Consider the following 57,671-nt stretch of genomic DNA (forward strand, 5'->3'; position numbering starts at 1 on the left):
GGCGGAAAACTTCCAGCCATTGGCACCGGGAGACTCGCTGATTGTGACGTTCTGTTGTACCAACGGACTGAAAAAACTGTCACATGCTCCCGAAGGTACTTACTGGGTGAGTCAGGCAGGCGGCAAGCAAGGTACTCCCTTGCCTGTCGGGCTGACTATCTATCCGCTGCAAGGAATGGAGGCGGAAAGCTGGTATCCTGCACCTGATAAAATATATGCTTCAAACTTGGCGTTAGAGACTACTGGCAAGTTGCAACAAACTGATATTTTCCCGTCAGTAAAGGAAGCGTTTCCGGCTGTCGGTAAAGAAAACGTTACCATAGAAAATAAGGTGAAACTTACTTTTCATCCCGATTTTGCCAACGAAGCAGGATTGCTGAAAGAAAAGTTGGAAACACTCTATGGGTTGGAAGTCATTTCCGAAGCACCGGTAACGGTTCATCTGGATTATTTGCCGCAACAGGAGACGGCTGCGAATGACGAATACTATCGGATGGACACAGGAAATAGTCTGATCAATATTTCAGCTCCTACGTCACACGGCATTTTCAATGGCACGCAAACCTTGCTCTCTCTCTTGAAAGGACAAGAGAAACCGTTCCGTTTGGAAGCTGTATCTATCCGTGACTACCCCGACTTGCCATATCGCGGACAAATGTTGGATATTGCCAGAAACTTCACGACGGCAGACCAATTAAAGAAACTGATAGACGCTATCTCTTCTTATAAACTGAACGTGCTGCATTTCCACTTTTCGGATGATGAAGGCTGGCGTCTTCAGATTCCCGGTCTGGAAGAACTGACTTCGGTCGGTGCACGTCGAGGACACACCACGGATGAACTGGAATGTTTGTATCCGGGCTACGATGGCAACTATGATCCGTCTGCGCCTACCTCCGGCAACGGGTATTATACTCGTGAAGAGTTTATAGATTTATTGCGTTATGCAGCTCAAAGACATGTGCGTGTGATCCCGGAAATAGAGTCTCCGGGGCATGCACGGGCGGCAATTGTGTCCATGAAAGCACGTTATCATAAATATATAAACACCGATCCTGAAAAGGCCGTCGAATATTTGTTGAGTGACGCGCAAGATACTTCCCGCTATGTTTCCGCACAGTCTTATACGGATAACGTGATGAATGTGGCATTGCCCTCCACGTATCGGTTTATGGAAAAAGTGATTCGTGAGCTGATTGCTATGTATGAAGAAGCGGAGGTACCTTTGACTACCATTCACTTGGGAGGCGATGAAGTGCCTGATGGAGCTTGGATGGGTTCGCCTGTCTGTCGGGCATTTATGGATGAACATGGAATGACGAGTGCGCATGAACTGTCTGAATACTACATCACGAAGATGGCAGACTATCTGCAACAATATCATGTGCGGTTCAGTGGCTGGCAGGAAGCAGCGTTGGGACATTCGGAAGCTACCGACCGTCATTTGAACAGGCTTGCGGCAGGAATATATTGCTGGAATACTGTTCCCGAATGGGAAGCGGACGAAATACCTTATCAGGTAGCCAACAAAGGTTATCCGGTGATCCTCTGCAACGTGAACAACTTCTATCTGGATTTGGCCTATGATGCTCACCCCGATGAAAGAGGGCTCTCGTGGGCCGGATATGTGGATGAATCTAAAGGCTTTTCCATGCTTCCATATCACATCTATCGCTCTTCGCGTACTGATATGGCTGGTAATCCGGTCGATTTAGGTATTTCGGAAAGAGGAAAAACAGTTTTGACCGCATCCGGCAAGGAGCGTATCCAAGGAGTACAAGCGCAACTGTTTGCAGAAACGATCCGTGATTTCAAGTGGGTGGAATATTATACCTTTCCTAAAATCCTCGGACTGGTAGAACGCGGGTGGAATGCTTTTCCCGCTTGGAGTATGCTGGCAGGAGAGAAAGAACAGCTGGCTTTCAACAAAGCGCTGGCTCTGTTCTATTCGAAAGCGAGTGAGAAGGAAATGCCCCATTGGGCGTCCCGAAACATTAACTTCCGTTTGCCTCATCCCGGACTTTGCATCAAAGAAGGCAAGCTTTATGCCAACACCCCCATCCGGGGAGGGGAGATACGCTATACGACCGATGGAGCGGAACCAACTCGTGATTCAGCACTTTGGGAAGCTCCCATAACCTGTGATGCTTCGGTTGTGAAAGCTAAACTGTTTTATTTAAACAAAGAAAGTGTGACAAGCACTCTCAAAGTAAATTAATCCACAAAAAGTAGACAAGTTATGAACTATGATAAGATAAAAAAAGGCGGTATATTATTCCTGTTGGGAATAGGTGCGATCACATCATTGTCGTGCAATGACAATGATAATGGAGGGTATCCGGAACGGGTACCGACCCGCCTGTCGGTAATGCCTTTGCCGGAAAGAGTTGATTATAAAGAATCGGTGGTCACTCTTCCGCAGAATGTGACTGTTAGCCAGAATATTCCGGCTTCTACGTCACAACTGTTGAAATCCACGCTGGAAGAGAAACTGTCTCTTTCCGCGAGTGACGCTTCCAACGATCATGCCTTTATCCGGGTGAAACAAGAATCTGATCTGGCTAAAGAAGCCTATCGTCTGACCGTAACCAAAGAGGGAGCCTGCATCTATTATTCAACGGAAACCGGACTTCTTTGGGGAATCCAAACGTTGAGGCAAGCACTCGAACAAGCTAATTTCTTCACTTTGGGAAACTCGAAATATCTTCCGATGGTAGATATAAAGGATGCTCCCAAATACGACTGGCGCGGATTCCATATCGATGTGGTACGGCACATGTTTACGGTTGACTATCTGAAAAAGGTGATAGATTGTTTGTCTTTCTACAAAATAAACAAGCTCCACCTGCATTTGACCGACGATCAGGGCTGGCGTATCGAAGTGAAAAAATATCCTTTACTGACGCAGGAAGGAAGCTGGCGTGACTTCGACGAGTATGACAAGAGATGCGTAGAACTTTCCCAACAAGATTATAACTACGAGATAGATCCTCGTTTTGTGAGAAATGGTTCGCAATATGGTGGTCATTATACACAAGAAGAGATGAAAGGCTTGGTGAGTTACGCATTGGAAAGAGGTATTGATATTATTCCCGAAATAGATATGCCAGGGCATTTCTCGGCGGCTATCAAAGTGTATCCCGAACTGTCGTGTACGGGAGAAGCTGGTTGGGGAGAAGAATTTTCTTATCCTATTTGCCCTTCCCGCCCGGAAAACTATCAGTTTGTGCAATCTATCATTGATGAAATGGTCGAAATCTTCCCTTCGGAATATTTTCATATAGGGGCTGACGAGGTAGAAAAGGATAACTGGGAGCAGTGTGAAGTCTGTCAGCAGTTGATGCAACAGGAAGGTTATCAGAAAGTGGATGAATTGCAAAACCGCTTTGTGAAGATAATGACGAATTATGTGAAGGGTAAAGGTAAGAAAGTGATGGGATGGGACGATGCTTTTCTTGAGAAAGATCCACAAGACCTGATCTATACCTATTGGCGTGACTGGCTGCCCGACCAGCCGGGAAAGATTACCCAGAAAGGTTATCCGATTGTATTTATGGAGTGGTCTCGTTTCTATTTGAGCGCAACGCCTTCGGACGAAGGATTAAGCTCTTTGTATAACTTCGAGTTCGAACCCCAGTTTCCTAATATTGTGAAGCAGAATGTATTAGGCTTCCAAGCCTGTGTCTGGACGGAAATGATTCCTAATGAGCGGAAGTTCGGTCAGCATGTTTTCCCTTCTCTTCAGGCTTTTTCAGAATTGGCGTGGGGAAGTGACCGCAACTGGATTGATTTCACCAATCGCCTGAAATGGCATGTTAAATGGTTGAATGAGAATGGATTTTACTTCACCAAACCGGGATTTATTTAATCCCGGTATCATCAGAATGATATGAAATCAGAACGTTTACTTTCATTAGACGTGCTTCGGGGAATCACCATTGTCGGAATGATTTTGGTGAACAACCCCGGTACGTGGGAGTCTGTTTATGCGCCCTTGCGCCATGCCGAATGGAACGGACTGACACCGACAGACCTGGTCTTCCCATTCTTTATGTTTATCATGGGTGTTTCTATGAGCTTTGCTTTATCCAGGTTCGACCATCACTTCAGCCGTAGTTTTATCACCAAACTGGTGCGGCGCACAGTGATTTTATTCTTGTTGGGACTTTTTCTTTCCTGGTTTTCGTTGGTGTGTGCGGGGGTGGAACAGCCTTTCTCACAGATACGTATTCTAGGTGTGTTGCAACGACTGGCGTTAGCTTACTTCTTTGGTTCCTTGTTGATTATGAGTGTCCGGCGTCCGGCAAATCTGGCATGGATCTCCGCGATTATTCTGATAGGCTATGCTGTTCTATTGGCTTTGGGGCACGGCTTTGAACTATCCGAGCAGAATATTATTGCCGTTACAGACCGAACATTGTTCGGAGAAACTCATCTGTACCGGGAGTGGTTGCCGGACGGCGGACGTATCTTTTTCGATCCGGAAGGGCTGTTAAGTACCTTGCCGTGTATTGCGCAAGTGATAATAGGTTATTTCTGCGGAAATATCTTGCGGGAGAAGACAGAAATTCATCATCGGTTGTTACAGATATCCATACTTGGTATTGTTCTTTTATTTGCCGGATGGTTGCTTAGTTACGGTTGCCCGTTGAATAAAAAGGTATGGAGTCCGACTTTTGTCTTGGTAACCTGTGGTTTTGCTTCTTTATTTCTTGTGCTTCTCACCTGGCTTATTGATATTCGTAAAAAACAGAAATGGGCGTATCCTTTCCATGTTTTTGGCACGAATCCGTTGTTCATCTATGTGGTGGCCGGCGTGTTGGCTACTCTACTCGAGGTTATCACAGTTAGTGGAATTAGTCTGCAAGGGAGGATTTATGCCTCCATCCGGCTCATTCTTCCCGACGCTTATTTGGCCTCTCTGATTTACGGACTTCTGTTTATTGGATTCAATTATTTGATTGTGTGGGTCTTGTACAAAAAGCGGATCTTTATAAAGATATAATAAAGAACAGGTCTGAAAAAAGGATAGTTTACACCGGTGCTTTTCGAAAGTTGGTTTTCGTAATGAATCGGTATGAACTATCCTTTTTATGATGTAGTGCTATATAGTCAATAGGTGGATAGGTTATCTTTTATTTTTCTTTTCCGGACGGTGTATGCGTTGTCCGCCAAAATGTGTTTTTTACCTCTCTTGCCACGTCTCTCCAACTTGGTATGCTTTTCAATGAACGGCGAACCGGAAAATCATAAAGCAATAATAATAGGAAAAGGAAGATACAGGCATAAGCCACCCAGCCATAAATTTGTTTGATGCTTATTTCCATCATCTGACTGATAAACTCTTCCATATAATGCCCGAGGTTAAACGGATTGCTACTGAAAGACACATGATCGATGGCCGAACCGTAACGAGCCAGGTTATCCGGAACATAATAGGCCAATCCCTGTGCATAGACTGCACAACCCAACACACCGCCAACTACCATGTGCAGCATATTGAATACACTTAACCCCTGAAAGAAATGCTGGAACGTCATGGTTTCTTCCAGACACACCATGAAAGTGGCACTTAAAACAGCATAGGCAAATCCCCTGCATACCGTTGGCAGGTAGAGTTGTGAAATATGTATATCAGTAGATAGAGTCAGGTAAAAACCGATCAGATAACCGATCAGCCCAACGAAGCCGACAATAATCAAGCGCACATAGTTGTATTGTTTGATGTGCATCCACCAATAAGAGAATACACAACCACAAACGATACCGATAATGGCAAACCAGTCGAGTTGTGAACTGACCAGTTCTTCATATTTCATCACTTCTTCGTAGAAGACTTCTTCTAATACATGCTCGGTTGCAAGAAACGCTTCCACTAATGTGACTAGTCCTAATAAGGACCAAAAGTGGCGATAAGTCCACATCTTCGGTTCGAGAAAAGGATGGCGGATTGTCATCATACGCCAAATGCAGATACCCAAAGTGATGAAAATCACGATAGTCAGTTGGCGGATTACCGGGCTGTTCCACCAGTCATACCAGTCTCCGTAGTTGAAGAGGAAGGCGATTTCCGCTAATAAGGCGGCCCAGAGCACTCCACCCAGCCAGTCGATACCGAACAGGGGAAATTTACGCATGAACCTGAAATGTTTCACACAGGTAAACTGAATCAGCAGGACGATCAGCATTAATCCGGCGATGAACAGATTCATATATGTCCAGTGGTAGTGATACATTAAATAAGTCGTAATCAGGTCGGACAGTTGAATACTTCCCAGAATTACAATATGAAGCCAGGGAAAGAAAACCGTGAAATCCCGTTTAGGGGTCATCCATAACTGAATGTTGGACATACATTCAAAAGTTCCCTGTATTTTGCACATTCCTTCGATGAAACAGATCAGCCACAACAGTGGGAGGAAGGTGATATGTGGAGCTATCAAGTTACAGAGTAAGACTCCCAATGCTGCCGACGTGAGTAGGGTTTTATTGGTAAAACGAAACTTCATGCGAAACAATAACGGGAAATAGATCGCCATACCTGCCAGATTAGCGTACATGCACATTAAAATATCCTCACGCATCAGTGCCATGCTGCCGATCATCTGATTCAATGCACCCAGATAGACACCGCCCGATAACTGGAAGGTGACGGCAATGAAAAGATAAATCCACGGCTGCATCCTCCGCGGTACGAAGCTGCGGAACATTGGCATAACGAAAGGACCGTTCAGAACAGGAGCGCTCATAAAAATTAAAGATTAGAAATTAAAAATTAAAGCAATTGATAATTAAAACGATAAAGGGTTGAAGCGGTTAGTACTTCACCTCACATTCTACGTTGAAGCCTGCACGCATACGTTTCAAATCTTCCGGTTTGTTTCCTTTCAGACTGATACGTACGGGAATACGTTGCTCCACTTTGACGAAATTACCGGTGGCGTTATCTTGTGGAATCATAGAGAAAGCTGCTCCTGTTGCGTCGGAAATAGATTCTACTACTCCTTTGAATGTTATGTTTGGCACAGCATCCGCTGTAATTTCCACTTCTGCGCCTTCCTTGATATTCGGAAGCTGGGTTTCGCGATAATTGGCGATTACCCACAGGTCGCTGCTGTCTACGATGTCGACCATTGTTTGTCCCGGCTGTACCAGCTGGCCTTCCAAAATTTCTTTCTTTCCTGTGGTACCGTCACATGGAGCAATGATGATTGTATAAGAAAGATTCAGACGGGCAAGCTCTAATGCAGCTTCTGCCAGGCGGACACCTGCCTCATTTTGTCCTAAACGATGGGTTTGCTCGCTTTTCACTAAAGATGTAGACAATTTAGCTCGTGACACCTGTTCATAACGGGCTTTGGCAGCTTCGTAAGCTGTATGCACGTTGTCATATTGTTGTTTTGTCACTGCATCTTCCTGCAATAATTTTTCGAAACGATTCAGTTCGCGTCTTGCATTTTCCATTTGTACACGCACTTCCTCAATGCTTGCGTCGCTCACGCTCAAGTTGTTTTGAGTAGTGGCGATGCCGACGGTAGTGGCTTGCCGTCCTGCGGTAGCATTAGCTAAATCAGCTTCTGCCTGTGCCACACGGAGGCGGAATTCAGTATCTTCGATGATAAGGAGCGTGTCGCCTTTGTGTACTTGCTGATACTCGTCGAAACAGATTTTTTTGATGAACCCCGGAACACGAGTGTTGATTGGCGTGATATGTTGTCTCACCTGCGCATTATCAGTATATTCAATGTTTCCAAGGTGAATGAACCGGGAACAAACATAGGTGATACCACCGATAAGAAGACAGATTATCACAATATTATATATAATCTTCTGGGTTTTTCTAGCTATCATAATCATTTATATTTTAAACAGTAAGTAATTTCATTCTCTTAATTTACAATCCAAATTGTCTAATCGTAAAATCTATAGGGTATGTGTGATATATTTCATTTTATAGTAACTATATATCAAGTTGATGCGTGCATTGACCAGACCGAGGTCGGCGCTTAGTTTCATGTTGCTGGCGTCGAGCATATCGGTGAGCAGAGCGAGATCATTTTTATAGCGGTTGCTGATAACATTATAATTTTGGTCGGCGAGTTCTACGCTTTTCTCCTGCGTACGTAAGTCAGTAAAAGAAGTGAGGAAGTTGACATAATTTGCCTGAACTCCGTTTTCTATTTGTTCCTGTGCCAATGAATATTCTTCCTGTGCTCTGCGTGCGTTCAATTTTGCCTGACGTACTTTTTTGTTATTTTTGAATAAAGAAGAAAGGTTGTATTTTATGCCGACACCCACATACCAGTAATTGAAGTTGTTATCTAGTACCGGGACTTCAATCGTGATAGGACCGTCCAAATGCTCTCCGGCTACAAGAGCAATTTTGGGAAGCAGTTCCGAACGTTCCAGTTTTACTTTCTGCTCGCTCATTTGTACAGACAGCTGGGCTTGTTGCAGGCCGACATTACTTTGGGCCGCCATCATTTGCCAGTCGTTTTCTGCCAGTGCTTTTACTTCCTCATCCAACAAGGTAGGATCAGGGACGATTTCTGTTCCGGCAGGCAGGTGTAGCGTAGTCACCAGTTGGTGATTCATAATTTTGCAGGCATCCTGCACCTTTGCCAGTTGCAGTTTAAGCGTCTCTTTCTGCAGTTCATAACGGGTGATATCATTCTTTAAAGCTGTTCCCTGCGTACGGCGTGATTCCATGTTGCGGATCACCTGTTCCGTCAGGTCCAGATTTTTTTGTAACACTTGCAACTGGTTATTCAATTTATATAAATCCAGATAATAGCCGGTCAGAAGAAAACGGATCTCCTGACGGTTCTTTTGCCAGTCCAATGCAGCCATTTGTTGCCCGAGTTCTGCCAGAGTAATGCTGCTGTTGATGGCTCCACCGGCATAAATCACTTGCTGTGCCTCCAAAGCAAAGTTATTGCCGAAGTGCGGCATAGGAATGTTTTGCCCGTTTTTGAAATCACGGTCCCACAAATATCCGTCACCCAGGTAACTGAATGAAAGTGAAGCCCCTATGTCCGGTAAACGTTGTGACTTGGCAGCTTTCAAAGCTTCTTTGGCTGCCTCTTCCCCCGTTTTATACGTTTGAATACTCTGACTGTTCTCGTCTGCCAGACGGAACATTTCGTTAATGCCCAAAACTCTCTTGTCAAGCGTCTGGGCAAACAGTCTTTGGCTACAAAGTACGGCGTATAGCAGCACTATGAGCCATCTTTTTTTGCTCATAAAGTGAAAAGAAATTTAATTAATAGTAGAAGTTTGAATTTTCTATGGTAAATTCTCTGTAGTGAAGACCGAATTATCAAATTTGCACTTCCACACCCCAACCGTGAAAGTCATGCATTTTGTTCTTGTAACGAATGTCGATTTGATAATATCTTAGTTTCATCTTAATACCTGTTTTCTATTTTGGATTTGCGAAATTATGAAAAAAAACAGGTAAGTTGTAACCTTATAGATGTCTAAATATAATGTTTTTTAACGATTATCGCATGGTATGTTGGGTAGAGGAAAGTAGTCTCATCCCATGAACGTAAGTTCATATATGCATGCCCTGCTATTCATGATTGTCAAGGTTATGGAACTTTAATACAAAGAAAAGAGAGGGTTGTTCTGAAAAGAGCCGGTTTTGTTCTGATTAAGTCTACTGGTAAGCCATAGAAAACGTGTACCTTTGCCCCCGAATTTAAATGATTGATTATGAATGTTATAGTAAATAATATGAATACAATGATAAAACAGGAGAACTCAAAGATGTTTTTGCTGATTTTGCTTGGTATGTTGTCAGCGTTCGGACCTTTTGTTACGGATATGTATTTGCCTAGTCTGCCAGCAATGACAGACTATTTTTCTACCCGTTCGTCTATGGTACAATTAGGGCTTACTACGAGCATGATCGGGCTGGCATTGGGACAAATCTTTTTCGGACCCTTAAGTGATAAATACGGCCGACGTCCGTTGTTGCTCGTTTCGATGATACTATTTATCATTTCCACAGTGTTCTGTCTTTTTGCCCCGGACATTTATTCGTTTATAACGTTGAGGTTGGTGCAGGGAATCGGAGGAGCAGGCGGTATCGTTATTTCCCGTTCGGTGGCTACTGATAAGTTTTCGGGGAAGGAGTTGGCCAAGATGCTGGCGGTGATTGGCGCGATTAATGGTGTGGCTCCTGTTGCGGCTCCGGTAGTCGGAGGGTTGGTGACCGGGACTATCGGATGGAAAGGAATTTTTGTGATTTTGCTGTTTATTGGAGTACTCTTGTGGATAGGCTGTATCCGTTTTAAAGAATCGCTCCCTGTGGAGCAACGCTCGAAGACAGGTGTCGTTTCCACTTTCCGTAGTTTCGGTGTGATCGTTCATAACCGCCGTTATATGCTCTATGTCCTGCAACTGGCGTTTGCGCAAGGCATCCTGTTTGCTTACATTGCTTCTTCTCCCTTCATCGTGCAGCAACATTACGGATTTTCTCCGTTGGCTTTTAGTGTTTGTTTTGCAGTGAATGCAGTAGCTATCGGAGTAGCGGCAGCTCTTTCCGTAAAATTCCGTCGCACGGAAAACGGGACACTGATCGGTTGTGTAGGAATGTTGTGCTTGTCGCTTTGCCTGATGGGAGCCTTGTATAGCGGTTGCAGCTTCTGGACGTATGAATTACTGATGTTCGCATTGCTCTTTATGATGGGACTGACCTTTACTTCTTCCACCACCTTAGCCATGGACAGCGAACGGCGATATGCCGGAGCAGCTTCCGCCCTGTTGGGTGCCCTCTGTTTCGCTTCCGGAGGCATTGTTTCTCCATTGGTTGGTATAGGAAATATCCTTGTATCTACCGGAATAACGTTTGTTGTCTGTGCCATCTGTTCCCTGCTTTGTGCACTTTGGGCGATGAGGCGGATGGCGACGAAAGTGGCGGTATATACTGTGATGAAAGACTAATTTAGAAGGTCTGCCAATGTTCCGGTTAGGGTGTTTCTGATAGGAGGAACTTGGAGAGAATATATCTATAGTTGTCTGGGATATTTTATCATTCAATTAACTTCTCTCGGTAAAAGCGGGCATCTTCCAACAAAAAGCCATTCAACTCGTCGTTTCCGCAATTGAATGGCTTTATATTCTCTGTGTCTTCTGGAGTAACGTCCAACTGGATAAATATAAGTTTGCACTCGTGACAAAGTTGTGGTATGACGGAAAAGGCAGGCAAATTTATCGGATAGTGCATCCGTAATGCTTCAATTATCATTATATTTGCCACTCTATTACCAAGAAAGGTCTCTTTGCTTTGAGGCAATCGGCTGAATGATGCTTGGGTAGGAATAACCTATAGTGTCTTTAATCTAAAACGAAAAATAATAAATGGAAATTCAAAATAGTATATTTAACTACGCTGCTTTGCTTAAACAAGTCAAAGCACGGGTGGCACTCGCACAGAAAAAAGCGATTTATTCCGCTAATGAAGAAATGCTTTCTATGTATTGGGACATCGGCAAACTTCTTTGTGAAAGCCAGAAGCAGATAGGATGGGGGAACAATGCACTTGAACAGCTTGCCAATGACCTGAAGAATGATTATCCGAAAGTGAAGGGCTTTTCAAAAAGAAATTGTCAGGTGATGATTCAATTCTATAATGAATATAATCAGCAACTTACAAATGCGCAACCAGCGGTTGCGCATTTGCAGGAAGCTTCCATAGTATTGCCGATAAAACAGTTAAGCTGGTCACACAACATCACTTTAATACAACGAGTAAAAGACCTGAAAGCCCGCTATTGGTACATGATTCAATGTTTGAAGAGTGGATGGAGTCGTAATTTCTTAATTGAAGCTATCAATCAGGACTACTACCATACTTACGGAGCATTGGCAAACAATTTCGATACCACTCTCCCGGAAATACAAGCCAAGCAGGTAAAAGAAACCTTAAAAGACCCCTATATTTTTGATATGCTGACTTTCACTGACGAATATAACGAAAGAGATGTAGAGTTAGGGTTGGTTAAGCATATTGAAAAGTTCCTTCTCGAAATGGGAGCAGGCTTCGCCTTCATGGGCAGACAGTATCATATTGAAGTGTCCGGCAATGATTTCTATATTGACATCTTGATGTATAATGTGTTTATGCACAGGTATTTAGTCGTGGAGTTGAAAAAGGGGGACTTCCAACCCGAATATATCGGTAAACTGAATTTCTATTGTTCTGCAGTAGATGATATTCTTTGCCGGGAAGGTGATAATCAGACGATTGGTTTGCTTCTTTGTCAGAACAAAGATCGCATCATGGCTGAATATGCTTTACGTGATGTGCGCAAACCAATAGGTATTTCCGATTATGAGTTAGGTAAATCAATCCCTCACGATATAAAATCCGGACTGCCTTCCATCGAAGAACTGGAAAGCAAACTTTATCAGGGATTACAAGACAATGAAAGTGCAGAATAATTTAGGCGGAGTGGTGTATAGGTGGAAAAAATACACCATGCTCGCCCGTCTGTGCTATTTTTGTTATTAGATAGAATATTTGCTCTGATACTCCTTTGGCGACATCCCCTCATGTCGTTTGAAATACCTGCCTAGATACGACTGATCGGGAAAACCGAGTCGGTCGGCTATTTCCTGAATCGTCAGTCCGGTGGATTGAAGCAGCACTTTTATCTCCAGGATGGCGAAGTCGTCGATAATCTTTTTGGCGGCGTCGCCCGTCACGCTCTTGCAGATACCTGTCAGATATTTGGTGGAGATACAGAGCTTGTTGGCGTAGAAGGTTACTTCCCTTTCAGCGATGCAGTTTTCGTGCACCAGTGCGATGAAATTCTTGAAGATTTCATCCTGCCGGCTTCCTCCTTCTATTTCCTGCCGGTCGAAGTAGCGGTAACACTTATCATAAATATCCAGCATAAACGACTGGAGATGATTTTTGGCGATTTGGTTGCGGAAACGGTTTTCACGATCGTTGTATATAGCTGTCGTGGCACGTATTAGCCCGTTGATTGCTCCTGTGTTTTCATCCTTGAGTGTATAGCACGGTTTTTCTTTGATGAACCGGAAGAAGATCGGCTCGAAACGGAGGCAGGCTTCGCGAAACATTTCTTTGGGGAATCCGAAGAAAGAAGCTGTGAAATCACTGCTGCTGCCGTTGACACGGATAATCGTTCCCGGCAAGAGCACGATTTGAGTATTTTCGACAATTTCATAGTCTTTCAAGTCAATCGTGACGTGTGCCCATCCGCTTCGGCAAAAATAGATGGCGCCCCCTTCCAGTTTCCACAGGCGTTGCATAATTGGAGACAGGTTTTCGTCCATTCCGGCAACAAACGGTTCACGAAGTATGGCTAGGTTAGAGTTTTTTGATTCCATTGTTATTCTTATTTTGGGTGCAAAAATAGGACTTTTTCACTAAATATCGGTTTTAATGTTCCTAAAATGAACAAAACTGAAGATACTAAGTCCAGTTTTCTATGAAGAAAACAGTCTACCTTTGCCGCATTTAAAAATATTTAATAGGTAACAGAAATGATTAAAAAGGTATGTAAAATGAAGCAGGGATTATTGTTGCTCTGCTGTATGGTTGCTGCGACAGGCTGTAAACAGGCTCCCCCGGCACAAATGGAAACAGAATATGAAGTGATGACCGTTGTTCCGGCCGACCGGATGATTTCAAGCACTTACTCGGCAACCATCCGCGGGCGTCAGGATATTGATATTTATCCCCAGGTGAGTGGTACGCTGACTAAAGTTTGTGTGACGGAAGGTCAACGCGTGAAGAACGGACAGACGTTGTTTATCATCGATCAGGTGCCGTATGAAGCTGCTTTGCAAACGGCAGTGGCAAACGTTGAATCGGCAAAAGCCTCTCTGGCTACGGCACAACTGACGTATGACAGCAAAGAGGAACTGTATAAAGCGAACGTAGTTTCCTCTTTCGATTTGAGTACGGCGAAAAACTCCCTACTGGCTGCCAAGGCACAGCTGGCGCAGACAAAAGCGCAGGAAGTAAGTGCCCGTAACAATCTTTCTTATACGGTTGTGAAGAGTCCGGCAGATGGAGTGGTGGGTACATTGCCTTACCGTGTAGGAGCTTTGGTAAGTTCCGCTCTTGCCCAACCGCTGACGACGGTTTCCGACAATTCGGATATGTATGTTTATTTCTCCATGACGGAAAATCAGTTGCTGGGACTCATCCGCCAATACGGTTCCAAAGAAGAGGCGCTGAAAAATATGCCTGCCATCGATCTGCAACTCAACGACAAATCGACTTATCCCGAGCAAGGACAGATCGAGTCGATTAGTGGAGTGATCGATCGTTCGACGGGTACGGTCAGTCTGCGTGCTGTTTTTCCGAATAAGGAAGGATTGTTGCATAGCGGTGGTGCGGGTAATGTGATTGTTCCTGTGCGGAAAACGGGAGCGTTGATCATTCCGCAGGCTGCCACTTTCGAAATACAGGATAAGAGATATGTGTATAAAGTAGTGGACGGTAAAGCTCAATCAAGCCCGGTACAGGTGACTCGCGTCGATGGCGGTCGGGAATTTATTGTAGATGAAGGGCTGGCACCGGGAGATGTGATTGTGGCCGAAGGCGTAGGATTGCTTCGTGAAGGTACTCCCGTTAAGGCGAAGGCCGCTCAACCCCAGTCGGCAGAGACAGCCATGACGTCTCCGGCAACAACTACTGAAAATTAAACCAAGGAGGAATCATTCATGAATTTAAGAACCTTTATAGAACGCCCCGTATTATCGGCAGTCATCTCTATTACGATTGTCGTAGTGGGTATCATCGGGCTGTTCAGTCTGCCTGTTGAGCAGTACCCCGATATTGCTCCGCCTACCATTATGGTGAGTACCACCTATTATGGTGCCAGTGCGGAGACGTTGCAGAAGAGTGTAATCGCGCCTTTGGAAGAGGCGATCAATGGGGTGGAGGACATGACCTACATGACTTCTTCCGCCACCAATGCCGGTTCGGTGAGCATCACCGTCTATTTTAAGCAGGGCACTGACCCTGATATGGCGGCTGTCAACGTGCAAAACCGTGTGTCGCGTGCTACAGGACAGCTTCCGGCGGAAGTCACCCAGGTCGGTGTGACCACTTCCAAGCGGCAGACGAGTATCTTGCAGATGTTCTCCTTGTCCAGCCCGGACGAGAGTTATGACGAGAATTTCTTGTCCAATTATATCAGCATCAACCTGAAACCACAGATTCTTCGTATTTCCGGTGTGGGTGATATGATGATTATGGGTGGTGAATATAGTATGCGTGTCTGGATGAAGCCGGATGTGATGGCACAGTACAAACTGATTCCGTCTGACATCACCGGTGTGCTTGCCGAGCAGAATATCGAATCGGCAACCGGTTCGTTTGGTGAGAACTCGAATGAAACGTACCAATATACAATGAAGTACAAGGGACGTCTGATCACCCCCGAAGAATTTGGTGACATCGTCATCCGTTCTACCGATAATGGCGAGGTGTTGAAACTGAAAGATATTGCCGACATACAACTAGGACAGGACAGCTACGCTTATCACGGCGGTATGGACGGTCATCCAGGTATATCTTGTATGGTGTTCCAGACGGCAGGTTCCAATGCGACGGAAGTAAACCGGAACATCGACAAATTCCTCGATGAGGCACGCAAGGATCTTCCGAAAGGAGTGGAGCTGACACAGATGATGAGCTCCAACGACTTCCTGTTCGCTTCCATTCATGAGGTGGTGAAGACGTTGATCGAGGCAATTATCCTCGTTATCCTCGTGGTGTACGTTTTCTTGCAGGACTTCCGTTCCACATTGATTCCTTTGGTCGGAATCGTTGTGTCACTGGTAGGTACGTTCGCTTTCATGGCGATAGCGGGATTCAGTATCAACCTGTTGACACTGTTTGCGCTCGTGCTTGTGATCGGTACGGTGGTGGATGATGCCATTATTGTCGTCGAGGCGGTGCAGGCACGGTTCGATGTGGGCTACAGGTCGTCGTATATGGCAAGTATCGACGCGATGAAAGGTATCAGTAATGCTGTTATCACTTCTTCACTGGTGTTTATGGCGGTATTTATTCCGGTGTCCTTTATGGGCGGCACTTCCGGTACGTTCTATACACAGTTCGGGTTGACGATGGCGGTTGCGGTAGGCATCTCGGCCATCAACGCGTTGACTTTGAGTCCGGCTTTGTGCGCATTGCTGCTGAAACCTTACATCAATGAAGACGGAACGCAGAAGAACAACTTTGCGGCACGTTTCCGTAAGTCTTTCAATTCGGCTTTCGATGTGATGGTGGATAAATATAAGACGATTGTGTTGTTCTTTATCAAGCGCAGATGGCTCACATGGTCGTTGCTGGCTTGTTCCGTAGTGTTGCTTGTGTTCCTGATGAATACGACAAAGACCAGTCTGGTGCCGGATGAGGATCAGGGAGTTGTTTTTGTGAATGTAAGTACGGCGGCAGGTAGCTCGTTGTCGACCACCGATGAAGTGATGGAACGCATTGAAAAACGTTTGATGGCAATCCCTCAACTGAAGCACGTGCAGAAAGTGGCCGGTTACGGATTGTTGGCAGGACAGGGAAGTTCGTTCGGCATGCTGATTCTCAAGCTGAAACCGTGGGACGAACGACCGGATGACGCGGATAATGTGCAGTCGGTGATCGGGCAGGTGTATGCCCGTACGGCTGATATTAAGGATGCCAGTGTGTTCGCCATCTCACCGGGTATGATTCCGGGCTACGGTATGGGTAATGCCCTCGAGCTCCACATGCAGGACAAGATGGGCGGTGATATCAATGAGTTCTTCACCACTACCCAGCAATATTTGGGCGCGTTGAACCAACGGCCTGAAATAGCAATGGCTTATTCGACGTTCGACGTGCGCTATCCGCAATGGACGGTAGAGGTGGATGCGGCTAAATGCAAGCGTGCAGGTATCACGCCTGACGCGGTGCTGAGTACGCTGTCCGGCTACTACGGCGGTCAGTATGTGTCCAACTTCAACCGTTTCTCTAAAGTGTATCGTGTTATGATTCAGGCCGATCCGATGTTCCGTCTGGACGAGACTTCGCTCGACAACGCTTTTGTACGTATGTCTAATGGTGAGATGGCTCCGTTAAGCCAGTTCGTTACGCTGACCCGCAGTTATGGTGCGGAGTCGTTGAGCCGTTTCAATATGTATAATTCTATTGCGGTGAACGCGATGCCGGCCGATGGATACAGTACGGGAGACGCGATCAAGGCTGTGCAGGAAACGGCGGAACAGTCTCTTCCGAAAGGTTACGGCTATGACTACGGAGGTATCACCCGTGAGGAAAACCAGCAAAGCGGTACGACGATGATTATTTTCGGTATCTGCTTCCTGATGATTTACCTCATTCTAAGCGCGCTTTATGAGAGCTTCATTATTCCGTTCGCCGTTCTTTTGAGTGTGCCTTGCGGATTGATGGGTAGCTTCCTTTTCGCCTGGATGTTCGGATTGGAGAATAATATTTATCTGCAAACGGGGCTGATTATGTTGATCGGTCTGCTGGCAAAAACGGCTATCTTGCTGACGGAATACGCTGCCGAACGCCGTAAGGCCGGTATGGGACTGATTGCTTCTGCTGTCAGTGCGGCCAAAGCCCGTTTGCGCCCGATTCTGATGACGGCTTTGACGATGATTTTCGGTCTGTTCCCGCTGATGATGTCCAGTGGAGTAGGAGCTAACGGTAACCGCTCATTGGGTACGGGAGTAGTTGGCGGTATGACTATCGGTACGCTGGCGTTGCTTTTCATCGTGCCAACCTTGTTCATCGCTTTCCAATGGTTGCAGGAGCGTTTCCGTCCCGTACAGAGCGCCCCTACGCATGATTGGCAGATTGAAGAGGAAATCAAAGTGAGCGAGGAAGAAAAGTCCAAGGCTGGAAAAGAGTAATTCTGATTTTTAGACAGAAGAACATTAGTGTAAAAGATAAAGTCGATGTAGTCATATAATCAATGTAATTCATGTGGTTGATATAATGAATACAATCGTTGCAATGGAACGTTGACCATAAGTTCAATATTTGTTCTTTTGTTCTTCTGTCTGAAAGATAAAATAAGCATTTAATTAGGAAACAGTGAATCTGTCCTCCTCATTAGTTTATATCATAAATTTATAGTTGAATGAGAAAAATAATAATTCTGTCTGCGGCAACACTCGTTTTGAGTAGTTGCGGTATCTATAATAAATACAAACCGGTGTCGGAAGTTCCCGAAGGGCTTTACGGCAGCGAGTCAGTTGCTGTCGCCGATACGGCAAACTTCGGCAACCTCTCGTGGCGGGAGGTCTTTACCGACCCGTCTTTGCAAAGCCTGATTGACTCGGCACTTGTGCGCAACACCGATATGCAGACTGCCCACTTGCGTGTGAAAGAAGCGGAAGCTACCTTGCTGACGTCCAAACTGTCTTATCTGCCTTCTTTATTCCTTGCGCCGGAAGGGGCTGCCAGCAGCTTCGACCGTGGAAAGGCGACGCAGACTTACTCTTTGCCCGTGACCGCTTCGTGGGAACTGGATATTTTCGGAAAAGTGACCACCGCAAAACGTCGTGCGAAAGCTGCTTACGAACAGAGCAAGGAATATGAACAAGCTGTAAAGACACAATTGGTGGCATCTGTTGCCAACACCTATTACACTTTGTTGATGCTCGATTCGCAGTATGAGATAGCTGTTGCCACCGAAGCTGCCTGGAAGGAAAGCGTGAACGCCACTCGTGCCATGAAAAAAGCCGGTATGGTGAACGAGGCGGGACTGGCACAGACGGAGGCTACCTATTATAATATATGTACCACCGTGCTCGACCTGAAAGAACAAATCAACCAGGCAGAGAATTCACTGGCGTTGTTGCTGGCGGAAACTCCCCATGAGATACAGCGTGGCAAACTGGGGAACCAGCAGTTGCCGGAAAACTTCTCCGTAGGTGTTCCCTTGCAGATGCTTTCCAACCGTCCCGATGTGCGTAGCGCAGAATTCTCGTTGGCACAGGCTTTCTACACCACCAATGCCGCCCGTGCCGCTTTCTATCCTTCCATTACGTTGAGTGGCAGCGCAGGCTGGACTAATAGTGCAGGGGGGATGATTGTCAATCCGGGTAAGTTTCTGGCTTCTGCCGTAGCTTCTCTGACGCAGCCTCTATTTAATAAAGGCGCCAACATCGCCCAGCTGAAAATAGCGAAAGCCCAGCAAGAGGAAGCCCGCCTTGGCTTCGAACAAACCTTGCTGAATGCAGGTGTGGAAGTGAACGAAGCACTGGTGAAGTATCAGACTGCCCGCGAGAAAGCCGACTACTACGACAAGCAGGTGGCCTCTTTGCAAACAGCCGCCAAGAGCACGAGCCTGTTGATGAAGCACGGCAACACCACTTATCTGGAAGTGCTGACGGCACAACAGACGTTGCTCAACGCGCAACTGTCACAAGTGGCGAACCGCTTTACCGAAATTCAGGGTGTGATTACGTTGTATCAGGCTTTGGGTGGCGGCCGTATGTAGGGAGGTATGTTTAAAATGGATGGCATCCGTTACATTGACGAGCATCTGGTATCTGATTATTTGAATGTTTGTGTATGAAGAGAAAGAGGTGGGCTACCCTGTGAAGGGGAACTCACCTCTTTTGTTTTATTCGTTCGTAAACGATTTGTTTACTCTATAACTCTTCGATCATGCTTAAAGGTAAATCAGTACATTCGGCAATAGATTGGTTGTCTATCCCTTTGGCTTTCATATTCCGGGCTATTTGTAGTTGGGCTTTTTGGACGCCTTCTTTCATCCCTTTCTCCATCCCTTCTTTCATCCCTTTTTGTTCAGCTGCATCCATTGTCACCAAATAATCGCGGTACACCTTGACGCTATTGTCGTATCGCTCCCTGTCTTCCGGAGACATAGAAGCCACATCAGCGATATCTTCCAATTTCTCGAAGACAGCTTTTCGTGCCTTGAACGGCAAGATAGGTCGATATAAAATCTTATTTCCACTCATCCGGGCGTTCTATTACATATCCGTTTGGTAGCTGCACTTTTTGGGGTAATATATGTTTCTTGAATATATTAAAAGCGCCATCAAGTTTACGTGTGCCATCACTTAGGTTCGATAAGTTAGATGAATATCTGTTAGGAGGAAAATATACATAGACCTTTTGTGATGGATTAAATTCTCTTATTAGCTCTACAGGTGGTATTAAATCGCTGTCTGCTGATACAATGATAGCAATGTCACAGCGCTTTTTATAGGCGTCCGACAGAATCTTTGTAGCTATTCGTACATCTGTCTCTTTTTCTTCAAAAGAATGAATGATACCACCGCAATAACGGCATTTAATCTCTTTTTTGAGGTATTTACCCAATATCAAGTTAAATTTGGGGTTACATTTGTTTGCTTGAAATAGTTTATCTTGCCTATCGTGTTTGCCTGCATCTGTTGGACGAGCTGAAAAATAATTGACTTCTACCAATTCTTGATAGGACTTTAGAAAACTATTAAAGAAGCTGACTAAATCCAGCCAATAACACATTTTCCATTTTTTGGACTTCAGCCCGTAATAGAAATTAAAACCGTCTACATAGACTATTACTTTCTTTTTGTCTTCCATAGTGTTATATATAAAAAAACCCATCTTTAATTGATGGGTCAGCCTTAGTATTTCTCAACTAAGGGGGGTAATTTGTACTACAAAGGTACAAATCTTTTTTAGAATAACAAATTGATAGGTTCTTTTTCTTCCTTTTTTATGATTTATTCTATTCTTTGGTTTCTCGAGTTACAAATACTGGCTCTACAAGTCGAGGCCTTTTCCTTGTATGATAAAGATGCGATAGTTTTTGGTTTTCTATCTTTCTTTGCCTGAATTTATGATATAAACGAATGATGATGGCATACTTCGTTTTTATATTCAGACTTTTTCCCCGGTTTATCTTCCCCTGATTAGCTTTTTCAGTGTCCCGTTGTATGTGTTCTCAAATTCTGTCGGATGATTGAGCGCCCAAAGAATGTAATCACCCGGTTCGTTCTTTTTGAGTAGGGTAGGGCGGTATTGGGAACTAAGGATTTTCCATAAAATCCCGCCGGGACCTCCCAGTTCTTTACGTCGGGCAAGGGCGGCAATCGCTTTCACGGTCTGTTCGTTCCGGATACCGATTGTTTGCATATTTAGTAGAAGTATAGCTTCCGATCCCCCTCCCGTTTGCATCCCTTCCGAAATCGTTTTCGGAGCTGTTTCTAAGACCGTTCCCGGAGCTGTTCCCGGAGCTGTTCCCGGAGCTGTTCCCGGAGCTGTTCCCGAAGCTGTTCCCGAAGTTGTTCCCGAAGTTGTTTCAGAAACCGTCTCCGCAGTAGATTCCGTTTTTTCTCTTCCAATCGATTTATCCAAAGACAAACCCTCTACAACGACAGGCGAAGCCTGAAAAACGCTGTTTGACGGAACGGGCGGCATTATCCTCTCATTCTCTTTTTCGCATTTTCCTTGTCTCTCTGTCTCTTTGTCTTTTTTGATTTCAGATTTGCTCTCATTTTCCATATCCATTTCCTGTTTACCTTTGGTATCTGTATCCGTTTCCTCTTTTGTTTGTGGCATTGTTGTAGCAAAATCATGGGATTCTGTTACATCTTTAAAATCTTCCTTGATAAGCCAGAAATGTTCCAGAGGTAATTTGTATTTTCTCCGGCTGTCGGTGATGATTTTATGATATTGTTCCTGAATGGCCTGTGAAGTCAATACACCGTACTCCTTATATATAAGATCGTCGAACAGCCCCACCGCCAGGCAATCATCAATGATGGCCTGCATTTCCTCCTCCCCGCAACACGCTTCCTGGGCGATGTCGAAGAGCGTGTCTTTGTTCCACGAAATATAATAACCTTTCTCTTTATAAATGAGGCAAAGCAGTGAAGTGAGCGCAGCAATCCCTGCCGCGTGGTGGCGACAGGAGATGCGGCGTACTTTTCTGTCCTGCAGAAAATTGACATCGAGGGGAAAATAATCTAATCCGGGTTTGGAAATGCGGGCCATGATGATAAATTACTGATTGTAAATAATTGATAATTATTGAATAAACTCCGCTTTTACATCGAAGCAGGGGCAGGATTTTATATACTCGTTCGGTGAGATAATACCGTCTCCATTAAGGTCGGGACTGGTGTCCCGATGTCCTATCACCTGTTGCAGAGAAGGGAAGACAAGGCGCAAATCTTCTACCAGCCGGACAAGTGCTTCACGCTGCGCTTCCGTTCGTGTGTCGGCAGGCCGACCGTTCCTGTCCAGTCCGCCAATGTAGCAGATACCGATAGACCGATGATTCCATCCCGTGCAATGTGCTCCGTCGAGGGCAACATCCCTTCCCGGTTCAACCGTGCCGTCGAGACGGACGACGAAGTGATAACCGATAGAACGGAAGCCGCGTTGACGATGCCAGCGGTCGATGTCGGCAGCGGTAAAATCCTGTCCCGCACGAGTGGCGGAACAGTGGATGATGATGGTGTCTCTCATTGTGAAATCCTCCTTTCTTGTTTGCGTATAGTAGGGGAGGTGAATCCGAAGGCGGCAGCCTCCTCTGCAGACAGTTGACGGTAATATTGCTTTGTCACCGAGTGGTGCACCGGAGTGAAAGGAGCGTGAATCGGTGGTACAGCCGTATCCGTTATTGCCGATGAGTTTAAAAAGACAGGCAGTTTTGATAAAGCCGATGAATTGGCAAAGGGAACCTTCATGAAATCGTTTCCCCGATGTTGCCTTGCACGTAGGTTATGTAGCCATACACGATCCGGATGTTTCAGTTGCAGGATGAGCCAGTGTTGGTGTGACGGTTTCAGGCGTTCCTCTCTGCCCATTTCTTTCATAGACGGGTAGGCACGTAAAATGATTCCTTTCGCATCCGTTACGGCGTAGGGAGTTTTGCGGGAACCTGTTCCGGTGGGGCGTAATCCTGTGCGGATGGCGTGCATCGTGTTGGTGTATGCATCGCACCATTCAAGGTTTGACACGTGGTTGTTCATCGTGTTTCCGTCAAGGTGGTTTATTTGCGGCAGATGTTTCGGGTTCGGAATAAATGCCTTGGCAATTAAGCGGTGGACGTGGTAATCGGTACAAATTCCTTTATTCAGGAGTGATACCGTTTCATAACCGGTTCCGATGATTCTAGTGCAAAGAATTAACTTCGATTTGCCCTTGAAACTCAATACCCGCCCATGATCTGAAATCATATAGTCGGGGTTTTCTTCAATAAATCTCCAATTTTCCATACTTGATACTGATAAATGTTAATAAAATTATACTCTGTTAAAAAATAGCCGCTTCTCTGAATTTAGCAAGGAGAAACGGCGTTTCCTGCATCTGTTAAACGGCGTTTCCTAGTGTGGAAAAGCGGCGTTGTCTGTATGTGTTAAACGGCGTTTCTTGCTGTCTTCATCTTGCTCTGTACAAGGTTCGAGCCGTTCGGCACAGTGAATGAGAAATTCTAATTCTTCCCGGCAGCCTTGAATCGCTTCTTGCAGGGAGTCTACATTATACTGTCTGCAAAGAGCTTCCCACTCTTTTCGTTCCTGCAGATTCATCCTTTTTTCCTGCAGATTCATTCCACTTCGATATCCAGAAAATTTTCAGCATGAAAGGTGCGCCAGCCTTTGGCATCGATGTCGTAATAGACGACAAATGTGTTCTCCGGTTTCGGTGTGTACGGGCGGCGGAAACTATGTTCGTAGCCGATGAGTGTGCCGGTGGCACGACGGATGGTTCCATCTTGCTTGGTATATCGGAAACAGACGTTTCCGTGATGCATTTGTCGGATAAGCTTTCCTATCCGGTGAGCCGTGACGAGTGCGTCGTGCCGGCTCATGCCATTACTTTGCCGGATGACAGCGGCCTGTTTCATAAGCCGTATCCGTTGAAGTGAATGATTCTTTTTGATTTCAGTCATTTTTTTATTCGGTTTATTTTTGATTACGGTGGCAAAGGTAGAAGATGAGTTGCGTAAAGGTTGTGCAAGCTTGACGCATAAAAAAAGAATGGATACGAATGTGTCATGCTTGAATGAGCCGATGCGTTAAAAGATTCGACCCATATTTGAATTTATTCATGGAATAAGAACGAATGTGTCATGCTTGAACACAAATGTTAAAAGAAATATCAGACTTTTGTGGAATATTTATAAACGAATAGAAGAAAAATGGTAGATAAAAAAATTAAAGTGAAAAGTAGGAATAAACAGAGTAAAGCAATCGGTGTCCGTCATAGTGAAGATGATGTTAAGAAAGCGGTGGTGGATTGTATTTTTAAGATAGAACAGTTGAATAATATTCCGGAAGGCTATGTGGCGAACAATTCGAATTGTTCGCGCTCTTCAATAGGACGTATATGCAAATGTAAATTTAATGGTCAGAGTCCTATCCCCGATTGGACAACTATTCATAATTATTCTGCTTGTATCATTGGAAGGTCTGAATTTATTCCCGGATTTCCCGAAGTGTTGTGCCAAATTTTAAATCTAATTGTTGACGATTCGGCAGATATAAACTGCACGGTGGATGATGACTGCCATATAGACATTGAAATTCGGTTTCATACCTCCAAAAAACTGGTTAAGGATCCTACGGAAGAGGAAGGAGATAAGAAGATAGGGACAAAGAGGAACAATAAAAAGTAGAATTAAAGACGAAAATAGAAGGAATGGACCGATGACGGGGCTGCTGTTGGCTTTCGTCGGAGGTCACTGCCGATTTTATGAAACCGTCGGGAGGAAATTCCTCGGAATTAGGCGGCTTCGGGCGATATTCTTGTCCGGTTAGGAATTTATCTTTTAGACGCGGATGACGGACGCGGATGACGGACGCGGATTTTTAAATAGCTGTGCAGCTTTAAAAATCCGTGTCATCCCTTTCCGTACCGCACCTTTGTTTTTTAGGGTTCTCCCAAAAACTTGAAGAATAGTCCAACTTGAGCCGGAGTAAGTAAGATTGCCTTTTCGCTGTAGCCGGTTTGGGCGAGTGCGGCTTGTAGTGCCGTATTTTTGGCAATCCAACTGCGGAGGGTGCGGCGTGCCGAGGCAGGCTGTATGTGAGGTAGATAAAGTGTGGCCAGCTGACTTTTGCTGTAAGTCTGTATGCGGGTAGAGTTTGCCGTCTCCGGTATTTCTTTTGGGCTGACGGAGGGGGCTGTTGTTTCTGTTTTCATTGTCGATACTTTCTATTATTAGTAGGTGTTCATAATTAGTTTATATCATAATTTAGGCGCGGATTACTCCTGAAAAAATAGCCATTAATTAGTAGCGGGAGCTTATCTGTTTTTTTAGTTTATCCTGTGTGAATACGAAGATACGCTTTTTTATGCCAAGTGGTTCAGCTTTGTACAGAAGCCTCTGTTGGCATAGTTCGTGTAGAAGTTGTGCCTGTTTGTTGTCTCTTGTGACGAGTTGTCACGTCGTGTTCTTCTGCTTTTTTCTTTTCATATACTTTTGCTTTCGTAATCGGTTACAGATAGAATTTATTCATTAATCATTAAAAAGAAGAAAGGAAAAAAAGTATGCCATTAATTTACAAACCGTATCAGGCAACGCTTGCCAACAAGGAAGGACAGAAACTTTATTATCCCCGTCTGGTGAAATTCGGGAAAATGGTCAACACGCAGAAGATGGCGGAATTGATTGCGGAAAAAGCCTCGCTGACGGCGGGTGATGTTCACAACGTTATTCGCAACCTGATGTCGGTGATGCGTGAACAGTTGCTCAACAGTCGCACGGTACGTCTCGAAGGCTTGGGGACGTTTACTATGATTGCCAAGGCAAACGGGAAAGGGGTAGAGTTGGAAAATAAGGTCAGCAGTTCGCAGATCACTTCATTGCGTTGCCAGTTTACGCCCGAATACACTCGTGCCGCCGACGGGAGTGCTACCCGTGCGTTGACCACCGGAGTGGAGTTTGTGCACATCAAGGATGTAGCGGGTTCGTTTGTGGCCGATGATGTCATTGACAAAGACCCGGATGAGGATAATAAACCTGGTGGTGGAAGCGGAGAAGCGCCGGACCCGGCAGCTTAACCGGGAGTTCAATCGGCAGCTGAATCCGCAGGGACTAACTGATAAGTTTGCCGGGCAAACTAAAGCTTATTAATAGACGACTAATCAGTAGCCGTGAATCGGGTATAGCTGATGGTTGCACTTCGACCGATATAAAATAGATTATCAACCTTAAAAGAAAAGCGAATGAAATTATTATTGGAAAAGTTGTTAGACATTCTTGAGGCTGTTCTGCGGTTCCGTCATCGGAGAAGCAGTAAGACAGAAAAAGATTAGTGTACGTGCCGCACGTAGCTCACGGAACCGGTAACGAACGTGGAGCAACTCATAAAGTGAAAGTAAAGTAAGGCTCAAGGCTCAAATGAAGAAGCTGTCTCCCGATGAATGAGGCAGCTTTTTTTTGTATCCATTTATTTTCTTCTATTCTTGACCGTATTCAACAAAAAAACTCTATCTTTGTTTTATAATTGAGACACAGCATATAATGGGAAGATTTATCAATCCCTTTACCGATTTTGGCTTTAAGTTTTTATTCGGCAGAGAGGTAGAAAAGGAGTTGTTAATCGACTTCTTGAACGATTTGCTCGTAGGAGAGCATGTGATTACCGACATCAGGTTCCTTAACAACGAACAGCCGCCGGAAGTAAAAACAGAACGAGGTCTTATCTACGACATCTATTGCGTGACCGATACCGGTGAACGTATTATCGTAGAAATGCAGAACCGGGAACAACCTTACTTTAAAGATCGTGCCCTCTTCTATCTTTCTAGGGCCATTACGCAGCAAGCGAAAAGGGGAGTTTGGAACTTCCAGTTGGATGCCGTGTACGGAGTGTTCTTCATGAATTTCGTGATGGATAAGGATATGCCCTCTAAAATTAGAACGGATATCGTTCTTTCTGACAGGGATACGGGGAAGCTCTTCAGCAACAAGTTCCGGCAGATTTTTATCGAACTGCCGAACTTCAATAAAGAAGAGGATGAATGTGAAAATGATTTTGAACGCTGGATTTATATACTAAAGCATATGGATACACTTGACCGGATGCCTTTCAAGGCTCGCAAGGCCGTCTTCGAGCGACTTGAAAAGTTGGCTTCCAAAGCAAATATGACCCAGGAGGAAAGAGCCCAGTATGAAGAAGAATGGAAAGTTTATAACGATTATTTTAATACGTTGGACTTTGCTGAACAGAAGGGTTTACAAAAAGGCTTACAAAAAGGTTTGCAAAAAGGCTTGCAGAAAGGTTTGCAAAAAGGCTTGCAGAAAGGTTTGCAAAAAGGTAAAGAAGAAACAGCTCGTAATTTGAAAGAATTAGGTGTGGCTGACGATATTATTATGAAATCTACTGGGCTTTCGAAAGAAGAAATAGAAAAATTATAATTTCTTTCATTCTATCGGAAAGAAAGTTTTTGTCGAAAGTGAAAAAATAGTCTATAACTTATGAAGCAAACGATAGTTGTGGAGACTTTTAACACATCCTTTTTCCGCTAAGGGTAAAGTACCTGAAAACTATATATGTCTTTTGGGTGAAATAAACGGATTTGGAATATTATCCACGTTAAAATCAGAAAAAAGTTTTCCGTTTTGGAAAACTTTCTGTATCAGCGAGAAAGAAAAGTTTCCCGAAATTTAATGTTAAAAGCTAACCAAGCTATGATATAATCTCCTATCTTTGTATCCGGTTTCGGAACTAAAAAGAGGTTTAGTCAATGAGGGAACGCTGTGCAAATCGGCGACAGTACCCGCTGCTGTAATTCTCTAAGAATCCGCACAATAGGCCACTGCATCGATGCCGGTGTGGGAAGGTGTTGCGGGGGAGAGATAAGTCAGAAGACCTGCCGAAGAGATTTTCTATTTTTAATTTATTAATGCTTTCGGGAGTTAAAGTTATGAACTACGCGGAAATTTGTATCATCAAACGTGATGGTAAAAGAGAAGATTTCTCTATCAGTAAGATTAAGAATGCAATCAGTAAAGCATTCAGTGCAAGTGGTATTCAGGATGAGCAGCAGTTGATTGCTGACATCACCATGAATGTTATCAGTCAGTTTGCTACCCCCACGATCACCGTAGAAGAGATTCAGGACTTGGTGGAAAAGTCGTTGATGAAAGTGCGGCCGGAAGTAGCGAAGAAATACATCATCTATCGCGAATGGCGGAATACGGAGCGTGAGAAGAAAACCCAGATGAAACAGGTGATGGACGGCATTGTGGCTATCGACAAGAACGATGTCAATTTGAGCAACGCCAACATGAGCAGTCACACCCCTGCCGGACAGATGATGACGTTCGCTTCCGAAGTAACTAAAGATTACACCTATAAATACTTGTTGCCGAAACGTTTTGCCGAAGCACACCAGTTGGGAGACATTCACATCCACGACCTGGACTATTATCCGACAAAGACGACAACCTGCATCCAATATGATATGGACGACCTCTTTGAACGCGGTTTCCGCACAAAGAACGGTAGCATCCGCACCCCGCAAAGCATCCAAAGCTATGCTACGCTAGCTACCATCATCTTTCAGACCAACCAAAATGAGCAGCATGGCGGACAGGCGATTCCGGCTTTCGACTTCTTCATGGCAAAAGGAGTAGCCAAATCTTTCCGCAAGCATCTGGCATCGTTCATCAACTTCTATGTGGCTATGGAAAACGGAAATCAGGCCGATGAGAAATCCATCCGCACGTTGATTAAAGAATACCTTCCGTCTATCAAGTCCACCGAGGCCGAACGCGAAACATTGCGCATCGCTCTGGTCGCTTTACAGATCATTATAGATAAGGAACACCTTGCCCGCATCGTCGAAAAAGCCTACCAGCAGACCCGTAAAGATACGCATCAGGCAATGGAAGGATTCATCCACAACCTGAACACGATGCATTCTCGTGGCGGTAACCAAGTGGTATTCAGTTCCATCAACTACGGAACGGACACTTCTGCCGAAGGCCGCATGGTGATCGAAGAACTGCTGAAAGCTACCATTGAAGGCCTCGGCACCAGAGGAGAAGTGCCCGTATTCCCCATCCAGATATTCAAGGTGAAAGACGGCGTTTCTTACTCGGAGAAAGACTTTGAGAAAGCAATGAAAGCGGAGAACATCGAAGAGGCAATGACCGACAGTTACGAGGCTCCCAACTTCGACTTGCTATTAAAGGCTTGCCAGACCACTGCGAAAGCGTTGTTCCCGAACTTCATGTTCCTCGACGCACCTTTCAACCAGAACGAGAAATGGAAAGCCGATGATCCGCAACGTTACATCTACGAACTGGCAACGATGGGCTGCCGTACCCGTGTCTTTGAAAATGTGGCCGGAGAAAAATCGTCTTTAGGACGTGGCAATCTTTCGTTCACCACACTGAATATGCCAAGACTGGCTATCGAAGCCCGTATCAAAGCGGAAAATCTGGTAGAAGATGAACGCAACAAGGACGCCATCGAACAAAAGGCAAAAGAAATTTTCATCGAATCCGTACATCAAATGTCTGTGCTCGTGGCCGACCAGCTTTACGAACGTTATCAGTATCAGCGTACGGCCCTGGCACGCCAGTTCCCGTTCATGATGGGAAATAATGTGTGGAAAGGCGGCGGAGAACTGAATCCGAATGAACAGGTGGGAGACGCCTTGCGCAGCGGTACACTGGGGATCGGATTTATCGGCGGACACAACGCGATGGTGGCTCTCTACGGACAAGGTCACGGACACAACCAGAAAGCATGGGACACGCTGTATGAAGCGGTGATGGAAATGAATAAAGTGGTAGACGAATATAAAGAGAAATATAACCTGAACTACTCCGTTCTGGCTACTCCTGCCGAAGGACTTTCGGGACGTTTCACGAAAATGGACCGCCGGAAATATGGAAAAATCCCCGGAGTGACAGATCGCGACTATTATGTCAACTCTTTCCATGTAGACGTGAAAGAACCGATCAGCATCGTTGAGAAAATCAAGCGTGAAGCTCCGTTCCACGCTATTACGCGCGGAGGACATATCACGTATGTGGAGCTGGACGGTGAAGCGCAGAAGAATGTGCGTGCCATTGCCAAGATTGTGAAAGTGATGCACGACGAAGGAATTGGATACGGCTCTATCAATCACCCGGTAGACACTTGTCATAACTGTGGCTACAAGGGAGTTATCTTCGATAAATGCCCTGTATGCCAGAGTGAAAGTATTCTCCGTATGCGCCGTATCACCGGTTATCTGACGGGCGACTTAAGCTCTTGGAACTCTGCCAAACGTGCAGAAGAGAAGGACCGTGTAAAGCATTTGTAGAATAAATGTTTGATAATTGATGAATGGATAATGAACGGTGCTTGATGAAAGCGTTACGGTTCATTATCCATTATTCGCTTATTCATTTTCAATTATTCATAGTCCATTATCCATTAAAGAAGTGAATTTATTAGGAACTTATTCTGAAACGATTGTTGACGGTGAAGGTATCAGGTATTCTATTTATCTTGCCGGATGCTCCCATCATTGTCCCGGTTGCCATAATCCGGAGAGTTGGAATCCGGGCGCAGGGGAAGAACTGACAGAGGAGAAAATACAGTCCATCATCCATGAAATCAAAGCGAATCCTTTGTTGGACGGCGTTACTTTCTCCGGCGGTGATCCGTTTTTTCATCCGGAAGAATTTCTGCTTTTACTGAAACGGGTGAAAGAGGAAACAGGGATGAACGTGTGGTGCTACACCGGATATACATACGAAGAAATAAAAAAACAGTCTCGTTTGAGTGCCGCTCTTGCCTATATAGATGTATTGGTGGACGGACGCTTTGAACAGGCTCTTTTTTCTCCATATCTGGAGTTTAGGGGAAGTAGTAATCAGCGGATTTTGAAGTTGAAGTAACTGATTCTTTTCCACTAAAGAAACTTATAAAGTCAGGCGAATTGGAAATAAATAAACTGAATTGAAAACAAATAGGTACAGAGAATAAATAGGCACGGATTACACAGACTTCACGGTTTTTATGCATTATAATTAAGAAACCGTGAAATCTGTGTAATCCGTGCCTAAATCTATCTCTTATCTGAATCTATGCTTTGAAATTCTAGAAGAAGAACCTTAGAATATCGTTGAAGTTAGCCCATATCAACAGACCGAAGAGTAGAATCATACCGGTCATTTGAGCGTATTCCATAAATTTGTCGCTCGGTTTGCGGCGAGCTATCATCTCGTAGAAGAGGAAGAGCACGTGGCCGCCGTCCAATGCGGGGATAGGGAGGATATTCATGAAAGCCAGAATGATGGAAAGGAAGGCTGTCATATACCAGAACTGGTGCCAATCCCATGTAGCGGGGAAGATGCTGCCGATCGTTCCGAAGCCACCTAGCTGTTTGGCTCCTTCTTTCGAGAAGAGGTATTTCATGTTTCCTACGTATCCTTTCAGTGTCTTTACGCCGAGGGAGACACCTGCCGGGAAGGATTCGAAGAAAGTATATTCTTTTTTCACCATAGGGAGCAGGCGGTCTGTGACGAGACAGGCGGTTACGCCCATCAGGTAGGCAGAATCTACACGCATATTCAATGTGTCGGTTACGCCGCTACGCACATAGGTCAGTGTAATCAGGCGCGGATCGATGCTGTCTTTGAGCAGGGTTTCCGCGTTTTTTTTACGTTCTGCCATCGCTTCTTTAAAGTCGGAGAAAGAAATCGGTGTTCCGTTCAGAGCGATAATGCTGTCACCCGGTTGGATGCCTGCTTGTGCGGCAGGAGAGTTCACCATTACGCTGTCTATCACGTACGGGAAACGGTAGGAGGCAAAACGGATGCTGTCTGCCAGAAGGCGTTGCATCAAGTCTTCAGGGATATAAACGGACGCTTTCGCGCCGTTGCGGATAACGCTTACTTCGCGGGCATCGGCAATCTGGCTCAACATATCGCCGTCATAACGTTCGAAAGGAACGCCGTCGGCAGAAAGAAGGATGTCGCCGTCCTGAAAACCTACGGATTTGGCTGTTTCGTTAAAATCCATACCGAGAGGAGCTTCCTGCACCTTTATATATTGGTCGCCCCACGCAAAAAGAATCATCGAGTAGATGAACAGGGCCAACAGGAAGTTGAACAGTACGCCACCCACCATGATCAGCAGACGTTGCCATGCCGGTTTGGAGCGGAACTCCCACGGTTGTTCGGGTTGTTTCATCTGCTCGGTATCCATCGACTCGTCAATCATACCGGCTATCTTGACATAACCACCCACCGGCAGCCAACCTACTGCATATTCTGTGTCACTTTTCTTGGGTTTGAATTTAAACAGGGTGAACCAGGGGTCAAAAAATAAGCAGAATTTTTCTACACGCACCTTAAACAAACGGGCAAAAAGAAAATGCCCGCCTTCATGAATGATAACGAGCAAAGATAAGCTCATAATCAATTGCAGGGCACGAATCAAAAATGTTTCCATATGGTCTATTTACAGTTTATATTAATATTTATATCAGGCTTGCCGCTATCTTTCTTGCTTCGGCATCCGTAGCTACATAATCATCATAGGTAGGGTTGGCAATGAAGGTAACCCGTTCCATTGTTTTTTCTATCACGTCACTCATACCGAGGAAGCTGATGCCGTCTTTCAGGAAAGAGGCTACCATCACTTCATTGGCGGCATTGACGATGCAAGGCATATTCCCCCCGCGATACATCGCTTCGTAGGCGAGTGCCAGATTGCGGAATCGTTTCGTGTCGGGTTGCTCGAACGTCAGGTTCGTGCATTTGGAAAAATCAAGCCTGTCGAAAGAAGAACTGATACGATCGGGATAGGAGAATGCATACTGGATGGGCAGGCGCATATCGGGCATGCCCAACTGTGCTTTTATAGCTCCGTCTTCAAACTGCACCATCGAGTGAATGACTGATTGCGGATGCACAACCACCTCAATCTGACTGGGCTGGACACCGAACAGCCATTTGGCTTCGATCACTTCAAAACCTTTATTCATCATAGAAGCAGAATCAATCGTGATTTTCGCTCCCATCTCCCAGTTGGGGTGTTTCAAGGCCTGTGTCTTAGTCACGGACTTTAATTGTTCCAAAGTATAAGTGCGGAACGGACCTCCGGAGGCAGTCAATATCACTTTCTCAATCGGATTGCCCACTTCTCCCGCTAAACACTGAAAAACGGCAGAGTGTTCAGAGTCTACCGGCAGAATCGGAGTGCGATATTGTTGTGCCAGCTGGTTAATCAGTTCACCCGCTACTACCAATGTTTCCTTATTTGCCAACGCAATCGCTTTCTTGGCGCGGATCGCGTTGATTGTCGGCTTCAGTCCGGCATAACCGACCATGGCTGTCAATACCGTGTCGATGGGACCTGCTTCCACAATCTGACAGATAGCGTCGGTTCCTGCATACACCTTGATAGGCAGGTCACTCAATGCTTCTTTCAGTTCGGAATACTTTTCTTCGTTGGCTATCACTACCACTTCTGGCTGGAACTTCCGTGCCTGCGCAATCAGTAGTTCCACACGATTGTTGGCTGTCAGTGCATAGGCTTCATACAGGTCGGGATGCTCTTCGATGACTTGCAAAGCCTGCGTCCCGATGGAACCTGTGGAGCCTAGAATAGCTATTTGTTTTTTCTTTTTGTTAGTCTCTATATTCATTTTATCTATCATCACTTTAAAACACGATGTATTTTTCCGGATTTACCGGGTGACCTTTATACCAAAGTTCGAAGTGCAGGTGTGGTCCTGTACTAAGTGTTCCGCTATTTCCTACCAAAGCGATGGCTTCGCCTCCTTTCACTCGTTCACCTTCCTTTTTCAGGAGAGAGCCGCAGTGTTTGTAGATCGAAATTAAATCCTGATTGTGTTGTACGCCAATCAGATAACCGGTTTCTGCAGTGTATGTACTAAGGACGACGGTTCCGTCCATGGTTGCCAGTACACTTTCGTTGGGATTGGCGGCAATATCGGTGCCGTAATGTTTCTTTTCGGCATTGAAGTGATCGGACACCATACCTCGTGTCGGACGGTATAATATCAATCCGGTCACGTCCGGTTGGGAAGTGATGGAGGTCAGATTGTATTTCTCGCTCTCCTCATACTGACGGCGGAATTCTTCTTCCCGCTTGGTACGTTCCATCAACGTGTCTTCACGGGCAGCAGTCAGCGAATCAAGCGTTTGCACACTGTCGATAGGCACTTTCCCGCTGAAGATGTCTTGAATGTTCATGATGTAGAGGTTCTGCTTGTTGAGCACTTGTTGCAAAGAGTCTACACGCAGCGCATTGTCTACAATCTGTGTACGGACTTCACTGTTCATATATCCCGGAAGATAATTGCGCAACGGGGTGAAGGTAATGATGCAGGAGGCAATCAGGAAAAGCACTGCCAGCACGCAAAGTAAAACGGATAGTCCATTGAGCTTGGATACACGAAGTCCGACAATTTCTTCAAGTGTATTTTCATTAACGATCGTTAGTTTATACTTGAACTTGAAATTTTTCCAGAAAGCTTTACTTCGTCTTCTCTTTGGCATCTTTGGTAATTAAAGATTAAAAATTAAAAATTAAAAGGGGCTGCGGCCGGACTAATCTTTATTTAGGCACGGATGGCATGGCTCCTCGGTGAATTTTGATTAATGAAAACCGTGGAATCCGTGTCATCCGTGCCTGATTTATCCGGGAGCTGTGTCATCTGTCTCCAACTCATCCAGATTGAGCAACCCTTCGGGAAGCTCCACGGTGATGAGTTTTTGTTTCTGATCTATCCCTACGATAAATTCCTCTTGGGCGGGAACGAGTAGTTCCTCTTCTTCTTCTCTTTCAACCACAAAAAGGGTGTTTACCGTAGTGGTATCTATATCTATCACTTCTCCCAGAGGTCCGTGATGAATGTCTTCCATTTGGAAACCGATAAAGAAGTTCCAGGACAATTCACCGTCTTCCGCTTCTTCCACGTGCTTTACGGGGAAGTAAACTTCGATGTTGGTGAACATTCGGGCACGTTCGGCGGTGTCTATCCCTTCCAGTTTTACCAAAGCGGTGGAGTCGGAACGGAAACGGTACTCTTCGATGAAGAAGGGCACGAAAATACCGTCGAGCAGGCATATCAGGTAATCGCAGTCCACACGGTCGAAAATGTCGTCGGTAAACGTAAACTGCAATTCGCCGTGAATGCCATGCGGCTTATTGAATAATCCTATCTTATATACTTCTTCTTTCTTTATCATATTCGGGTGATTCTGGCTCCGATAGCGTTCAGACGTCCTTCGATGTTCTGATAGCCACGGTCTATCTGTTCGATGTTACTAATGGTACTGGTTCCTTCGGCGCTCATGGCGGCAATCAGGAGGGCGATACCGGCACGTATGTCCGGTGAAGTCAGGCGGGCACCGCGCAGCTTGAAGCCATGATTGTGTCCGATGACTACGGCACGGTGAGGGTCGCAAAGGATAATCTGTGCACCCATATCGATCAGCTTGTCCACAAAGAACAGGCGGCTTTCGAACATCTTCTGATGGATCAGTACGCTGCCTTTGGCTTGTGTGGCTACAACGAGCATCACACTAAGCAAGTCGGGAGTCAGTCCCGGCCAGGTGGCGTCGGCTATCGTCATGATGGAGCCGTCGATGAATGATTCTATCTGGTAAGTTTCCTGTGCGGGAACATAAATATCATCTCCTCTCTGTTCGAGCTTGATGCCCAGGCGGCGGAAGCTCTCGGGGATGATTCCAAGGTTCTCGTAAGAAACGTTCTTGATGGTGATTTCGCTTTTTGTCATGGCTGCCATACCGATAAAACTGCCGACTTCAATCATATCGGGCAGTACGGTGTGTTGTGTACCATGCAATTCTTCCACGCCTTCAATAGTAAGCAGGTTGGATGCAATTCCGCTGATTTTTGCTCCCATCCGGTTGAGCAACCGGCAGAGTTGTTGCAGGTAAGGTTCGCAGGCCGCGTTATAGATGGTAGTAGTGCCTTTGGCAAGCACGGCAGCCATTACGATATTGGCTGTTCCGGTGACGGACGCTTCGTCCAGCAGCATATAGCTTCCTTGGAGTCTGTCGGCTGTTATTTCATAAATGCCCCGTCCTTCATCATAACGGAAGTCCGCTCCTAAATTCTGAATACCTACAAAGTGAGTGTCCAAACGGCGGCGGCCGATTTTATCTCCTCCCGGCTTGGATATCAATGCTTTGCCGAAACGTGCCACCATAGGGCCAATCAGCATAACAGAGCCTCGCAGACTGGAACATTTCTTTAAAAATTCATCGCTTTCCAGATAAGCCAAGTCTACATTCTCTGCTTTAAAACTATAAGAATCAATGCCTTTCTTTGCAACCGTCACTCCCATCTCGCGCAAGAGCTGAATCAAGTTGTTGACATCAAGAATGTCGGGAATATTGTTCACTGTGACTTCCTCTGCGGTTAGCAACGTGGCACAGATTATCTGCAAAACTTCGTTTTTAGCTCCTTGCGGGTGAATTTCTCCGCAAAGCCGATGTCCTCCTTCGATTACAAATGAAGCCATTAATTTAAAGTATTAAGTAAATATCAAGTATAATTCAAGTATTAAGTTTTAACCGCACGCTAGTATCTTCTCTTATTGTTCTGACGATTATTGGTATAGTTCGTCTTCGGACGATAATTCTGGTTCAGGCGTTCTGCCATCAGCCGGACGATATCGTCAGTCATTTGGAGTTCCCCGTTGGAGAGTTCATACAGGTCTTCGGCGATCTTTTTGTCGTCCACTGTATCTTTGTTCCATGCCAGGTAGTCCTTTTTCATGTGGTTGCAGATGAGGGCTATCAGATTTCTCTTTTCGTTTCCTTCGGGAAATTCGATTGCTTTCTTTATCAGCACTTCCAGTGTGCGTCCGTAGTGGCGATAACGCATACGGGCAGTGGAGTAGGGGATCGGATCCGGACGAGTCACCAGGTTGTCCTTACGGATGATTTCATACGGGTAGTCAATATCCAGCTCAAAACCGGACATGATAGCCAAGTGATCCCAAAGCTTGTGCTTGAAGTCGGGTACATCACGCAAATGGGGGAACATATTTCCCATAATGTTGATGATGGTGTTAGCACAACGCTGACGTTCTGCACGATCCTGAATGGTCAACGCATAATCTACCATGTTCTGGATGCTACGCCCATATTCGGGAAGCGGCATTCTTTTTTGTTGAGTATTGTATTGCATTTATTTAATTGAAAGTTTAAAATTAAAAATTAAAGACTTGACTGGTGGGCTGTTGATAATGAAATTTATTATCTATCACCTATCATTTATCACCTGTCATCTAGTTAAAGAAGTTTTTTCGGCATGGAAGCAACGAATTCTTTCAGGTAGAAAGGTTCGAAGTAAGCCACGTCTTTATAATCTTCGTCGGCTATTGCTTTTTCTGCCAGCGGGAACATCATTTTAGCCAACGGATGAATATTGTCGATAAAATGTGCGTTCGGATGCGTGATCTGTTCGCGGCATTTGTCGGCCCCGTTTCCAAAGAAATAAACCGGTTGCTCGTTCAGAAACTCCAAGTAAGAGTTTTCGTCTACAATGTCGGCTGCTACTGCACGTTTTACCTGAAGTCTGCGATCATAAACGGCTGCGTATACTTCCATGCGGCGGGCGTCGATCATCGGACAAAGCAAAGCGTCTTCGGGCAAGTCGTGATACAATAATACTGGAACAGTTAATACTTCCAGCGTAGGGATACCGATCAATGGGACGTTACGTCCGTAACAAACTCCTTTCGCCATAGAAACCCCGATTCGGAGTCCGGTGTAAGAACCCGGCCCGCAACTCACTGCGACTGCATCCAAAGGGATGGCATGACTGTCTATGAAAGACAACGCTTCATCTACAAAAACTCCTAAAGACACGGCGTGTGAAGGGCCTTTCAAGTCTTCTTTCACAAAAATCGTCTGTCCGTCTTGACTGGCCGCTACCGAGCAAACAGAGGTAGAGGTTTCAATATTCAGTATACACGACATAAAAATCAGCTTATTAAATTGTCGCAAATTTACATGATTATTTCCAATTCTTAAAATATTCGTGTACTTTTGCACAAAACTTTAAGGTTATGATACAGTCTATGACAGGATACGGTAAAGCTACGGCCGAACTTCCTGATAAAAAAATAAATGTAGAAATCAAGTCGCTCAACAGCAAGGCAATGGATTTATCCACTCGCATCGCTCCGGCGTATCGTGAAAAAGAGATTGAAATCCGTAATGAGATTTCTAAAGTCCTGGAACGTGGAAAGGTCGATTTCAGCCTGTGGATTGAGAAGAAAGAGGCGGCAGAAAATGCGACTCCTATCAATCAAGTATTGGTGGAAGGTTACTACAAACAGATTTTGGCAATCTCGCAGAATCTTGGTATTCCTGTTCCCGCTGACTGGTTTCAGACATTGCTCCGTATGCCGGATGTGATGACTAAAACGGAAATCCAGGAACTGAGCGAAGAGGAATGGAAAATGGTGCATGCCACTGTGCTTGATGCTATCAGTCATCTGGTAGATTTCCGCAAACAGGAAGGTGCCGCACTGGAAAAGAAGTTCCGTGAGAAGATCGCTAATATCTCAAGCTTGCTCGAGAAGATCGTTCCTTACGAAAAAGAACGTGTGGAAAAAGTGAAAGAACGCATTACGGATGCTCTCGAAAAGACATTAAGTGTGGATTATGACAAGAACCGCCTGGAGCAGGAATTGATTTATTACATTGAGAAACTGGATGTCAATGAAGAAAAACAACGTCTTAGCAACCATCTGAAATATTTCATCAGCACAATGGAAAGCGGTAATGGACAAGGTAAGAAACTTGGTTTTATCGCCCAGGAAATGGGGCGGGAAATCAATACGTTAGGTAGCAAGTCCAATCATGCTGAAATGCAGAAAATCGTTGTTCAGATGAAAGATGAGTTGGAGCAGATTAAAGAACAGGTATTGAACGTGATGTAATTTACTTGCGTATTTATTTGCGATCAGACAACCTTAATGTTAAATAAACTTTAATAATGATCGGTAAACTAATTATTTTCTCTGCCCCGTCAGGTTCGGGCAAATCTACTATTATCAATTATCTGCTGACGCAGAATTTGAATCTTGCGTTTTCTATTTCTGCTACCAGTCGTCCTCCGCGCGGTACGGAGCAGCATGGAGTGGAATATTTCTTTCTTACACCGGAAGAATTCCGTTGTCGTATTGAGAACAATGAATTTTTGGAGTATGAGGAGGTATATAAGGACCGTTATTACGGAACGTTGAAGGCACAAGTGGAAAAGCAACTGGAAGCAGGTCAGAATGTAGTGTTTGACGTTGATGTGGTAGGGGGATGTAATATCAAGAAGTTTTATGGTGACCGTGCGTTGTCAGTGTTCATTCAACCGCCTTCGGTGGAAGAATTGCGTTGCCGGTTGGAAGGGCGCGGAACGGATGCTCCGGAAATCATTGAAAGTCGTATTGCTAAGGCGGAATATGAATTGGGGTTTGCTCCGCAATTCGATTGCGTGATTGTCAATGACGATTTGGAAGTTGCGAAGGCAGAAGCGTTGAAAGTCATCAAAGAGTTTCTGAACTCATAGTTTGGAATAAAGGTAGATGTTTGTATTAATCTTGACATATAAAGCACCTTTTTAGCTTCCGGTCCGCAAGTTCCTCGGAAGGGAGGGATTATACTTTGTCAGGCGAAAAGCAAGATGGAGGTAGAGAATATAGTGAAAGAGGATCCTTTCAATGCGATTGCTGATTATCAGATAATAGAATTTGAGGTAAATAAGGCAGTGGAGAAGTTTCAAGAATTATTAGATAAATAACTATTTATTATAACAGAGCGGGTGGTACAACTGAAAAAACAGAAAACCGGAATCTTCAGCGGGTCATTCAATCCGATTCATATCGGGCATCTCGCTTTAGCCAATTACCTTTGTGAGTATGAAGGGCTGGATGAAATCTGGTTTATGGTAAGTCCGCAGAATCCCTTAAAAACGAAGGCAGAGTTATGGAGTGACGAGCTTCGTCTTAAATTAGTGGAGTTATCTATCAGTGATTATCCTCGTTTTCGAGCTTCGGACTTTGAATTTCATTTGCCCCGTCCTTCGTATAGCGTATATACACTGGAGAAACTTCGTGAAGCGTATCCCGACCGGGAATTTTATTTCATTATCGGTTCCGATAATTGGGAACGTTTTGGACGTTGGCATCAGTCCGAACGCATCATTAAAGAGAATCAGCTCCTCATTTATCCTCGTCCCGGCTTTCCGGTAAAAGAAGAGGAATTGCCGGAAACCGTGCGTCTTGTTCATTCCCCTGTTTTTGAAATCAGTTCCACTTTTATTCGGGAAGCCTTGAATGCAGGGAAAGATATTCGTTACTTTCTACATCCGAGGGCTTGGGAGGCCATCAAGAAAGATAATATACGTCTTTGAATATATTAAAATACGTGTCCGGCAGAATATAACGGATAATTTGTCAGCCACTCTTGTTCCCGATAATCTGACATGGAAAAACGAATGCTATGCAGTCCCGGATTCTTTTCAACAAAAGAGCGCAGACTTTTCGACTGTAAATTTTCTTCTGCTTTCATTTCGACCGGAATAATACGGATTTCTTTTATTATCAGCTACTTATAGGTACGAATGTAAGCAATAAAAAGGATAATAATAAAAAATCGTATCAAAAAAGCGTATGATGCTATTTCTGTTTTTTATTGTACCAAGTTACGATACCTTACTCCGTCAATCGATGAAGAGTAATGACGATGATTTCTGCCGGAGCACCGACACGAATCGGTAACTTTGAAGTTCCTATTCCGTTTGTTATAATCAAAGGAATTTTTGCTGTATTATATGCCAGTCCGGTGATAAAACGATTGCCGTAGTGTGAGTTCAGTGCCGGGGCGACTCCGAATACACGGACTTGTCCGCCGTGAGTATGTCCTGCGAGAGCAAGGTCTGTATTGGCTATTGAAACGTCTTCTATATAATCCGGAGTATGAACCAGTAAGATGACAAAATCCTTGGGAGAGAGGGCCAAAGTGGGTGATACTCCGTTGTGCCCCAGATCAAAAGGATTGCGTACTCCGGCGATAATAATTTGCTGGCCGTCTTTGCGAAGCGTATCCACTTCATGTTCTAACGGACGCATTCCATAATGTTTCATTGTGTTCACGATGTCGTCGTGGCAACGTTCATAGTCGTTATTACCCATCACTCCATACGTTCCCATCGGTGTCTTTACACGTGCTAGTGCGGAAAACAAAGGTTCTACATATTCGCAACCTTCCTGATAATCACCACCCATCAAAAGAACATCTGCTTTTTGGGCAATCAATAGACGGACAAGGTCGTTCAATCCTTTCTCTTTCAGCAGGCTTTTGTAATGTAAATCGGAAATGAAAGCGATGCGGAAACCTTCAAAAGCTTCGGGGACATCGCGGTGGGTGAAGTCATATTTTACTACACGGTCCACTCCTGTATAAACAGATGATACATCTACGCTGGAAGAGGTTATTTGGGTTCCACGGAGCACTCGGTCGGATTCGTACGTGCCGGTATCAGTCTCCTTTTTCCTTGTATGTTGCTTTTTGTTTTTAGAAACATCCAGTTCTTTGAGTTTCGAGTGATTGGGAACGAACAATCCGGCAATGGCGTTAGTCGTATCCGGATAAATGGAATCAGTATGTAAGACAGGGTGCGGCAAGGTAGCCACCATATTCTTTTTCGACTTACAGGAAACAAGCAAAAGCAATGTCAACAGGATAACAGGGTAGATTGTTTTCTTCGTCAGTGGATAAATAGTTTTTTTCATCAATAGGGTATTTATTCTTTTCATCACAGGAGCATTTATTTTCTTCATCTTCTCTTAGTTTGAAGTTTTCCGGGGTGCAAAGATACGAAAAATCATGTATCTTTGTCCGTCAAAACTCTTTATAATATATTAAAGTATGGAAGAAGTAAATCGTAACTCGCTGCAAGCATGGATATTAGCTGCACGTCCCAAAACTCTTACAGGAGCCATTACCCCTGTCTTGATAGGTACAGCTCTCGCTGCAATGGACGGATATTTTCACTGGTTGCCGGCGCTGATCTGTTGCCTGTTCGCAAGTCTGATGCAAATTGCCGCTAATTTCATCAATGACCTTTTCGACTTCCTCAAAGGGACAGACCGGGAAGACCGCCTGGGGCCCGAACGTGCTTGTGCACAGGGATGGATTTCTCCGCAAGCGATGAAAACCGGGATTATTATTACGGTTGCTCTTGCCTGTCTTATCGGTTGCACATTACTTTTCTTTGCCGGATGGGAACTGATTATCGTGGGAGTGCTTTGTGTATTATTTGCCTTTCTTTATACCACCGGTCCTTATCCTCTTTCTTACAACGGTTGGGGAGATGTACTGGTGATTGTTTTTTTCGGATTTGTGCCTGTAGGCGGAACATATTACGTGCAAGCGTTAACATGGACGCCGGATGTCACTATCGCCTCTCTGATTTGTGGACTATTGATTGATACGCTACTGGTAGTCAATAACTACCGTGACCGGGAAGCGGATGCGCGCAGTGGAAAAAGAACAGTGGTCGTTCGTTTCGGTGAGAAGTTCGGCCGCTATTTTTATTTGATGCTGGGTGTTACAGCTTCTCTTCTCTGCCTGTGTTTCCTTCGTGAAGGTCATTTTTTAGCCGCTCTTCTTCCGCAACTCTATTTGATTCCTCATTTCCTCACATGGAAACGGATGGTGAAAATACGTAGTGGTAAAAAACTAAACAGCATATTAGGCGAGACTTCGCGTAATATGCTGTTTATGGGTATTCTTATTGCAATAGGAATGTTGATAAATTGAGAATCATTTTCCATACATCTTTTCGTAGTAACCCTGATAATCTCCGCTGGTAACTTCTTCCACCCAAGCTTGGTTAGCCAAGTACCATTCGATTGTCTTTACGATACCGACTTCGAATTTTGTTTCGGGATACCATCCTAAAGCATTTGTAATCTTTGTAGGATCGATGGCGTAACGTTGGTCATGTCCCAGACGGTCTTTAACGAATGTAATCAGATCTTCATTGATCCAGTCGATCGAAATATTTCCGTTTTCGTCTTTCACCTTCTTTTTGAGAACCTGGCGATATTCGGGCTTCTCTGCCATCAGACGGTGAATAGTTGAAATAGTCAGTTTTACGATTTCGAGGTTTGTCTTTTCATTATGTCCGCCAACGTTGTACACTTCTCCGTCTTTTCCTTCACGTACGACGAGGTCAATCGCTTTGCAGTGATCTTCTACATAAAGCCAGTCGCGTACATTGCTGCCGTCACCGTAGACAGGGAGATGTTTTCCTTCGAGGATATTCTTGATAATCAACGGAATCAATTTCTCCGGGAAGTGATACGGACCATAGTTGTTTGAGCAGCGGGTAATTGTTACCGGCATTTTATAAGTATCATGGTAAGCCATCACTACCATGTCTGCGCTAGTCTTAGAGGCACTGTACGGGCTGTGAGGACAAAGCGGGGTTGTTTCTGTGAAATACCCTTCGGCTCCCAGTGAACCATACACTTCGTCGGTGGATACCTGATGATAGCGTACACCTTTTCTCCAGGTAGGGTATCCTTGTTCATCTTTTCCCATTACCCATGCGCGGCGTGCACAATCCAATAAGTTCTGTGTTCCGAGAATGTTGGTAATCAGAAACAGTTGCGGATTTTCAATGCTGCGGTCAACGTGACTCTCGGCAGCGAAATTCACCACATAATCAAAACGATACTCAGCAAAAAGACCGTCTACCACATCCCGGCTACAAATGTCTCCTTTGATAAAGACGCAGCGTTCGTTGTCGATGTCTTTGGCAATCGTTCCTAAGTTACCTGCATACGTCAAAGCATCCAATATCACGACTTTGATGTCGTTATGTTTGGCCAAGATGTATTTAATGTAATTTGCCCCGATAAATCCTGCGGCACCGGTCACTAGATAAGTTTTCATATTTTATTCTATTATGTTGATTTTAGGATTGTTTTGCCAATTCGATGAGATACTTTCCATACTCGGTCTTTTCGAGTTGTTGACCTAACAGAAGCAATTGCTCCGTCGGAATCCATCCCTGACGCCAGGCGATTTCTTCAATACAACTGACGTAGAAACCTTGCCGGTTCTGAATAGTAGCCACGAAGTTGGAAGCTTCCAACAGGCTGTCGCAGTTACCTGTATCCAGCCATGCGAATCCACGTCCGAAGAGTTCCACTTTCAATGTGCCTTCTTCCAGATACAGGCGATTCAAGTCTGTTATCTCATATTCTCCACGTGCTGAAGGACGAAGAGCTGCCGCTTTTTCCGTCACACTGGCATCATAGAAATAGAGTCCGGGAACAGCGTAATTACTTTTCGGCACTTCCGGTTTTTCTTCTAGTGAAATAACTTTCCCTTGTTCGTTAAATTCCACTACACCGTATGCGCGCGGGTCTTTTACATAGTAACCGAAGATGCAGGCGCCTTTTTCTATATTGGCAGCCCGGCGGAGCATGGCAGAAAAGCCTTGTCCGTAAAACATATTATCCCCAAGAATCAGACAGCCCGGTCCACCGTTCAGGAAATCGGCTCCCAATACGAAAGCCTGTGCCAGTCCGTTAGGTTGTTCCTGTATTTTGTAGGAGAAAGACATACCCAGCTCTTCACCCGTTCCCAGCAAGTCCCGGAACATAGGCAAGTCACGTGGAGTCGAAATAATCAACACTTCGCGTATTCCTGCCAACATCAGTGTTGACAATGGATAATAAATCATCGGCTTGTCATACACAGGCATGATTTGTTTGGAAATCGCTTTGGAAAGCGGATAAAGTCGGGTGGCACTACCACCGGCCAGAATAATTCCTTTCATGTTCGTCTGAGTTATTCATTAACAGTGTGCAAAGGTCGGAAAGAATTCCGACGTGGCAAAATTTTAAAATAATTTTTCAATCAGGCGGGGACATTTATTTTATTTGTCCGCCAGTTCAATAACTTCCAAGTCCTGGAACGCCCCTTGATTGATAACAAAACGTACCAAGGTCCGCACCTTATGGAAACCGGACATACCTGCAGCTCCTGGGTTAATATGCAGCATATCCAGCGTTTTATCATACTTCACCTTTAATATATGCGAATGTCCGCTGATGAAAAGCTTGGGCGGTCGCGTCATCAGACTACCGATAATGGAAGGATCGTACTTTCCCGGATAACCGCCGATATGTTTAATCAGTACTTCTGCACCATCCACCGTGAAACGGTTTATTTGTGGATACAGTTTTCTGATTTCCTGTCCGTCAATGTTTCCGTATACCGCCCGGAATGGACGGAATGCGGCTAACTTTTCCGCTACTTCCAGCGAACCGATGTCTCCGGCATGCCAGATTTCGTCGCACGGTTCAAAATATTCCAGATATTTCTCATCCCAGTAAGCGTGAGTATCAGATAATAATCCAATTCTTGTCATAAAATTCTTTGTTTAATCCCACAAAGATACTATATTTGGAAAAATCTTAAAGCACATGGAAAGCAAATATAATTATTTCAAGCGAGATATTAGTTGGCTCTCGTTCAATTACCGCGTATTGTTGGAGGCTCTGGACGAGCGTCTGCCGCTTTACGAACGTATCAACTTCATCTCTATCTACTCTTCCAACCTCGAAGAATTTTACAAAATCCGTGTAGCCGACCATAAAGCTGTTGCTTCCGGCGCTACGGAAAGCGATGAAGAAACCGTACAGTCAGCCCGCGAACTGGTAGAGGAAATAAATAAAGAAGTCACCCGCCAGCTGGATGACCGTGTACGTATCTATGAACAGAAATTATTGCCTGCCCTGCGCAAAAACCATATCATCTTTTATCAGGACAGCCATGTAGAACCGTTCCACCAACAGTTTATCAAAGACTTTTTCCGGGAGGAAATCTTTCCCTATCTGCAGCCTGTGCCTGTATCCAAAGATAAAATTGTCTCCTTCCTGCGGGATAACCGCCTTTACCTGGCAATACGAGTTTATCCCAAGAAAGAAGGCAAAGAAGGAAGTGAAGAAAGAGAAAGAAAAGAAGGAAATACAAATCTAACAGAATCCCGGCATCCTCTTTACTTCGTGATGAAGCAACCCTACGCCAAAGTACCCCGTTTCATCGAACTTCCGTCTCGCGAGAAGAATCATTATCTGATGTTTACCGAAGACATTATCAAGGCAAACCTCAATCTGATTTTCCCCGGCTATGACGTTGACTCCAGCTACTGCATCAAAATTTCCCGTGACGCTGACATACTGATTGACGACACCGGCAGCAGTGCCGACCTCGTTGCTCAACTTAAGAAGAAAGTGAAGAAACGTAAGATCGGTGACGTCTGTCGTTTCGTCTATGACCGTGGTATGCCCCACGACTTCCTGGACTTTTTGGTAGATGCCTTCCACATTCAGCGTGACGAACTTGTTCCTGGTGACAAGCACCTGAATCTTGAAGATCTGTGCCATCTTCCCAACCCGAACAAATCTCTTCACAGCCTCGAAAAACCGAAGCCGATGAAGCTGACCGTCCTCGATGAGAAAGAATCCATTTTCAATTACGTCGCCAAAAAGGACCTATTATTATATTACCCTTATCACTCTTTCGAGCACTTTATCCACTTCCTATATGAAGCCGTGCACAACCCGGAAACCCGCGAAATTATGGTAACTCAATACCGCGTAGCGGAAAACTCCGCCGTCATCAACACTCTGATAGCCGCCGCCCAAAACGGCAAGAAAGTCACCGTCTTTGTGGAACTGAAAGCCCGCTTTGATGAAGAAAACAACCTTGCCACCGCCGAAATGATGCAAGCCGCCGGTATCAAGATAATCTACAGCATCCCTGGTTTGAAAGTGCACGCCAAAGTAGCTCTGATCCGTCGTCGCGGATTAAACGGTGAGAAAATCCCCAGCTACGCCTACATCAGCACCGGCAACTTTAATGAAAAAACCGCCACCCTTTACGCCGATTGCGGTCTTTTCACCTGTCGCAAAGAAATAGTGGCCGACCTCTATAACCTCTTCCGTACCCTGCAGGGGAAAGCAGACCCGAAGTTCACCACCCTTTTGGTAGCCCGTTTCAACCTCATCCCCGAATTGAACCGCCTGATCGACCGCGAAATATCCCTCGCAGACGAAGGCAAGCAAGGACGTATCATCCTAAAAATGAACGCCCTCCAAGACCCTACCATGATAGACCGCCTCTATGAAGCCTCCGAACACGGTGTACAAATCGACCTTATTGTCCGTGGCATCTGTTGTCTCATCCCCGGACAGTCATACAGTCGTAATATTCGTGTCACCCGTATTGTGGACAGCTTCCTCGAACATGCCCGCATCTGGTACTTCGGTAACGACGGTACCCCAAAAGTATTCATGGGCTCTCCTGACTGGATGCGTCGTAACCTCTACCGCCGCATCGAAGCCATCACCCCCATTCTTGCCCCCGACCTGCGTGACAGCTTGATCGAAATGCTCGACATCCAACTCGCCGACAACCAAAAAGCCTGCTGGGTGGATGATAAGCTGCAAAACATATTCAAAAAAAGAACACCCGGCACACCTGCCGTTCGAGCCCAGTACACCTTCTACGACTGGCTAAACAAAAATGACAACTAACATAAAATCTTAAGGGTGTGCATAATGCCCAAATTGAAAGATTTACCACTGCCACACATTGAACTGCCCCTAAAAAAAAATTAGACACAAAACTTTAGAAATATAGTCCAATATTTGGCAGTGGTATCTTTCAAAAAAACTGCTTTGACACCCCCTCAACAAATCATTGCAACCATACCGCAACCACTCCCTTCCACTAACCCCATCGTAACATATATCCCGCAAAAACTTGCATGTGACAGGGCTCTCTCCGGCCTACTTTTTTCTCCGTCAAGCGAGTGCCCGTAACGTAGCGTCAAGAAGGGCAGATTGTTTGAGCGTAGCGAGTTTCTGCCCTTTAGCGAAGTGCAGGAAGCGAGTAGGAGAAAAAAGTCAGCCTTGAATTTTTCTTTGCTTCTTTCTTTTGTTTCAAGACAAAAGAAAGACGATTGTAATACAATTGTAATATGTATGACACCTCCCTGCAACGTCAAATCCCGTCCTTTGCAACTGGAAACAACATACACATATTATTTATGGAGACTATTTATTTATGCATTATCATCTTCCTCTTCGTCCTTGCCGTCTTCGATTTGATAGTCGGAGTCAGTAATGACGCAGTCAACTTCTTAAACTCGGCGGTAGGCGCCAAGGCCGCTTCGTTTAAAACCATTCTTTTCATAGCCGGTATCGGCATATTTATTGGCGCCTCCCTATCCAATGGCATGATGGACATAGCCCGGCACGGTATCTACCAGCCCGAACACTTCTACTTCGCCGAAATCATGTGCATCCTGTTAGCCGTCATGCTGACCGACGTAGTATTGCTGGACGTATTCAACTCCATGGGTATGCCCACTTCCACTACCGTTTCACTAGTCTTCGAACTACTCGGAGGAACCTTCGCCCTCTCACTTATCAAAGTACATAATAGCGATACCCTCGGTTTGGGCGACCTCATAAACACCGACAAAGCCCTTTCCGTCATTATGGCCATTTTCGTATCCGTCGCCATCGCTTTCTTTTTTGGAATGGTCGTACAATGGCTGGCCCGTGTGATATTCACTTTCAACTATACGAAAAAGATGAAATACAGCATTGCCCTCTTCGGAGGTGTAGCCGCTACCGCCATCATCTATTTCATGCTTATCAAAGGACTGAAAGACAGTTCTTTCATGACACCCGAAAACAAACACTGGATACAAGACAATACACTGATGTTAATCACCGTTTTTTTTGTATTCTTCACCATACTGATGCAAATCCTTCACTGGCTGAAAATCAACGTTTTCAAAGTAGTTGTATTGATGGGCACCTTCGCTCTCGCTCTCGCTTTTGCTGGTAATGACCTTGTCAACTTCATCGGTGTTCCTCTCGCAGGCTTCTCCTCTTTTATGGACTATACCGCCAACGGAGGAGGAAATCCGAATGGCTTCCTGATGACTTCCCTGCTGGGACCTGCCAAAACCCCGTGGTATTTTCTGATCGGAGCCGGAGCCATTATGGTCTATGCCCTTTGCACTTCTAAAAAGGCACACGCCGTAATTAAAACATCTGTCGACCTTTCCCGTCAAGATGAAGGAGAAGAAACATTCGGAAGTACCCCGATTGCCCGTACAGTAGTCCGCATCAGTATGACACTTGCCAACGGAATCTCCCGTATCATGCCGAGTGGCAGCAAAGAATGGTTTGATTCCCGCTTCCGCAAAGACGAAGCTATCATTGCCGACGGAGCAGCTTTCGACCTTGTCCGCGCTTCTGTCAACCTGGTATTAGCTGGTCTGCTTATCGCTTTGGGAACCTCCCTGAAACTTCCTCTTTCTACCACCTACGTAACCTTCATGGTAGCTATGGGCACCTCCTTGGCCGACCGTGCCTGGGGACGTGATTCTGCCGTTTATCGTATCACCGGCGTATTAAGCGTCATCGGTGGCTGGTTCATCACTGCCGGGGCTGCCTTCACCATCTGTTTCTTCGTAGCCCTCGTACTTCATTATGGAGGAAATATCTCTATCATCGCACTCATCGGTATAGCTGTATTTATCCTGATCCGTAGCCAAGTGATGTACAAGAAACGCAAAGCGAAAGAACAGGGTAACGAAACTCTGAAGCAACTTATGCAAGCCACAGACAGCACTGAAGCTTTGCAACTGATGCGTAAGCACACCCGTGAAGAACTTTCCAAAGTGCTGGAATATGCAGAAACAAACTTCGAACTGACTGTTACTTCCTTCCTTCACGAAAACCTTCGAGGACTGCGTCGTGCTATGGGGTCTACTAAATTTGAGAAACAGCTCGTCAAACAGATGAAACGTTCGGGCACCGTAGCCATGTGCCGCCTCGACAACAACACCGTACTCGAAAAGGGACTTTATTACTATCAAGGCAACGACTTTGCCAGCGAACTGGTTTACAGCATTTCTCGTCTTTGCGAACCTTGTCTGGAACATACCGACAACAATTTCAATCCATTGGATGCCATTCAGAAAGGTGAATTTAGTGATGTTGCCGAAGATATTACATATCTGATTCAGCAGTGCCGTAAGAAGATGGAAAACAATGAGTATAACAATCTGGAAGAAGAAATCCGTCGTGCCAACGACCTCAACGGACAGCTTTCGCTATTGAAACGTAAGGAGTTGCAACGTATTCAAAGCCAATCAGGAAGCATCCGGGTTAGCATGGTATATCTCACGATGGTTCAGGAAGCGCAGAACGTAGTCACTTACACCATCAACTTAATGAAAGTAAGCCGTAAATTCCAGCTGGAAGCTGAAATGCCATAAAGTCGAGAAACGATGAACGTGCTTCACTGAAAAAAGACGAATTATAATCCGGAAGGAAAGGACTGTTTGATAATCCCTGTTTACATAAGTGAGGGTACGTCAAACAGTCTTTTCTTTTTAGAAGATAGTATTCGGATAGTTCTTTTGAATCTGTTTGAAGTCGGTTTTACCTTGAAAGGATATAAAGTAAAGAAGCGGTGATAGTAACTGAGTCGTAATCAAACTTCCTTTTCATAGGGATTAAACTTGCTTATCCTGGCAGGAAAACGTATCTTTGTTGGTAAGAAAACTATAACCGCAAGTTCTGGTTTTAGTTTGCCCTAAGAGAAAAAGAACTTTTCTTCTAGGAGAGAACAAGTTTTCTACCTATAGCAAGTAAGTTTTCTATTTTTTGTGATAAAATAAGAAGGCACGGGAATGAAAGATTTCCTGTGCCTTCTCTTATTATTTGATACCTTTATGGTATTGTTATGCGTTCAAAGCCTGTTCGATATCAGCTATGATATCATCCGCATTTTCGATACCTACCGATAGACGGATCAAGTCCGGACGTACACCGGCTTCCATTAGTTGCTCATCCGTCAACTGGCGGTGAGTATGGCTTGCCGGATGGAGCACGCAACTACGTGCGTCAGCTACGTGAGTAACGATAGCGATGAATTCCAGTGAATCCATAAACTTGATAGATACATCACGTCCGCCTTTCAGCCCGAAGGAGATGACCCCGCAAGAACCATTCGGCATATATTTCTGTGCCAGGCTGTAATATTTGTTGTCCGGCAGACCACAATAGTTTACCCAAGCTACTTTCTCATTTTTAGAAAGATATTCGGCCACTTTCTGTGCGTTACGGCAGTGTTGAGGCATGCGCAGGTGCAGTGTCTCAAGTCCCAGGTTCAATAGGAAAGAGTTTTGCGGACTTTGGATGCTGCCGAGGTCACGCATCAGTTGTGCAGTTGCTTTGGTGATATAGGCACCTTTGCCGAATGCTTTCGTGTAAGTCAGTCCGTGGTAAGACTCGTCCGGAGTACAAAGTCCCGGGAATTTTTCAGCATGAGCATCCCAGTCAAAATTGCCGCTATCTACGATACAGCCACCTACGCTTGTAGCGTGTCCGTCCATATATTTGGTAGTAGAATGAACTACGATATCAGCTCCCCATTCAAACGGGCGACAGTTGATGGGAGTCGGGAAGGTGTTGTCAACAATCAAGGGAACCCCGTGACTGTGTGCGATACGTGCGAACTTTTCAATATCCAGCACTTCCAGAGAAGGATTGGAAATTGTTTCACCAAACAAAGCCTTTGTATTCGGTTTGAAAGCAGCAGAAATTTCTTCTTCGCTGGCATCCGGATTAATGAAAGTCACATCAATACCGAGCTTCTTCATCGTCACTCCGAACAGGTTGAACGTACCTCCATAAATGGCGGAAGAGCAGACGAAGTGATCTCCTGCTTGGCAGATATTAAAAATGGCATAGAAGTTGGCTGCCTGACCGCTGGAAGTCAGCATAGCGGCTACACCACCTTCAAGAGCGGCGATTTTAGCAGCAACGGCGTCATTCGTTGGATTTTGCAGGCGGGTATAAAAGTAACCACTGTCTTCCAAATCGAACAGACGGGCCATTTGCTCGCTGGTATCGTATTTGAAAGTTGTACTTTGATAGATGGGCAACACGCGTGGTTCGCCTTTTTTAGGCGTCCATCCTGCCTGTACACACAGGGTTTCCGGTTTGAATTGTTTTGCCATAATGTTATCGGGTTTTAATGTTTTATTTCAAAAAATGTTTTAATGCTGCAAAAGTAGGGAAAATAATTGTATTTTTGCCCTGTTTATGAGTGAAATGATACTCTTGTGAAGGAGATAGTTAATGTAGTTATGAAAAATAAACTCTATATTCTTTTATTCTTAGCTTTTCTTTTTTCGGGCACAACTCTTTGGGCGCAGCAGAAGGCAACTCCGAAGGCGGGTGAGGGTATCTCTTCTTTTCTGTTGAGGCACAACCGTTCTCCGAAGAAGTATTACGACGATTTTATAGAGCTGAATAAGCAGAAGCTGGGAAAGAATAATGTGCTTAAAGTAGGCGTGACTTATGTTATTCCTCCGGTAAAGAAATCGACAACTACTCCTGCCAAGAATATAACTACCGAAAGCACAGGGACAAAGCAATCATCTTCAAAAGCTAAATCGACCAAAATAGGAACCACCATCAACGAACCTCTGTTTGGAAAGCAACTGGCTAATGTGAAAGTTACTTCCAACCGTCTTGCCGGTGCTTGTTTCTATGTGGTCAGCGGACATGGAGGTCCCGATCCGGGAGCTATTGGAAAAGTGGGTAGATACGAACTGCATGAAGATGAATACGCTTATGATATTGCGCTCTGTCTGGCACGTAACCTGATGCAGGAAGGAGCTGAAGTGCATATCATCATTCAAGATGCCAAAGATGGTATTCGTGATGATTCGTATCTGTCGAACAGTAAACGTGAGACTTGTATGGGAGATGCTATTCCTTTGAATCAGGTGCAACGCCTTCAGCAACGTTGCGATAAAATAAATGCCCTTTACCGGAAAGACCGTAAGAATCACTCTTATTGCAGGGCGATTTTTATTCATATCGATAGCCGTAGTAAAGGAAAACAAACGGATGTATTTTTCTATTATTCGAATAAAAAAGGAGACAGCAAACGATTGGCGAATAATATGAAAGATACGTTTGAGTCAAAGTACGATACGCATCAGCCTAATCGGGGTTTTTCCGGCACAGTGAGCGGGCGTAACTTATACGTGCTTTCCCATACTACTCCCGCTTCCGTTTTTGTGGAGTTGGGTAATATCCAAAATACGTTCGATCAGCGTCGGTTGGTGATGAATTCCAATCGTCAGGCACTCGCAAAATGGTTGATGGAAGGCTTCCTGAAAGATTACAAGGAGAAGAAATAACAATTTTGCTTCTCCTTTCGTGAACAAAATAAAAATCTGAATGTTTTATATATGCAAATCGCCTGATGGCTACTTGTAGGTATGTGAATATATATAGGCTAGTGAATATGCCTCCCCGGCATGACAGGAAGATTGCATAGTAGTTTTGTCGTGTTTTATTTTGTGTTTGTGTTGTGACGGTGCTGCGATGTGAATCGGGGTACCGTTTTTTTTGATAAATATGGCGGGTTATTCTGTTTTTTTCTCATTTCATGATATAAATCTCATCAATCCAATGAACAAAATCCGGAAGTGTATGTTATTTATTATGCAAATCGCCTGATAAAGCTTCTTGTGTGTATGCGAATATAGATAAGTCAAGCAAGGTATGCCTCCCCGGCATGACAGGAAGATTGCATAGTAGTTTTGTCGTGTTTTATTTTGTGTTTGTGTTGTGACGGTGCTGCGATGTGAATCGAGGTGCCGTTTTTTTTTGTGCATATAAAAGACTTATTCATATAAAGCGGGCTTACAAAGATTCTAAAGTATATCATAGAATCTATGTAAGCCCGTCTTTGTGAGAGGGTGCTTTGTGCACACCTTATCTGGTTGTTATAAAGGCATATTACCGTGCTTCTTAGGCGGATTTGTCTGCATCTTGTTTTCCGTCATTTCCAGTGCCTGAATCAGACGCTTGCGAGTCTGTCTCGGATAAATGATTTCGTCAATATATCCCAGTTCGGCAGCCTGATAGGGAGTGGCAAACTTCTCTTTGTAAGCTTCTAGCTCTTTGGTTTTTGTTGCTTCGTCAGCTTTACGGAAAAGGATGTTGATTGCTCCGTCTGCACCCATCACTGCAATTTCTGCGCTGGGATATGCGAAGTTCACGTCAGCTCCGGTCTGCTTGGAGTTCATTACGATATAAGCGCCACCGTAAGCTTTGCGGGTAATAACGGTCAGCTTGGGAACAGTAGCTTCTGCGAACGCATAAACTATTTTTGCACCGTGACGGATGATACCGTTGTTTTCCTGTGTATATCCCGGAAGGAACCCCGGAACATCTTCGAATGTAATCAATGGAATATTGAAACAGTCGCAGAAACGGATAAAACGACTTGCTTTGTCGCTGGCGTCGATATCAAGAACACCGGCAAGATAAGCCGGCTGATTGGCTACGATACCTACCGAACGACCTGCCATGCGGGCAAAGCCGATGATGATATTCTTTGCAAAGTTCTGCATGACTTCGAAGAAATAACCGTTGTCTACCACACGTTCGATAATGTCTTTCATATCATACGGAACGTTCGGATCTACCGGAACGATCGTATCCAGAGAAGCGTCTTCGCGGTTGGTTTCGTCAGCGCAAGGTTGTTTCCTGGCTTCATCCATATTATTCTGCGGTAAGAAAGATAGCAGTTCACGGATGCTCATCAACAGTTCTTCTTCGGAGTTGCACATAAAATGCGTCACACCGCTCTTGCTGCTATGCGTCATTGCGCCACCCAGTTCTTCTTTGCTTACTTCTTCATGAATCACGGTTTTTACTACATCCGGACCAGTTACAAACATGTGACTTTTTTCTTTCACCATAAAGATGAAATCGGTAAGGGCGGGAGAGTAGCAAGCGCCTCCGGCACAAGGACCCAGAATGGCCGAAATCTGTGGAATCACACCGCTGGCCATTGTGTTCTGATAGAAAATATCCGCATAACCGGAAAGGCTTTCGATACCTTCCTGAATACGTGCGCCGCCCGAATCATTCAAAGCGATAATCGGGGCACCATTCTTCAACGCAAGTTGTTGTACTTTTACAATCTTTTTGGCATTGGAAGCAGACAGTGAACCGCCATATACGGTAAAGTCATATGCGTAAACAAATACCTGGCGACCGTCCACCTTTCCGTAACCAGAAACGATACCGTCTCCCGGAATTTTGTTTTTATCCATGCCGTAGTTCGTACAACGGTGAACCATTAGCTTGTCCAGTTCAACGAAAGTACCTTTATCGAGCAACATGTCGATACGTTCTCGAGCAGTCATTTTACCGCTTTCGTGTTGCTTCTCTATTTTATCAACGCCTCCACCAAGAGAAGCGATGCGGTCACGTTCCTCGAACGTGGCGTATGCTTTATTCATTTCTTCCATAATGTAATCCGTTCTTATATTATGCAATCGGTTCTAATGTTATTAATGTCTGGTCGCCGGTTATGTTATCACCTTCCTGAACCAGAATTTCTTTAATGCGGCAGTCTGAAGTCACTTTGTAGTTGCTTTGCATCTTCATGGCTTCGATAACGATAGCGGTATCTCCAGCTTTCATTTCCTGACCGGTTACCACAGGTATTTTCACTACTTTGCCCGGCATCGGAGAAATGATACAGTCATTCTGTTCTTCTTCCCCTTTCTTGCGCATACGCAGATATTTCGCTTGGCTGTCCACTATTTCTACATTGAAACTGCTATAATGCGTATTCACTTTATAACTTTTTCCGTTATCACGGCGAATCAGCTGTGCGTTCGAACTGCGTCCATCCATCAAGATGTTGCAAGTGCCGTTTTCTGCCATCACTACGTCTGCTTCAAACGTTTTTCCATCAATGGTGAGCACTACCTTATTATCTTCTTTGTTGACCAGTTCTATTTCGGCCACACGGTTTCCTATATGAATTTCCATAATTGAATTCTCTTTGTTAAAATTAGATTCTCAACACACCTTTATGCAATCCGAACTCTTTCCACTTGCTGATAGGGCGGTTGTCGGCAGCCATACCGCTGTTGTTCTCTTCGAGATTCATCAGATAGTCTATGTAGGCAGCGATCAGGGCAATATTTTCGGAGTGTTCGCTGGTGCGCATAATCCGTTGTTTCAGGTATTCGCCGTTCTTGGCAATGAACCCTGTGTCATAATGACCTTCTACAAAATCAGGTGTATCCATGATGGCACGCAGATAGCTGATGTTGTTTTTCACTCCGGTCAATTTATATTCGTGGAGAACACGGCGCATTCGCTCGATCGCATATTCGCGATTGGTAGCCCACACAATCAGTTTGCCGATCATCGGGTCATAGTAGATCGGGATTTCATATCCTTCGTATACATAGCTGTCAATACGCACACCGATACTGTTTGGCTCTGTAATCTGTTTGATGATACCCGGACTCGGCATGAAATTCATTTCAGTGTCTTCGGCACAGATACGACATTCGATAGCGTGTCCACGTTGTTGGATATTCTCTTGTTTCAGTTGAAGCACTTGTCCGTCGGCAACTTTAATTTGCTCTTTTACCAAATCTACTCCAATCACTTCTTCTGTAATCGGATGTTCCACCTGCAAGCGGGTGTTCATTTCAAGGAAATAATAGTTGCGGTGTTTATCAACAAGGAATTCGATAGTACCCGCACCGATGTAGTTCACAGCTTTTGCCGCCGCTACCGCTTTTTCACCCATGTCTTTTCGCAGTTCGGGAGTGACGAAAACCGAAGGAGTCTCTTCCACGATTTTCTGGTTACGGCGTTGCACGGAACATTCGCGTTCGCACAGATGAATGACGTTTCCATGCTTGTCACCAAGAATCTGGAACTCGATGTGATGAGGCTCTTCAACGAACTTCTCCAGGTAAACCGTGTCGTCACCAAAGGAAGACAATGATTCGCTCTTGGCAGTGGTATATGCTTCTTCCACTTCTTCGGCACTGTGGATGAGGCGCATTCCTTTTCCACCACCACCCATAGAAGCCTTCAGCATCACCGGATAACCGATTTTATTGCAAAGCTCTATTGCTTCTTCCACGCTTTTCAGGTTGTCTTGTGTGCCGGGAACTACGGGTACTCCCGCCTCAATCATTTTGATACGGGCAGCAATTTTATCTCCCATAGCTTCCATTGTTTCCGGATTGGGTCCGATAAAGATGATTCCTTCTTCCTGACATCGACGGGCGAAGGTGGCATTCTCGGACAAGAAGCCGTAACCCGGATGGATGGCGTCTGCATGAGCTGCTTTTGCCACTTCGATGATTTTTTCTATATTCAGATAACTCTCTTTGGATGCTGCCGGCCCTACGCAATAAGCTTCGTCTGCATAAAGCACGTGCTTCGCGGTCCGGTCTGCCTCGGAGAAGATAGCGATACTCGTTATCTCCATTTCCCGGCAGGAACGCATTACCCTTACGGCAATTTCACCGCGATTGGCTACTAAGATTTTTTTTATCATACTTTTTTCAATTAAGTACATACTTATTAATGTCTTCCCGTCTAATGGACATACTCCACCCGACGAAAAACAGTATTTTTTTGATTTGGGGCTTAACAAGTGATACTCTTTCTCCTAACCCACGAGGAGAGGGGCGTCTTACACAAAATGGCAGGTCTTCTG

General features: G+C 44.9%; 46 protein-coding genes, 3 pseudogenes and 2 riboswitches (2 of these 51 only partly in view). Of the genes and pseudogenes, 21 read left to right on the forward strand and 28 right to left on the reverse strand.

Translation table 11 applies throughout. The features are described 5' to 3' along the window. The 3 genes in view from I2I04_RS11945 to I2I04_RS11955 are tightly spaced (at most 21 nt apart) and all read left to right on the forward strand, a layout consistent with a single transcriptional unit that may run on beyond the window. Positions 1-2,218, forward strand: partial view of a family 20 glycosylhydrolase gene (locus tag I2I04_RS11945; RefSeq protein WP_195655102.1) — the 3' portion only. It extends 293 nt beyond the left edge of the window; the window shows 2,218 of its 2,511 coding nt (coding positions 294-2,511); its start codon lies beyond the left edge, outside the window; its stop codon occupies positions 2,216-2,218. A gap of 21 nt (positions 2,219-2,239) precedes the next feature. Next, complete coding sequence (locus tag I2I04_RS11950) at positions 2,240-3,868, forward strand: beta-N-acetylhexosaminidase (protein WP_195655103.1); 1,629 nt, start codon at positions 2,240-2,242, stop codon at positions 3,866-3,868. Positions 3,869-3,889: 21 nt separating this feature from the next. Further along, positions 3,890-5,005, forward strand: coding sequence for an acyltransferase family protein (locus I2I04_RS11955; protein WP_195655104.1), 1,116 nt, complete (start codon positions 3,890-3,892; stop codon positions 5,003-5,005). A gap of 130 nt (positions 5,006-5,135) precedes the next feature. On the opposite strand, the gene I2I04_RS11960 is transcribed toward I2I04_RS11955, so the two are convergent. The 3 genes from I2I04_RS11960 to I2I04_RS11970 all read right to left on the reverse strand — a co-directional run bounded on the left by I2I04_RS11960 (position 5,136) and on the right by I2I04_RS11970 (position 9,243). Next, positions 5,136-6,749 (reverse strand): hypothetical protein, encoded by a 1,614-nt coding sequence (locus I2I04_RS11960; RefSeq protein ID WP_195472513.1) that lies wholly within the window; start codon positions 6,747-6,749, stop codon positions 5,136-5,138. A gap of 67 nt (positions 6,750-6,816) precedes the next feature. Next, complete coding sequence (locus I2I04_RS11965) at positions 6,817-7,851, reverse strand: HlyD family secretion protein (RefSeq protein WP_143257931.1); 1,035 nt, start codon at positions 7,849-7,851, stop codon at positions 6,817-6,819. A 72-nt stretch (positions 7,852-7,923) separates the two neighbouring features. Beyond that, positions 7,924-9,243: a TolC family protein gene (locus I2I04_RS11970; RefSeq protein ID WP_143257932.1), complete on the reverse strand. Its 1,320-nt coding sequence runs from the start codon at positions 9,241-9,243 to the stop codon at positions 7,924-7,926. A 474-nt stretch (positions 9,244-9,717) separates the two neighbouring features. On the opposite strand from I2I04_RS11970, the gene I2I04_RS11975 reads away from it, so the two are divergent. Continuing rightward, complete coding sequence (locus tag I2I04_RS11975) at positions 9,718-10,950, forward strand: multidrug effflux MFS transporter (RefSeq protein WP_370511890.1); 1,233 nt, start codon at positions 9,718-9,720, stop codon at positions 10,948-10,950. Positions 10,951-11,367: 417 nt separating this feature from the next. Next, positions 11,368-12,450, forward strand: a complete 1,083-nt coding sequence (locus I2I04_RS11980; protein ID WP_195655105.1) for a YhcG family protein — start codon at positions 11,368-11,370, stop codon at positions 12,448-12,450. A gap of 66 nt (positions 12,451-12,516) precedes the next feature. On the opposite strand, the gene I2I04_RS11985 is transcribed toward I2I04_RS11980, so the two are convergent. Then, entirely contained in the window at positions 12,517-13,365 is an 849-nt protein-coding gene (locus tag I2I04_RS11985) for a helix-turn-helix domain-containing protein (protein ID WP_143257935.1), read from the reverse strand. Between the two features lie 156 nt (positions 13,366-13,521). Between I2I04_RS11985 and I2I04_RS11990 the strand changes: the two genes are divergently transcribed. The 3 genes from I2I04_RS11990 to I2I04_RS12000 all read left to right on the forward strand — a co-directional run bounded on the left by I2I04_RS11990 (position 13,522) and on the right by I2I04_RS12000 (position 19,502). After that, the gene (locus I2I04_RS11990) at positions 13,522-14,691 is read left to right on the forward strand and encodes an efflux RND transporter periplasmic adaptor subunit (protein WP_143257936.1); all 1,170 of its coding nucleotides are present in this window, start codon (positions 13,522-13,524) and stop codon (positions 14,689-14,691) included. A gap of 18 nt (positions 14,692-14,709) precedes the next feature. After that, positions 14,710-17,907, forward strand: a complete 3,198-nt coding sequence (locus tag I2I04_RS11995) for an efflux RND transporter permease subunit (RefSeq protein WP_195655106.1) — start codon at positions 14,710-14,712, stop codon at positions 17,905-17,907. 230 nt (positions 17,908-18,137) lie between these two features. Continuing rightward, entirely contained in the window at positions 18,138-19,502 is a 1,365-nt protein-coding gene (locus I2I04_RS12000) for a TolC family protein (RefSeq protein WP_195655107.1), read from the forward strand. Between the two features lie 154 nt (positions 19,503-19,656). Here I2I04_RS12000 and I2I04_RS12005 read toward each other — a convergent pair. The 7 genes and pseudogenes from I2I04_RS12005 to I2I04_RS12035 form a co-directional block, all read right to left on the reverse strand. Continuing rightward, positions 19,657-19,956, reverse strand: a pseudogene (locus I2I04_RS12005) (hypothetical protein); the annotation flags it as partial. Between the two features lie 19 nt (positions 19,957-19,975). Beyond that, on the reverse strand, positions 19,976-20,599 hold the full coding sequence (locus I2I04_RS12010; protein WP_143257940.1) for an NYN domain-containing protein: 624 nt from the start codon (positions 20,597-20,599) through the stop codon (positions 19,976-19,978). Between the two features lie 318 nt (positions 20,600-20,917). Continuing rightward, positions 20,918-22,015: a DUF4373 domain-containing protein gene (locus tag I2I04_RS12015; RefSeq protein WP_195655109.1), complete on the reverse strand. Its 1,098-nt coding sequence runs from the start codon at positions 22,013-22,015 to the stop codon at positions 20,918-20,920. A 33-nt stretch (positions 22,016-22,048) separates the two neighbouring features. Continuing rightward, a complete protein-coding gene (locus I2I04_RS12020; protein WP_009038703.1) occupies positions 22,049-22,492 on the reverse strand; it encodes an N-acetylmuramoyl-L-alanine amidase in 444 nt (147 codons plus the stop codon). Further along, the gene (locus I2I04_RS12025) at positions 22,489-23,244 is read right to left on the reverse strand and encodes an HNH endonuclease (RefSeq protein WP_195655110.1); all 756 of its coding nucleotides are present in this window, start codon (positions 23,242-23,244) and stop codon (positions 22,489-22,491) included. Before I2I04_RS12025 ends, I2I04_RS12020 begins: the two co-directional genes overlap by 4 nt. 108 nt (positions 23,245-23,352) lie before the next feature. Further along, positions 23,353-23,577, reverse strand: a complete 225-nt coding sequence (locus tag I2I04_RS12030; RefSeq protein WP_195655111.1) for a hypothetical protein — start codon at positions 23,575-23,577, stop codon at positions 23,353-23,355. Then, entirely contained in the window at positions 23,574-23,918 is a 345-nt protein-coding gene (locus tag I2I04_RS12035; protein ID WP_008770759.1) for an SH3 beta-barrel fold-containing protein, read from the reverse strand. Before I2I04_RS12035 ends, I2I04_RS12030 begins: the two co-directional genes overlap by 4 nt. Before the next feature lie 249 nt (positions 23,919-24,167). On the opposite strand from I2I04_RS12035, the gene I2I04_RS12040 reads away from it, so the two are divergent. Next, positions 24,168-24,644: a hypothetical protein gene (locus tag I2I04_RS12040; RefSeq protein WP_143257944.1), complete on the forward strand. Its 477-nt coding sequence runs from the start codon at positions 24,168-24,170 to the stop codon at positions 24,642-24,644. A 254-nt stretch (positions 24,645-24,898) separates the two neighbouring features. On the opposite strand, the gene I2I04_RS12045 is transcribed toward I2I04_RS12040, so the two are convergent. Continuing rightward, the gene (locus I2I04_RS12045; RefSeq protein WP_143257945.1) at positions 24,899-25,171 is read right to left on the reverse strand and encodes a DUF4248 domain-containing protein; all 273 of its coding nucleotides are present in this window, start codon (positions 25,169-25,171) and stop codon (positions 24,899-24,901) included. 348 nt (positions 25,172-25,519) lie between these two features. On the opposite strand from I2I04_RS12045, the gene I2I04_RS12050 reads away from it, so the two are divergent. From I2I04_RS12050 to nrdG, 4 genes are all read left to right on the forward strand, one after another. After that, the gene (locus I2I04_RS12050) at positions 25,520-26,032 is read left to right on the forward strand and encodes an HU family DNA-binding protein (RefSeq protein WP_143257946.1); all 513 of its coding nucleotides are present in this window, start codon (positions 25,520-25,522) and stop codon (positions 26,030-26,032) included. A gap of 463 nt (positions 26,033-26,495) precedes the next feature. Next, the gene (locus I2I04_RS12055) at positions 26,496-27,392 is read left to right on the forward strand and encodes an Rpn family recombination-promoting nuclease/putative transposase (protein ID WP_195472534.1); all 897 of its coding nucleotides are present in this window, start codon (positions 26,496-26,498) and stop codon (positions 27,390-27,392) included. A gap of 288 nt (positions 27,393-27,680) precedes the next feature. Next, positions 27,681-27,870: riboswitch (cobalamin riboswitch) on the forward strand. Between the two features lie 31 nt (positions 27,871-27,901). Then, positions 27,902-30,295 carry an anaerobic ribonucleoside triphosphate reductase gene (locus I2I04_RS12060; protein WP_195472536.1) on the forward strand — a complete coding sequence of 798 codons (2,394 nt, stop codon included), beginning with the start codon at positions 27,902-27,904 and terminating at the stop codon, positions 30,293-30,295. 121 nt (positions 30,296-30,416) lie between these two features. Further along, positions 30,417-30,875, forward strand: coding sequence for an anaerobic ribonucleoside-triphosphate reductase activating protein (gene nrdG, locus I2I04_RS12065; protein ID WP_143257948.1), 459 nt, complete (start codon positions 30,417-30,419; stop codon positions 30,873-30,875). 202 nt (positions 30,876-31,077) lie between these two features. Here nrdG and rseP read toward each other — a convergent pair whose 3' ends face one another. The 7 genes from rseP to tsaB all read right to left on the reverse strand — a co-directional run bounded on the left by rseP (position 31,078) and on the right by tsaB (position 37,967). Then, positions 31,078-32,433: an RIP metalloprotease RseP gene (rseP, locus tag I2I04_RS12070; RefSeq protein WP_195655112.1), complete on the reverse strand. Its 1,356-nt coding sequence runs from the start codon at positions 32,431-32,433 to the stop codon at positions 31,078-31,080. A 28-nt stretch (positions 32,434-32,461) separates the two neighbouring features. Further along, positions 32,462-33,631 (reverse strand): 1-deoxy-D-xylulose-5-phosphate reductoisomerase, encoded by a 1,170-nt coding sequence (locus I2I04_RS12075; RefSeq protein ID WP_143257949.1) that lies wholly within the window; start codon positions 33,629-33,631, stop codon positions 32,462-32,464. 16 nt (positions 33,632-33,647) lie between these two features. Beyond that, positions 33,648-34,508 (reverse strand): M23 family metallopeptidase, encoded by an 861-nt coding sequence (locus tag I2I04_RS12080; protein WP_195655113.1) that lies wholly within the window; start codon positions 34,506-34,508, stop codon positions 33,648-33,650. Positions 34,509-34,646: 138 nt separating this feature from the next. After that, complete coding sequence (gene rimM, locus I2I04_RS12085; protein WP_143257951.1) at positions 34,647-35,201, reverse strand: ribosome maturation factor RimM; 555 nt, start codon at positions 35,199-35,201, stop codon at positions 34,647-34,649. Beyond that, positions 35,198-36,502, reverse strand: a complete 1,305-nt coding sequence (gene murA, locus I2I04_RS12090) for a UDP-N-acetylglucosamine 1-carboxyvinyltransferase (protein WP_143257952.1) — start codon at positions 36,500-36,502, stop codon at positions 35,198-35,200. Before murA ends, rimM begins: the two co-directional genes overlap by 4 nt. Positions 36,503-36,561: 59 nt before the next feature. Next, positions 36,562-37,173, reverse strand: a complete 612-nt coding sequence (locus I2I04_RS12095; RefSeq protein WP_004316998.1) for a DUF4290 domain-containing protein — start codon at positions 37,171-37,173, stop codon at positions 36,562-36,564. Positions 37,174-37,277: 104 nt separating this feature from the next. Beyond that, complete coding sequence (tsaB, locus tag I2I04_RS12100; RefSeq protein WP_004316997.1) at positions 37,278-37,967, reverse strand: tRNA (adenosine(37)-N6)-threonylcarbamoyltransferase complex dimerization subunit type 1 TsaB; 690 nt, start codon at positions 37,965-37,967, stop codon at positions 37,278-37,280. A gap of 89 nt (positions 37,968-38,056) precedes the next feature. Between tsaB and I2I04_RS12105 the strand changes: the two genes are divergently transcribed. The 4 genes and pseudogenes from I2I04_RS12105 (at position 38,057) to nadD (ending at position 40,401) form a co-directional block, all read left to right on the forward strand. Then, the gene (locus I2I04_RS12105; RefSeq protein ID WP_143257953.1) at positions 38,057-38,935 is read left to right on the forward strand and encodes a YicC/YloC family endoribonuclease; all 879 of its coding nucleotides are present in this window, start codon (positions 38,057-38,059) and stop codon (positions 38,933-38,935) included. A gap of 56 nt (positions 38,936-38,991) precedes the next feature. Further along, positions 38,992-39,558: a guanylate kinase gene (gene gmk / locus I2I04_RS12110; protein WP_143257954.1), complete on the forward strand. Its 567-nt coding sequence runs from the start codon at positions 38,992-38,994 to the stop codon at positions 39,556-39,558. A gap of 57 nt (positions 39,559-39,615) precedes the next feature. After that, positions 39,616-39,789: pseudogene (locus I2I04_RS23245) on the forward strand (GTP cyclohydrolase); the annotation flags it as partial. 30 nt (positions 39,790-39,819) lie between these two features. Continuing rightward, entirely contained in the window at positions 39,820-40,401 is a 582-nt protein-coding gene (nadD, locus tag I2I04_RS12120) for a nicotinate (nicotinamide) nucleotide adenylyltransferase (RefSeq protein WP_229067658.1), read from the forward strand. Between the two features lie 5 nt (positions 40,402-40,406). Here the strand turns inward: nadD and I2I04_RS12125 are convergent. Both I2I04_RS12125 and I2I04_RS12130 read right to left on the reverse strand, forming a co-directional pair. Beyond that, a pseudogene (locus I2I04_RS12125) lies at positions 40,407-40,595 on the reverse strand (ATPase); the annotation flags it as partial. Between the two features lie 107 nt (positions 40,596-40,702). Beyond that, positions 40,703-41,782, reverse strand: coding sequence for a metallophosphoesterase (locus I2I04_RS12130; RefSeq protein ID WP_195655122.1), 1,080 nt, complete (start codon positions 41,780-41,782; stop codon positions 40,703-40,705). 136 nt (positions 41,783-41,918) lie between these two features. On the opposite strand from I2I04_RS12130, the gene I2I04_RS12135 reads away from it, so the two are divergent. Further along, positions 41,919-42,812: a 1,4-dihydroxy-2-naphthoate polyprenyltransferase gene (locus tag I2I04_RS12135; RefSeq protein WP_195655114.1), complete on the forward strand. Its 894-nt coding sequence runs from the start codon at positions 41,919-41,921 to the stop codon at positions 42,810-42,812. Positions 42,813-42,815: 3 nt separating this feature from the next. On the opposite strand, the gene rfbB is transcribed toward I2I04_RS12135, so the two are convergent. The 3 genes from rfbB to I2I04_RS12150 form a co-directional block, all read right to left on the reverse strand. Then, positions 42,816-43,952 (reverse strand): dTDP-glucose 4,6-dehydratase, encoded by a 1,137-nt coding sequence (rfbB, locus tag I2I04_RS12140; protein WP_008641275.1) that lies wholly within the window; start codon positions 43,950-43,952, stop codon positions 42,816-42,818. Positions 43,953-43,974: 22 nt separating this feature from the next. Next, positions 43,975-44,844, reverse strand: a complete 870-nt coding sequence (gene rfbA, locus I2I04_RS12145; protein WP_143257957.1) for a glucose-1-phosphate thymidylyltransferase RfbA — start codon at positions 44,842-44,844, stop codon at positions 43,975-43,977. 99 nt (positions 44,845-44,943) lie between these two features. After that, complete coding sequence (locus I2I04_RS12150) at positions 44,944-45,438, reverse strand: metallophosphoesterase family protein (RefSeq protein WP_009038686.1); 495 nt, start codon at positions 45,436-45,438, stop codon at positions 44,944-44,946. Between the two features lie 55 nt (positions 45,439-45,493). Here I2I04_RS12150 and I2I04_RS12155 point away from each other — a divergent pair, with 55 nt between their 5' ends. Both I2I04_RS12155 and I2I04_RS12160 read left to right on the forward strand, forming a co-directional pair. Next, positions 45,494-47,608 (forward strand): RNA degradosome polyphosphate kinase, encoded by a 2,115-nt coding sequence (locus I2I04_RS12155; protein ID WP_195472543.1) that lies wholly within the window; start codon positions 45,494-45,496, stop codon positions 47,606-47,608. A gap of 515 nt (positions 47,609-48,123) precedes the next feature. Continuing rightward, the gene (locus I2I04_RS12160) at positions 48,124-50,373 is read left to right on the forward strand and encodes an inorganic phosphate transporter (protein ID WP_143257960.1); all 2,250 of its coding nucleotides are present in this window, start codon (positions 48,124-48,126) and stop codon (positions 50,371-50,373) included. Between the two features lie 468 nt (positions 50,374-50,841). Here the strand turns inward: I2I04_RS12160 and I2I04_RS12165 are convergent, their stop codons facing one another. Next, positions 50,842-52,122 (reverse strand): O-acetylhomoserine aminocarboxypropyltransferase/cysteine synthase family protein, encoded by a 1,281-nt coding sequence (locus tag I2I04_RS12165; RefSeq protein ID WP_118407743.1) that lies wholly within the window; start codon positions 52,120-52,122, stop codon positions 50,842-50,844. A 129-nt stretch (positions 52,123-52,251) separates the two neighbouring features. Here I2I04_RS12165 and I2I04_RS12170 point away from each other — a divergent pair, with 129 nt between their 5' ends. Beyond that, complete coding sequence (locus I2I04_RS12170; protein WP_195655115.1) at positions 52,252-53,316, forward strand: N-acetylmuramoyl-L-alanine amidase; 1,065 nt, start codon at positions 52,252-52,254, stop codon at positions 53,314-53,316. 591 nt (positions 53,317-53,907) lie between these two features. On the opposite strand, the gene I2I04_RS12175 is transcribed toward I2I04_RS12170, so the two are convergent. The 3 genes from I2I04_RS12175 to accC are packed head-to-tail and all read right to left on the reverse strand — an operon-like array spanning position 53,908 to position 57,509. Then, on the reverse strand, positions 53,908-55,443 hold the full coding sequence (locus I2I04_RS12175; protein ID WP_143257962.1) for an acyl-CoA carboxylase subunit beta: 1,536 nt from the start codon (positions 55,441-55,443) through the stop codon (positions 53,908-53,910). Positions 55,444-55,462: 19 nt separating this feature from the next. Beyond that, on the reverse strand, positions 55,463-55,972 hold the full coding sequence (locus I2I04_RS12180) for an acetyl-CoA carboxylase biotin carboxyl carrier protein subunit (RefSeq protein WP_143257963.1): 510 nt from the start codon (positions 55,970-55,972) through the stop codon (positions 55,463-55,465). Between the two features lie 22 nt (positions 55,973-55,994). Beyond that, positions 55,995-57,509: an acetyl-CoA carboxylase biotin carboxylase subunit gene (gene accC / locus I2I04_RS12185; RefSeq protein WP_143257964.1), complete on the reverse strand. Its 1,515-nt coding sequence runs from the start codon at positions 57,507-57,509 to the stop codon at positions 55,995-55,997. A gap of 131 nt (positions 57,510-57,640) precedes the next feature. Continuing rightward, positions 57,641-57,671: riboswitch (cobalamin riboswitch) on the reverse strand; it runs 174 nt beyond the window's last position.

The sequence above is a fragment of the Bacteroides sp. 1001136B_160425_E2 genome (assembly GCF_015559655.1).
Classification (GTDB): Bacteria; Bacteroidota; Bacteroidia; order Bacteroidales; family Bacteroidaceae; genus Bacteroides; species Bacteroides luhongzhouii.

Excerpts from the sequence above, each read along its gene's own strand:
- I2I04_RS11950 (WP_195655103.1), top strand. The coding sequence starts at position 2,240 with ATGAACTATGATAAGATAAAAAAAGGCGGTATATTATTCCTGTTGGGA.
- I2I04_RS11955 (WP_195655104.1), top strand. The coding sequence starts at position 3,890 with ATGAAATCAGAACGTTTACTTTCATTAGACGTGCTTCGGGGAATCACC.
- I2I04_RS11960 (WP_195472513.1), bottom strand. The coding sequence starts at position 6,749 with ATGAGCGCTCCTGTTCTGAACGGTCCTTTCGTTATGCCAATGTTCCGC.
- I2I04_RS11965 (WP_143257931.1), bottom strand. The coding sequence starts at position 7,851 with ATGATAGCTAGAAAAACCCAGAAGATTATATATAATATTGTGATAATC.
- I2I04_RS11970 (WP_143257932.1), bottom strand. The coding sequence starts at position 9,243 with ATGAGCAAAAAAAGATGGCTCATAGTGCTGCTATACGCCGTACTTTGT.
- I2I04_RS11975 (WP_370511890.1), top strand. The coding sequence starts at position 9,718 with ATGAATGTTATAGTAAATAATATGAATACAATGATAAAACAGGAGAAC.
- I2I04_RS11980 (WP_195655105.1), top strand. The coding sequence starts at position 11,368 with ATGGAAATTCAAAATAGTATATTTAACTACGCTGCTTTGCTTAAACAA.
- I2I04_RS11985 (WP_143257935.1), bottom strand. The coding sequence starts at position 13,365 with ATGGAATCAAAAAACTCTAACCTAGCCATACTTCGTGAACCGTTTGTT.
- I2I04_RS11990 (WP_143257936.1), top strand. The coding sequence starts at position 13,522 with ATGATTAAAAAGGTATGTAAAATGAAGCAGGGATTATTGTTGCTCTGC.
- I2I04_RS11995 (WP_195655106.1), top strand. The coding sequence starts at position 14,710 with ATGAATTTAAGAACCTTTATAGAACGCCCCGTATTATCGGCAGTCATC.
- I2I04_RS12000 (WP_195655107.1), top strand. The coding sequence starts at position 18,138 with ATGAGAAAAATAATAATTCTGTCTGCGGCAACACTCGTTTTGAGTAGT.
- I2I04_RS12010 (WP_143257940.1), bottom strand. The coding sequence starts at position 20,599 with ATGGAAGACAAAAAGAAAGTAATAGTCTATGTAGACGGTTTTAATTTC.
- I2I04_RS12015 (WP_195655109.1), bottom strand. The coding sequence starts at position 22,015 with ATGGCCCGCATTTCCAAACCCGGATTAGATTATTTTCCCCTCGATGTC.
- I2I04_RS12020 (WP_009038703.1), bottom strand. The coding sequence starts at position 22,492 with ATGAGAGACACCATCATCATCCACTGTTCCGCCACTCGTGCGGGACAG.
- I2I04_RS12025 (WP_195655110.1), bottom strand. The coding sequence starts at position 23,244 with ATGGAAAATTGGAGATTTATTGAAGAAAACCCCGACTATATGATTTCA.
- I2I04_RS12030 (WP_195655111.1), bottom strand. The coding sequence starts at position 23,577 with ATGAATCTGCAGGAAAAAAGGATGAATCTGCAGGAACGAAAAGAGTGG.
- I2I04_RS12035 (WP_008770759.1), bottom strand. The coding sequence starts at position 23,918 with ATGACTGAAATCAAAAAGAATCATTCACTTCAACGGATACGGCTTATG.
- I2I04_RS12040 (WP_143257944.1), top strand. The coding sequence starts at position 24,168 with ATGGTAGATAAAAAAATTAAAGTGAAAAGTAGGAATAAACAGAGTAAA.
- I2I04_RS12045 (WP_143257945.1), bottom strand. The coding sequence starts at position 25,171 with ATGAAAACAGAAACAACAGCCCCCTCCGTCAGCCCAAAAGAAATACCG.
- I2I04_RS12050 (WP_143257946.1), top strand. The coding sequence starts at position 25,520 with ATGCCATTAATTTACAAACCGTATCAGGCAACGCTTGCCAACAAGGAA.
- I2I04_RS12055 (WP_195472534.1), top strand. The coding sequence starts at position 26,496 with ATGGGAAGATTTATCAATCCCTTTACCGATTTTGGCTTTAAGTTTTTA.
- I2I04_RS12060 (WP_195472536.1), top strand. The coding sequence starts at position 27,902 with ATGAACTACGCGGAAATTTGTATCATCAAACGTGATGGTAAAAGAGAA.
- rseP (WP_195655112.1), bottom strand. The coding sequence starts at position 32,433 with ATGGAAACATTTTTGATTCGTGCCCTGCAATTGATTATGAGCTTATCT.
- I2I04_RS12075 (WP_143257949.1), bottom strand. The coding sequence starts at position 33,631 with ATGAATATAGAGACTAACAAAAAGAAAAAACAAATAGCTATTCTAGGC.
- I2I04_RS12080 (WP_195655113.1), bottom strand. The coding sequence starts at position 34,508 with ATGCCAAAGAGAAGACGAAGTAAAGCTTTCTGGAAAAATTTCAAGTTC.
- rimM (WP_143257951.1), bottom strand. The coding sequence starts at position 35,201 with ATGATAAAGAAAGAAGAAGTATATAAGATAGGATTATTCAATAAGCCG.
- murA (WP_143257952.1), bottom strand. The coding sequence starts at position 36,502 with ATGGCTTCATTTGTAATCGAAGGAGGACATCGGCTTTGCGGAGAAATT.
- I2I04_RS12095 (WP_004316998.1), bottom strand. The coding sequence starts at position 37,173 with ATGCAATACAATACTCAACAAAAAAGAATGCCGCTTCCCGAATATGGG.
- tsaB (WP_004316997.1), bottom strand. The coding sequence starts at position 37,967 with ATGTCGTGTATACTGAATATTGAAACCTCTACCTCTGTTTGCTCGGTA.
- I2I04_RS12105 (WP_143257953.1), top strand. The coding sequence starts at position 38,057 with ATGATACAGTCTATGACAGGATACGGTAAAGCTACGGCCGAACTTCCT.
- gmk (WP_143257954.1), top strand. The coding sequence starts at position 38,992 with ATGATCGGTAAACTAATTATTTTCTCTGCCCCGTCAGGTTCGGGCAAA.
- I2I04_RS12130 (WP_195655122.1), bottom strand. The coding sequence starts at position 41,782 with ATGAAAAAAACTATTTATCCACTGACGAAGAAAACAATCTACCCTGTT.
- I2I04_RS12135 (WP_195655114.1), top strand. The coding sequence starts at position 41,919 with ATGGAAGAAGTAAATCGTAACTCGCTGCAAGCATGGATATTAGCTGCA.
- rfbB (WP_008641275.1), bottom strand. The coding sequence starts at position 43,952 with ATGAAAACTTATCTAGTGACCGGTGCCGCAGGATTTATCGGGGCAAAT.
- rfbA (WP_143257957.1), bottom strand. The coding sequence starts at position 44,844 with ATGAAAGGAATTATTCTGGCCGGTGGTAGTGCCACCCGACTTTATCCG.
- I2I04_RS12150 (WP_009038686.1), bottom strand. The coding sequence starts at position 45,438 with ATGACAAGAATTGGATTATTATCTGATACTCACGCTTACTGGGATGAG.
- I2I04_RS12155 (WP_195472543.1), top strand. The coding sequence starts at position 45,494 with ATGGAAAGCAAATATAATTATTTCAAGCGAGATATTAGTTGGCTCTCG.
- I2I04_RS12160 (WP_143257960.1), top strand. The coding sequence starts at position 48,124 with ATGGAGACTATTTATTTATGCATTATCATCTTCCTCTTCGTCCTTGCC.
- I2I04_RS12165 (WP_118407743.1), bottom strand. The coding sequence starts at position 52,122 with ATGGCAAAACAATTCAAACCGGAAACCCTGTGTGTACAGGCAGGATGG.
- I2I04_RS12170 (WP_195655115.1), top strand. The coding sequence starts at position 52,252 with ATGAAAAATAAACTCTATATTCTTTTATTCTTAGCTTTTCTTTTTTCG.
- I2I04_RS12175 (WP_143257962.1), bottom strand. The coding sequence starts at position 55,443 with ATGGAAGAAATGAATAAAGCATACGCCACGTTCGAGGAACGTGACCGC.
- I2I04_RS12180 (WP_143257963.1), bottom strand. The coding sequence starts at position 55,972 with ATGGAAATTCATATAGGAAACCGTGTGGCCGAAATAGAACTGGTCAAC.
- accC (WP_143257964.1), bottom strand. The coding sequence starts at position 57,509 with ATGATAAAAAAAATCTTAGTAGCCAATCGCGGTGAAATTGCCGTAAGG.